This is a genomic window from Dasania marina DSM 21967 (assembly GCF_000373485.1).
Taxonomy (GTDB): domain Bacteria; phylum Pseudomonadota; class Gammaproteobacteria; order Pseudomonadales; family Dasaniaceae; genus Dasania; species Dasania marina.
Window position 1 is genome coordinate 1 of sequence record NZ_KB891576.1, and the last position, 57,671, is coordinate 57,671.

Annotated in this window: 49 protein-coding genes (1 of these 49 running past the window's edge); 14 read left to right on the forward strand and 35 right to left on the reverse strand. The window is 47.4% G+C overall.

Translation table 11 applies throughout. The features are described from left to right. Positions 1-362: IS30 family transposase (locus B067_RS0104690; RefSeq protein WP_019528904.1), on the forward strand; the 362-nt coding region annotated here is incomplete at its 5' end. A gap of 65 nt (positions 363-427) precedes the next feature. On the opposite strand, the gene B067_RS0104695 is transcribed toward B067_RS0104690, so the two are convergent. Beyond that, entirely contained in the window at positions 428-1,486 is a 1,059-nt protein-coding gene (locus B067_RS0104695; RefSeq protein ID WP_019528905.1) for a LysR substrate-binding domain-containing protein, read from the reverse strand. Positions 1,487-2,431: 945 nt separating this feature from the next. On the opposite strand from B067_RS0104695, the gene B067_RS0104700 reads away from it, so the two are divergent. Continuing rightward, positions 2,432-4,027, forward strand: coding sequence for a BCCT family transporter (locus B067_RS0104700; protein WP_019528906.1), 1,596 nt, complete (start codon positions 2,432-2,434; stop codon positions 4,025-4,027). Positions 4,028-4,226: 199 nt separating this feature from the next. Here the strand turns inward: B067_RS0104700 and B067_RS0104705 are convergent, their stop codons facing one another. From B067_RS0104705 to B067_RS0104720, 4 genes are all read right to left on the reverse strand, one after another. Further along, entirely contained in the window at positions 4,227-4,793 is a 567-nt protein-coding gene (locus B067_RS0104705; protein ID WP_026244414.1) for an NUDIX hydrolase, read from the reverse strand. Positions 4,794-4,849: 56 nt separating this feature from the next. Next, the gene (locus B067_RS0104710) at positions 4,850-5,437 is read right to left on the reverse strand and encodes an amino acid synthesis family protein (protein ID WP_019528908.1); all 588 of its coding nucleotides are present in this window, start codon (positions 5,435-5,437) and stop codon (positions 4,850-4,852) included. A 298-nt stretch (positions 5,438-5,735) separates the two neighbouring features. After that, a complete protein-coding gene (locus B067_RS0104715) occupies positions 5,736-7,748 on the reverse strand; it encodes a tetratricopeptide repeat-containing sulfotransferase family protein (RefSeq protein ID WP_026244415.1) in 2,013 nt (670 codons plus the stop codon). 153 nt (positions 7,749-7,901) lie between these two features. Then, on the reverse strand, positions 7,902-10,181 hold the full coding sequence (locus tag B067_RS0104720) for a TonB-dependent receptor (RefSeq protein WP_019528910.1): 2,280 nt from the start codon (positions 10,179-10,181) through the stop codon (positions 7,902-7,904). A gap of 828 nt (positions 10,182-11,009) precedes the next feature. On the opposite strand from B067_RS0104720, the gene B067_RS0104725 reads away from it, so the two are divergent. The 4 genes from B067_RS0104725 to B067_RS0104740 all read left to right on the forward strand — a co-directional run bounded on the left by B067_RS0104725 (position 11,010) and on the right by B067_RS0104740 (position 15,751). Then, the gene (locus B067_RS0104725) at positions 11,010-13,109 is read left to right on the forward strand and encodes an acetate--CoA ligase family protein (RefSeq protein ID WP_026244417.1); all 2,100 of its coding nucleotides are present in this window, start codon (positions 11,010-11,012) and stop codon (positions 13,107-13,109) included. A 76-nt stretch (positions 13,110-13,185) separates the two neighbouring features. Continuing rightward, positions 13,186-14,403, forward strand: a complete 1,218-nt coding sequence (locus B067_RS0104730; RefSeq protein ID WP_019528913.1) for an aconitase X catalytic domain-containing protein — start codon at positions 13,186-13,188, stop codon at positions 14,401-14,403. A gap of 1 nt (position 14,404) precedes the next feature. Then, on the forward strand, positions 14,405-14,809 hold the full coding sequence (locus B067_RS0104735) for an aconitase X swivel domain-containing protein (RefSeq protein WP_019528914.1): 405 nt from the start codon (positions 14,405-14,407) through the stop codon (positions 14,807-14,809). A 108-nt stretch (positions 14,810-14,917) separates the two neighbouring features. After that, entirely contained in the window at positions 14,918-15,751 is an 834-nt protein-coding gene (locus B067_RS0104740) for an NAD-dependent epimerase/dehydratase family protein (protein ID WP_019528915.1), read from the forward strand. 147 nt (positions 15,752-15,898) lie between these two features. Here the strand turns inward: B067_RS0104740 and B067_RS0104745 are convergent, their stop codons facing one another. From B067_RS0104745 to trmJ, 22 genes are all read right to left on the reverse strand, one after another. Further along, entirely contained in the window at positions 15,899-16,849 is a 951-nt protein-coding gene (locus B067_RS0104745) for a C-terminal binding protein (protein WP_019528916.1), read from the reverse strand. A gap of 11 nt (positions 16,850-16,860) precedes the next feature. After that, positions 16,861-17,907 (reverse strand): Ldh family oxidoreductase, encoded by a 1,047-nt coding sequence (locus B067_RS19660; RefSeq protein ID WP_019528917.1) that lies wholly within the window; start codon positions 17,905-17,907, stop codon positions 16,861-16,863. 321 nt (positions 17,908-18,228) lie between these two features. Next, positions 18,229-18,990 (reverse strand): sulfite exporter TauE/SafE family protein, encoded by a 762-nt coding sequence (locus B067_RS0104760; RefSeq protein ID WP_019528919.1) that lies wholly within the window; start codon positions 18,988-18,990, stop codon positions 18,229-18,231. A gap of 39 nt (positions 18,991-19,029) precedes the next feature. Next, positions 19,030-20,460, reverse strand: coding sequence for a ribosome biogenesis GTPase Der (gene der, locus B067_RS0104765; protein WP_019528920.1), 1,431 nt, complete (start codon positions 20,458-20,460; stop codon positions 19,030-19,032). 13 nt (positions 20,461-20,473) lie between these two features. Then, a complete protein-coding gene (bamB, locus tag B067_RS0104770) occupies positions 20,474-21,652 on the reverse strand; it encodes an outer membrane protein assembly factor BamB (RefSeq protein ID WP_019528921.1) in 1,179 nt (392 codons plus the stop codon). Between the two features lie 4 nt (positions 21,653-21,656). After that, positions 21,657-22,325 (reverse strand): YfgM family protein, encoded by a 669-nt coding sequence (locus B067_RS0104775; protein ID WP_019528922.1) that lies wholly within the window; start codon positions 22,323-22,325, stop codon positions 21,657-21,659. Positions 22,326-22,361: 36 nt separating this feature from the next. Next, entirely contained in the window at positions 22,362-23,645 is a 1,284-nt protein-coding gene (gene hisS / locus B067_RS0104780; protein ID WP_026244418.1) for a histidine--tRNA ligase, read from the reverse strand. A gap of 29 nt (positions 23,646-23,674) precedes the next feature. After that, positions 23,675-24,787 carry a flavodoxin-dependent (E)-4-hydroxy-3-methylbut-2-enyl-diphosphate synthase gene (gene ispG / locus B067_RS0104785; RefSeq protein WP_019528924.1) on the reverse strand — a complete coding sequence of 371 codons (1,113 nt, stop codon included), beginning with the start codon at positions 24,785-24,787 and terminating at the stop codon, positions 23,675-23,677. Between the two features lie 2 nt (positions 24,788-24,789). Then, positions 24,790-25,647 (reverse strand): RodZ domain-containing protein, encoded by an 858-nt coding sequence (locus tag B067_RS0104790; protein ID WP_019528925.1) that lies wholly within the window; start codon positions 25,645-25,647, stop codon positions 24,790-24,792. Next, entirely contained in the window at positions 25,637-26,440 is an 804-nt protein-coding gene (pilW, locus tag B067_RS0104795; protein WP_019528926.1) for a type IV pilus biogenesis/stability protein PilW, read from the reverse strand. The genes B067_RS0104790 and pilW overlap by 11 nt, the downstream gene beginning before the upstream one ends. Before the next feature lie 13 nt (positions 26,441-26,453). Further along, positions 26,454-27,641, reverse strand: a complete 1,188-nt coding sequence (gene rlmN, locus B067_RS0104800) for a dual-specificity RNA methyltransferase RlmN (RefSeq protein ID WP_019528927.1) — start codon at positions 27,639-27,641, stop codon at positions 26,454-26,456. A 31-nt stretch (positions 27,642-27,672) separates the two neighbouring features. Beyond that, positions 27,673-28,101: a nucleoside-diphosphate kinase gene (gene ndk / locus B067_RS0104805; RefSeq protein ID WP_019528928.1), complete on the reverse strand. Its 429-nt coding sequence runs from the start codon at positions 28,099-28,101 to the stop codon at positions 27,673-27,675. Between the two features lie 202 nt (positions 28,102-28,303). Further along, positions 28,304-28,720 carry a SufE family protein gene (locus B067_RS0104810; protein WP_026244419.1) on the reverse strand — a complete coding sequence of 139 codons (417 nt, stop codon included), beginning with the start codon at positions 28,718-28,720 and terminating at the stop codon, positions 28,304-28,306. A gap of 66 nt (positions 28,721-28,786) precedes the next feature. After that, positions 28,787-29,320 carry a putative Fe-S cluster assembly protein SufT gene (gene sufT / locus B067_RS0104815; protein ID WP_019528930.1) on the reverse strand — a complete coding sequence of 178 codons (534 nt, stop codon included), beginning with the start codon at positions 29,318-29,320 and terminating at the stop codon, positions 28,787-28,789. 21 nt (positions 29,321-29,341) lie between these two features. After that, a complete protein-coding gene (locus tag B067_RS0104820; RefSeq protein ID WP_019528931.1) occupies positions 29,342-29,701 on the reverse strand; it encodes a HesB/IscA family protein in 360 nt (119 codons plus the stop codon). A gap of 23 nt (positions 29,702-29,724) precedes the next feature. After that, positions 29,725-30,942 carry an aminotransferase class V-fold PLP-dependent enzyme gene (locus B067_RS0104825; RefSeq protein ID WP_019528932.1) on the reverse strand — a complete coding sequence of 406 codons (1,218 nt, stop codon included), beginning with the start codon at positions 30,940-30,942 and terminating at the stop codon, positions 29,725-29,727. Between the two features lie 13 nt (positions 30,943-30,955). Then, entirely contained in the window at positions 30,956-32,212 is a 1,257-nt protein-coding gene (gene sufD / locus B067_RS0104830; RefSeq protein ID WP_019528933.1) for a Fe-S cluster assembly protein SufD, read from the reverse strand. Then, positions 32,209-32,982 (reverse strand): Fe-S cluster assembly ATPase SufC, encoded by a 774-nt coding sequence (gene sufC / locus B067_RS0104835; protein ID WP_019528934.1) that lies wholly within the window; start codon positions 32,980-32,982, stop codon positions 32,209-32,211. The genes sufD and sufC overlap by 4 nt, the downstream gene beginning before the upstream one ends. Positions 32,983-33,011: 29 nt before the next feature. Continuing rightward, entirely contained in the window at positions 33,012-34,448 is a 1,437-nt protein-coding gene (gene sufB / locus B067_RS0104840) for a Fe-S cluster assembly protein SufB (protein ID WP_019528935.1), read from the reverse strand. Positions 34,449-34,464: 16 nt separating this feature from the next. After that, the gene (locus tag B067_RS0104845) at positions 34,465-35,646 is read right to left on the reverse strand and encodes an aminotransferase class V-fold PLP-dependent enzyme (RefSeq protein WP_019528936.1); all 1,182 of its coding nucleotides are present in this window, start codon (positions 35,644-35,646) and stop codon (positions 34,465-34,467) included. Then, positions 35,643-36,113, reverse strand: a complete 471-nt coding sequence (gene iscR, locus B067_RS0104850; protein WP_026244420.1) for a Fe-S cluster assembly transcriptional regulator IscR — start codon at positions 36,111-36,113, stop codon at positions 35,643-35,645. The genes B067_RS0104845 and iscR overlap by 4 nt, the downstream gene beginning before the upstream one ends. Before the next feature lie 180 nt (positions 36,114-36,293). Beyond that, positions 36,294-37,139, reverse strand: coding sequence for a tRNA (cytosine(32)/uridine(32)-2'-O)-methyltransferase TrmJ (gene trmJ / locus B067_RS0104855; protein WP_019528938.1), 846 nt, complete (start codon positions 37,137-37,139; stop codon positions 36,294-36,296). Positions 37,140-37,308: 169 nt separating this feature from the next. Here trmJ and B067_RS0104860 point away from each other — a divergent pair, with 169 nt between their 5' ends. Beyond that, entirely contained in the window at positions 37,309-38,115 is an 807-nt protein-coding gene (locus B067_RS0104860; RefSeq protein ID WP_019528939.1) for an inositol monophosphatase family protein, read from the forward strand. Positions 38,116-38,192: 77 nt separating this feature from the next. Here the strand turns inward: B067_RS0104860 and B067_RS0104865 are convergent, their stop codons facing one another. Then, positions 38,193-40,508, reverse strand: coding sequence for a 7TM diverse intracellular signaling domain-containing protein (locus tag B067_RS0104865; RefSeq protein ID WP_169335544.1), 2,316 nt, complete (start codon positions 40,506-40,508; stop codon positions 38,193-38,195). A 211-nt stretch (positions 40,509-40,719) separates the two neighbouring features. Between B067_RS0104865 and B067_RS0104870 the strand changes: the two genes are divergently transcribed. The 3 genes from B067_RS0104870 to B067_RS0104880 all read left to right on the forward strand — a co-directional run bounded on the left by B067_RS0104870 (position 40,720) and on the right by B067_RS0104880 (position 45,194). After that, positions 40,720-43,890 carry an NAD(P)-binding protein gene (locus B067_RS0104870; RefSeq protein WP_019528941.1) on the forward strand — a complete coding sequence of 1,057 codons (3,171 nt, stop codon included), beginning with the start codon at positions 40,720-40,722 and terminating at the stop codon, positions 43,888-43,890. 73 nt (positions 43,891-43,963) lie between these two features. Next, the gene (locus B067_RS0104875; RefSeq protein ID WP_026244421.1) at positions 43,964-44,794 is read left to right on the forward strand and encodes an ion transporter; all 831 of its coding nucleotides are present in this window, start codon (positions 43,964-43,966) and stop codon (positions 44,792-44,794) included. After that, on the forward strand, positions 44,787-45,194 hold the full coding sequence (locus B067_RS0104880; RefSeq protein ID WP_019528943.1) for a secondary thiamine-phosphate synthase enzyme YjbQ: 408 nt from the start codon (positions 44,787-44,789) through the stop codon (positions 45,192-45,194). The genes B067_RS0104875 and B067_RS0104880 overlap by 8 nt, the downstream gene beginning before the upstream one ends. Positions 45,195-45,201: 7 nt before the next feature. Here the strand turns inward: B067_RS0104880 and B067_RS0104885 are convergent, their stop codons facing one another. The 3 genes from B067_RS0104885 to B067_RS0104895 all read right to left on the reverse strand — a co-directional run bounded on the left by B067_RS0104885 (position 45,202) and on the right by B067_RS0104895 (position 49,890). Then, entirely contained in the window at positions 45,202-47,553 is a 2,352-nt protein-coding gene (locus B067_RS0104885) for a fatty acid cis/trans isomerase (protein ID WP_019528944.1), read from the reverse strand. A gap of 97 nt (positions 47,554-47,650) precedes the next feature. Then, positions 47,651-49,048: a Si-specific NAD(P)(+) transhydrogenase gene (gene sthA, locus B067_RS0104890; RefSeq protein WP_019528945.1), complete on the reverse strand. Its 1,398-nt coding sequence runs from the start codon at positions 49,046-49,048 to the stop codon at positions 47,651-47,653. Beyond that, a complete protein-coding gene (locus B067_RS0104895) occupies positions 49,045-49,890 on the reverse strand; it encodes an HDOD domain-containing protein (protein ID WP_019528946.1) in 846 nt (281 codons plus the stop codon). Before B067_RS0104895 ends, sthA begins: the two co-directional genes overlap by 4 nt. Positions 49,891-50,110: 220 nt before the next feature. On the opposite strand from B067_RS0104895, the gene B067_RS0104900 reads away from it, so the two are divergent. Further along, the gene (locus B067_RS0104900; RefSeq protein ID WP_019528947.1) at positions 50,111-50,857 is read left to right on the forward strand and encodes a flagellar brake protein; all 747 of its coding nucleotides are present in this window, start codon (positions 50,111-50,113) and stop codon (positions 50,855-50,857) included. Then, a complete protein-coding gene (locus B067_RS0104905; RefSeq protein ID WP_019528948.1) occupies positions 50,847-51,908 on the forward strand; it encodes a polysaccharide deacetylase family protein in 1,062 nt (353 codons plus the stop codon). Before B067_RS0104900 ends, B067_RS0104905 begins: the two co-directional genes overlap by 11 nt. Here the strand turns inward: B067_RS0104905 and B067_RS0104910 are convergent. From B067_RS0104910 to recQ, 3 genes are all read right to left on the reverse strand, one after another. Further along, entirely contained in the window at positions 51,905-52,717 is an 813-nt protein-coding gene (locus B067_RS0104910) for a glucosaminidase domain-containing protein (protein WP_019528949.1), read from the reverse strand. The genes B067_RS0104905 and B067_RS0104910 overlap by 4 nt on opposite strands. A 105-nt stretch (positions 52,718-52,822) precedes the next feature. Then, complete coding sequence (locus tag B067_RS0104915) at positions 52,823-53,494, reverse strand: M48 family metallopeptidase (protein ID WP_019528950.1); 672 nt, start codon at positions 53,492-53,494, stop codon at positions 52,823-52,825. Between the two features lie 3 nt (positions 53,495-53,497). After that, entirely contained in the window at positions 53,498-55,315 is a 1,818-nt protein-coding gene (recQ, locus tag B067_RS0104920) for a DNA helicase RecQ (protein WP_019528951.1), read from the reverse strand. 135 nt (positions 55,316-55,450) lie between these two features. On the opposite strand from recQ, the gene bioA reads away from it, so the two are divergent. After that, entirely contained in the window at positions 55,451-56,746 is a 1,296-nt protein-coding gene (gene bioA, locus B067_RS0104925) for an adenosylmethionine--8-amino-7-oxononanoate transaminase (protein WP_019528952.1), read from the forward strand. A 72-nt stretch (positions 56,747-56,818) separates the two neighbouring features. Here bioA and csrA read toward each other — a convergent pair whose 3' ends face one another. Next, on the reverse strand, positions 56,819-57,010 hold the full coding sequence (gene csrA / locus B067_RS0104930; protein ID WP_019528953.1) for a carbon storage regulator CsrA: 192 nt from the start codon (positions 57,008-57,010) through the stop codon (positions 56,819-56,821). A 229-nt stretch (positions 57,011-57,239) separates the two neighbouring features. Here csrA and B067_RS0104935 point away from each other — a divergent pair, with 229 nt between their 5' ends. Beyond that, positions 57,240-57,671, forward strand: partial view of a TonB-dependent receptor gene (locus B067_RS0104935; RefSeq protein WP_019528954.1) — the beginning only. It continues 1,860 nt past the right edge of the window; only the first 432 of its 2,292 coding nucleotides appear in the window; the start codon lies at positions 57,240-57,242; its stop codon lies beyond the right edge, outside the window.

A 57,671-nucleotide genomic window follows, 5' to 3' on the forward strand; every position in this document is an offset into this window, starting at 1 on the left:
ACAATAAAAGCGCTGCTGACGTTACCAAAGCGACCATAGCACTACTCAAACCATTTAAGGACGTTGTTCACACCATAACAGCTGACAACGGAAAAGAGTTTGCGTACCATGAAAAAATTAGCAAGGCGCTATTAGCTGATGTTTACTTTGCTCACCCTTACAGTTCCTGGGAGCGAGGATTAAATGAAAATACCAACGGTTTGTTACGGCAGTATTTTCCTAAAAACACAAACTTGAAAACAGTAACGCAGATGGAAGTGAGGAGAGCAGTAAAGCGGCTGAATTCTCGCCCAAGAAAAGATCTGGAATTCAAAACGCCGGATCAATTAATGAGTGCACACAGGGCTGCTCTAGCAGCTTAAGCCTTGATGCATTTCAGATTTGAATCCACGCTATTTTAATATCACTTAAAATAAAAAATAACTCTCTATACTAATAACGGCGGCGCAGTAGGATTGGAAAACGAATTGACTCGCTCAGATTCTTCCAATACCCAATCGATAAAACTCTTGGCCTGCTCTGACTGCTCGACACGATTGGGCAATACCAGATACACAGCCTCACTGCGAGACAAGGAAGTATCTAAAGGTTGAACTAATTTATTAGCGGCTAATAAATCCGACACTAGGCCACTAAAGCCCAGCGCTATTCCCTGCCCATCCAAAGCCACTTGAATCACATTATTATAATTATCAAAGCCCAAGGTCTTAAAAGAAGCAGGCAGAGGCACGCCATGCCCTTTTAACCACCACTGCCAGTCTTCATGCGCATGAATCTCACCGTCCAGATTAATAAGGTTATGATCAAGCAAATCAATGGAGGAACGAATAGGTGGGGATTTTTTCAAATACTCAGGTGAACAGACCGGAAACGAGGTAATGTCAAACAACTTAATGGCTGTTAAGCCAGGCCAATGACCATTACCGTAGCGAAAGCCAATATCAATATCAGATTCGTTTAAATCTACGGGTTTATCCGACACAACTACGCGCAACTCTGCTTGTGGGTAGTCTGATTTGTAACTAATCAAACGTGATGTTAACCAGAACGAAGAGATAGCAACCGTTGCAGATATTGTTATTTTTAAAGGTTGGGTCTTTTTTTGTATCGCCCCAGAAACATCCGCAATGCTTTCCAAGCTGACTTGGATCACTGCCAAAAACTCCTTACCCGCTTTAGTCAAACCAACGGCTCGATGCAAACGATCAAAGAGTTTAATACCCAAATGCTCTTCCAAAATTCGGATTTGCCGGCTCACAGCTTCTCGACTGATAAACAATTCCTGCCCGGCTTTGGTCAAACTGAGGTGTCGGGCGACAGCTTCAAAAGCAATTAAGCTTTTCAAGGGCGGTAATCTTGATCGCAATGTTTTCATACCGTCCCTCTTTGAGTGTTTATATACCGCGTTAAAACCAATTGCTTGAAAACCCTCCTTAACCGGGAACTTACTAATAGCTGGCAAACATTGCTGCCCGGCAACCATCATTAGAGATTATCCTCCTTGAGTAGCGTTGTTATTCGACAGAATAACAACTTTTTCGACAATCCTGCTCTTGGCTCTCGCCTTGATACATATTAAAAAACACGAAAGCCGAGCTTAGCAATCATTTTTCAAGCCATGCCCTACTTAACCTGAACCAAGATGAAAAGTCGTAGCAGGAAATACCCACATGCATCAAATAGTATTTTCAACTTGCACCCTTAGATTAACAAGCAGTTTGTGGAGTGATACATTATGATTCTATAATTTATTTTTTAGAAACGTTTGCTAATAGTAGCAAAGTAGTGACTCGACATTATTTTCAAGAACAATTATAAGAAATGAAGTGAGATTAAAATATAATTGCCAACTGAAGCTGGTTTTACAATTCGGTCGCTGGCGGCCTAGCGGTTTATTGACGGGTATTTTTTCGGGCTCACCCAGCGGTCACTTCGCCAGAATGCGGCAGTAGCTGAGTATCCACGCTGTGATTGAACTGTAGCGCGCGCTGAGCCAAGGTAAAACGACATTTTGTAGGTGTAGATTTCACTTATCGCATGGTTCAATTTTTAGGCGCCGACGCCTTTTGTCGAAATTTTGTTGTTTGTGTCGCAAATGAATAATTCTAAAAGATCCCGACACAACATGATGTGGTGGCGTTTTATAAAACCCATTGAATGAGGATTCATATCAGTTTCAGCGGTGACAGTAATACCGGTTGAGCCGCTATACAGAAGGCATAAAAAGGATTTCACCTGCCGCTAATCACATCGGTGCTGGTTAGTAATCGACCCGGACTTAAAGGTTACTCTGCTTTAAACCTGATCGAAATTCACTGATATTATTGCTACTGTATGTCTTTTACGAAATGCATCGGTAACAAGCATTCCTAACAATAATGATAAATAGCAGGCTCAGGCCCGCGAATAACAACCAACAAAGGAATAATGAATGCAAAAGTTAAGAGTCGATCGCGTCCTATTTGGTGTTGCAGTAACGCTGATTGTGACTATTTGCCTGCCGCTCGGCTTAATGCCAGAAAAATCTAACCTCTTCATCTCTGAATTCTATTCCTGGATTTCTAACAACCTGAGTGTGTTTTATCAATTGTTTGGTATTTTCACCATTATTTATCTGGCCTGGCTGGCACTGAGTCGGCACGGCCATATACGCCTGAGCCAGACCAATGAGAAGCCGGAGTTTTCCAACTTTGCCTGGGGCGGTATGCTGTTTTGCGCAGGTACTGGCGCCTCACTTCTGGTATGGGCTGGAATAGAGTGGACGGGGTACTATATTGCCCCTCCTTTCGGTATTGAGCCTCGATCCACCCAAGCCATAGAAATAGCTTCCGCCTACGGCCCCTTCCATTGGGGAATCACAGCTTGGTGTTTTTACGCCCTACCCACCATTGCCATCGCCTACCCCTTCTACACCAAAGGCATCCCCTATCTACGTGCCAGCACAGCCCTACACAGCATACTGGGCCCAAACGCCGCCAATAGTGTCACCGGCAGGCTGGTCGACCTGCTGGCCATGCTCGCGCTGTTGGGTGGCGCTGGATCCTCACTGGGCATGATAGCGCCGACTATTGCCGCTTGTGTCGCCGAGCTGCTGGGTATAGAAACGTCTTTTACATTACAGCTGGTGATTATGCTGGTTTGTATCGCCCTTTTTTCTGCCAGTGTTTATATGGGTATTGGTAAAGGCATCAAGCGCTTAAGCGAACTGAACGTGATTCTTTCTCTGGTCTTACTGACATTTATTCTCGTCGCAGGGCCTACACTCTTTATTTTAAAGAGCAGCCTCAATACTGTTGGCGTTATGGCGGAAAATTTCATTCGCATGATGACCTGGACAGACCCCGTAGAAAAGACGGGGTTTGTCGAAACATGGACCGTCTTTTACTGGGCCTGGTGGATTGCCTTCGCCCCCCCCATAGGCGTCTTCGTTACCCGCATATCTCGCGGCAGAACCATCCGCCAGGTAGTTCTATCCATGATATTGTTTGGCACGCTAGGCAGCTGGGCGTTCTACTTTGTAATCGGTAACTATTCCCTGTCGCTGGAACTCAACAGCATCATGTCGGTAACCGAGAGCAAGGTAGCCAATGGCATGTACGTTACCATCGCCAATATTTTCGCCACCCTGCCATTCAGCAGCTTGGTACTGGTAGTGTTTACCTTGGTCTGTATTATTTCCGTTGCTACCACCTACGACTCAGCGTCATACACACTTGCCTCAACAGCCACTAAAGAACTCACCGCTGGCTCCAGCCCTGCCCGCTGGCACCGACTGTTTTGGGCGGGTATTCTGGGGATATTACCTATATTAATGATGTACGTGGGGGGCTTGGAAATCATTCGATCCGGTTTTCTTATCGCCTCTTTTCCATTGCTGTTTGTAGGTGTTGCCATGGTGGTTGCGCTGACAAAATCACTCAATGAAATACCCATAAAGGCAGCCTCAAACCTCGCCGGCATTCGCCCGAATAACAACGCCAAGCCAGCTATACAATATCAAGAAGATAATATTAGTGGCGGACAATAAAGCGCCTTGCGCTGGCATTATCACGGTTAGAGCCCCGCTATCGAGGATGGGTATTCACATAACATTGACCGCATACGCAAAGGATATGCTTGCGGCAAGCTAACCTGACATGCCGTTGAGCATTACCCTATCAGCGGACATCAATCGAAGTGAATTAAGCGTTAGGCCTCAGAAAGGCACCCAATAATAAATTACGGTGCTACGAGGTAAAGTTGCGATCGACCACCATCACTTTACCGTGCACGGCAGACCCGGAATAGACACTAGAAATACCCCGCTCTAAGTCCATTTTAAAACGTTGCAGAATATCCCTTATTGCCGGATAAAATAATTGATCCCAGGGTATATCTGCAGGCTCAAACAGTTTTACATCCATCGACTCTATACCCGCATGATACTCAGGGCTATCTAGGGTGCCACGGTAAATAATATAAACCTGATTCATCTGCTCCACATGAAAGACCGCGTAAAGAGAATCGATAGATATCTTGGCCCCAGTCTCCTCATAAGCTTCCCTAACAGCAGCCTGCTCTATGGCTTCGTCATATTCCATAAAGCCGGCGGGCAACGTCCATGAGCCTATGTGGGGTGCGATTGCACGCTGGCATAGCAAAACCTTGCCTTGCCAATCTGCTATACAACCAGCAATAACAGTTGGGTTCTGGTAGTGGATTTTGTTACAACTCTCACACACAAATCGAAGTACCGTATCGTTTTCTGGTACTTTTTTTGTTACTTTATTACCGCATTCAGCACAGTATTTCATGATTACCTCTACTGACGTAGATTGTGTGTGAGCATTTTATTCAATCAAGTTTGATATCAAGGCGCTTCGGCTTCCAGCTCTTTCACATCTTGATAGCGATCACCAATACGGGGGTGAGCGCGTCCTCCGGTAGATGCACCCAGCGCCACAACTATCTCGTTAGAGGCAGGTGCATCTGGAATATGCATTTCCAAGGTAATATAGTGCGAACGAGCACCCGCATCATGTTTGTGCATCATGGGAATTTGGATAGAGCAACCCGGTGCGCCGCGCTTATTGGTGAAACTTAAATAACTGGTCGCCGCAACTGCGTCCCGATAGTGGTTACCAAAGCGTAGAGTGTGAATTACCGCTGAGCCATGTTCGATTTCACCCGCACTACCCACAACAGCAGATTTACCGTAAGCCTCAATTTCATCACCACTGCCTAACTGCTCCAGTAGGCGTGAAACAATCAGCTCGCCCATCTCCGAGGCACCGGCCTTAATCTCAGGTGACAAATCCTCAACAAAGCCCTTGTCGGCCCAGGGATTTTTAATAATAGCCGCCACGCCCAGCATGGTAATAGGTTTATCCAGCTTTTTCCCTCCTTCAATCCATATCTCTTCACGGTAATATGCCAACTTACGGACTTCAAAATGCATCTAAACCTCTCCTACAAAATTAACCATTATTGGTCGCGATCACAACGTAAAACATCTTTCTTAGCACTAGTCTTCATCGTATAAATATCGAAGAAAACCCTCACACCTGCTATCGGTGCCTAGAGCAGCTCAACAGCACTTTTTCCCGTTTAATCCCCTATAGCACAGAAGCGACGTTGCACGATCTGCAGCGCCCAGCCTATTTAATTATCATTTAAGCCATTTGAACGGGGTGGGTAAAGTTTAAAAATCGCGCCTTTCGCGTAACCACAGCGTCGCGCATAGATAAATACAGACACTAGCTTAGCGGGTACCGACTCAGCACTGACCCCAAATTCTGCTTTAACTCATCGAGATAGGGTTCATAATGCCGCCAATGCTCCAGCCCAGCGCTGTAGATGGGCTGGCGAACTTGTTCCGAGCTGGCGGTTCTTACTGGGCGCTGATTGTTGTAGAACTCCAAGCAACCCGCTTCAAAGGGCAGACCACAAAAGTCCAGAATTCTACGTACTTGCTGCTCAATATCGGCGACCACCTCTTCGTATTGAACCCGCAATACCTTACCGGGTAAAACACGATCCCAATGATCCATAACATCAACATAGCTGCCATAATAACGACCAATATTGGCCTGACTATAAGTAAAGGCCTGCCCTTTTGCGAACAGTTGCTTGTAACCGCTAAAGCCACTGGCCATTGGGTGGCGGCGAGCGTCAATGATTTTAGCGTTGGGTAAAATTAGCTTGATCAAACCAATATGCAGGAAGTTATTAGGCATTTTATCGATAAAAAAAGGTGCTGCCCCCCGCTGAATAGCCGTTTGCTTAATATATTCTTCGCCAAGTTCGCTGAGTTGTTCCGCACTTAGCTCCGCTAAAATCTCTGGATAACGAGAGACGTCTTTATGTTTTTTCTTGCCACCTAAACGGCGGGCCAGGCCAATAATATGGCCCAACTCTTTAGTGCCATCCACCTGTGAATGCGTCGCCAAAATTTGTTCCAGCAAAGTGGATCCTGAACGAGGCAGGCCGACAATAAATATCGGGGTCGGTGACTGGCACCCCAATTCAGCCGCTGCGGATAAAAGCTCGGCACTACAAGTCATCTTCTGTCTCTTAACAATATTCTCGGTATTCTCAGGATCATAAACTTCAAGTTTTTCCTTAATCCTATTACCTCTCTGGTAATACAAAAAAGATTCTCTGTATTGCTTACGCTCTTCAAGTGCTTTACCCAGCGCAAAACAAAGATGAAAGTAGTCCACTTCAGTACAGTTTTGACTCTCAATTTGATCACGCATAGCCACAATATCATCATCCTCAAACTTAAAAGTTTTCAGGTTTGCCAGGCTCCAATAAGCCTCACCAAAGCTTGCTTGCAAGCTAATCGCTAAACGGTAAGCGGCTATAGCCTCTGCCGCTTTACCTGAAGTTTTAAGGGCATGAGCATAGCTCAAAGCAATTTTTGGCTGAGGAGTGTAGTTGGACAATAACTTTTCGTAACAAGCCAAGGCTGGCTGACAATCGCCAAATTTCACAAGAATTGAAGCTTGTAACACCAACAATGGGTATTCATTGGGCTTGGCATCGAGCAGTTGATTCACTTGCACTAGTGCCTGTTCTAGCTTATCGCTTTTGTTTAGCACATGGGCGTAGGTTAATCGCGCCAAGTCAAACTCGGGAGCTAATATCAGGCAACGCTCTAATAAATGTAGGGCATCATTGAGTGCACCAACCTTAAGGCCTATCTCGGCAAGCAGGCGAATCGCGGTAATATCGCTAGGGTTTTTCTTGAGAAATAATCGGCAAGCTTGCTCCGCATGGGCAATTTTTCCAGCGCTAAACAAACTCACCGCATGAATTAATTCTGGATCGTGAGAAGACAATAAAAGATGCCGCTTAAACGCTTCCGCAGCCGACACCTCATCACCGTCAACAAAGAAGAGTTCGCCCATTTTTTGCCAGCTTGTCGCTAACTTCGGATTTATTTTTACCGCTCGCTGCAAGGCTTTAATACCGGCTATAACCTGCCCTGCATCCGCGTATGCAAAACCGAGTTCCTGCTGAGCCAAGGAAAAATTGGGCGCTTTGAAGAGTAAGTCTTTTAGACCTTGTATTGCTTGAACACAATCACCCTGCGCTCTATTGGCCGCCGCTATAATTAACTGGCAATCAATTTCTTCGGGCGTTTCTTGCAATACGGCTTCGGCCTGTTTTCTGGCCAATTGAATCTGACCCATTCGAAGCAAGTTCATTGCCTGTTGAACCGCTAGTTCTGAATCATTAGTAATAAAATCAGGATCTATACTCATGTCAGCTCCAACAAAGATTAAACATATATTTTTTTACACGCCGAAACCGCTTACTCCATTAATGACAATGGCCAGCCTAGCTATAAGAGTAATATACACTCCAACAGGCAGACTGGCCGGCAAATGAAAATCCATCAGGCTACGCCGATACGATTAGAACTTCATTTTAAACTTCACACCCGCTGTCCGAGGACGATTGGTTGTAATGGAGTTTTCAAACTGGTTCCTGACTCCCGCACTAATATCAGCACGCTCATCCGTTAGATTATTGACATAAAGATCAACGCCCCAACTGCCCATATCAATACCGGTACGTAGATTAATCAGCTCATAACTATCCTGAACAACACGCGTGGAAGGTCGTATCTCACTGTACGCAGAGCCGTTATAACTGTAACTAAGCTGAGCATAGACATCGTTGTCTGCCAACGAAAATTCATAGCGAGTTGTCAGATTACCTTTATAGTCTGGAACCGAAGGCAAGCCTGTGCCTTTTTCAACCGTTGCAGCAGCATTACCTGGAATAATAAAACCTTCGGTAGTTTCTCCGTCATTGTAAGCAAGGGCACCAGATATTGACCAATTTTTCGAGATCATATAGGTAACATCAGCTTCTAGGCCTTTGATTTCAGCCGCACCAATATTGTAGGTATTGCCAACCGTAGAAATAGCAAAGTCGTATACGGTAAATTGCATGGACTCCCAGTCCATAAAGTATGCCGCACCGTTAAAGCGTAAACGCCCATCATTCCAAGTTGTTTTCCAACCGAATTCATAGTTGGTAATCAAATCTGGATCATAAGAGCCACCACCGGCATTGGGGTCGCGGTTCAAACCTCCAGCACGATAACCTTCAGAGACAGTTACATATAACAGGCGATCATCATCTACATTCCAACTGACACTACCTTTAAAAATGGTATCGTTTTCTTTCTGCGTGTCGTCGATACTAAATTGACCGAAAACCCCATATGGGCTATTACCAAAACCAGTAAACCCTTCTAGGCTGCTTTCATTCCAGAATCTACGGGCACCAATAGTCGCCGATACCGATTCGTTTACGTCGTAAGTCACTTCACCAAATAGTGCGGTTTGCTCCTCGGTACGAACCTGATCAGTGGTGTAATAAATATCCTTTTTACCTCGCGCCCAATAGGCCTCGGTCATACCTGGCTGAACAAATTCTTGTAGATAATCATGCTCAGAGTCATCATAAAAAACGCCAACTACGTAATTCAATTGACCTTCATTTTGAGATTGCAGACGTAACTCATGTGACTGACGCTTAAACGAGTTGTCATCGGTATAATGTTCAGCGGTACTGCTACAATCTGTATTGAGATTGCCGGGAGTTGAAGAATAGTCACAGGCGTAAAAGGGAACCCATGAAGCTAACTCGCTGTACTCGGTATAATCGGCCTCATACTCTACCTCACGATCCATTACAGAAGCCGAGTACGACAAAGCATGGCCGGCAACGTTACCTTCAATTGCCAGCGATACTTGGGTGTATTCGTCAGAACTAGTATCCTGATGAAAACGTTGAATTTCCAGATCACCGGCATCCGCAGGGTCGTGATCCCAGGTACCCTCTGTTTCTTGATCCTGAGTAATTATACCCAGCGTTGCCACCCAGTTCTCATCGAGGTCAACACGCAGTGCTGCGCGCGCGCCTTTCTTCGAGAGCTCATTGAAATCATCTTCAAGGTAATCTGCATTATCTATAGTGACAGAACGACCGTTCGACAAAGGAAGGGTTCGTGTAGCGGCTACGTTATCGATATAGCCGCCCTCTTCCTTGTCCCACGCAACGACTCTAAGTGCAGCGCTGTCGCCCAAGGGAACGTTGACAAACCCTTCTAGGGTATGACTTGTGTCACCACTTTTGGTAGTAGAAACATCCACGTTGATACCTGCCGCAAACGCCTCTTTGTCAGGTTTATTGGTAATGATACGCAAAGTGCCTGCTTGCGAACTCGCCCCGTACAGCGTGCCCTGTGGCCCCGCTAAGGCTTCAATCCGTTCAATGTCATAGATATGGATATCAAGGTTAGCCCCAATAGCGGTTACCGGCTGCTCATCCAAGTAGACACCAACACTGGGCTGCGAGCCAGAAACGTTGCCGTCACCGCCGTCTGCCGCTCCACGCATATAAATTTCGGCCTTTCCTGGACCCTGACTGCTGATCGTGACACTGGGTAACATTGACACATAATCGTCAAAACCTGAAATGCCCAGAGCTTCCAGTTTGCGGCTATTCAGCGCTTGAATACTCACAGGCACATTTTGCAGGCTTTCCGAACGTTTTCGAGAGGTTACGACAACCTCCTCGAGCATTAATCCTTCCTCAGCCATCACTAACGTGGGAATCGTTACTGCACTTGAACCAATAATTGAAGCGAGTATTTTTTTCTTAAAATTATTATAATTCATCATCTCTCCTTTCGACTAAATTCGTTATTACAATCAAATGTTACTTTCCAAAATAGTCCTATTACAAAACACCATCCTATAATTAGCCTATCGACTAGGCATTGGTTGTAACTATTCGACGTATTCTGAATATTTTCGACACCCGCTTTACGGTTTAGGCTGACTGATGATTTTTATTCGCCACGCTCTGAAGCAATATTTTAATTTAACCGCGCGAGTTAAAATACTCAGGCGACAAAACAGTTGAACTGTCTATCTAATTAAGTACGTCCCTTTGTAAACACTGCATAGAACGTTTAATTTTCACCTTAATCGATTTAAACCTAGCTCGATAATTCACCGTAAAAAAGCAAAGAATATCTTCTCGGTATTAATAAGTAGCTCTGGCTAAAAACTAATTGCAGTATGGCTACAGCTTTAACGCTGTATTTAACAGTGTTTAGACCAATTATATATTTTGCTTAGCCATAATAAGGTCTAGCCGTATTTACCATAGCTAGCTATTTCATAGTCCTCTATTTCTAACACGCCACTGCCTGCAGTTTCACACACACCGCCGCAAATACACTGTCCATGGATAGCATTACAACTCAACGTTGACTAAGCAGGCAAAAAATTGAAAGGTGAAAAAAATGGCAACCAAAAACCTATAGTTGCGTCGAAAATCTACATTTAATAAGCCTAATGTTCGCCGATGATAGCTCCACGATCGGAGAGATAGTACTTGCTTGAATGTAGTAGCAAACCGACTGATTAACCGGCTTTAAATGGGTGAACAAGACCCAAGCTGCTATAAAACATTTAAATTGAATAATGAGAGGTGCAGCAATGGCGGATATCCGCTCCCAAGACATAGGTCGTCTTTTTTCACCAAAATCCATTGCCTTCGTTGGCGGTTCCATCGCTGAAATGTCAATCCGACGCTGTGTCGAAATGGGCTATCAAGGCGAAATATGGCCGGTTCACCCCAAACGTGAAACGCTAGCCGGTTATAAATGTTATGCCTCAATTGCCGACCTACCGTCGGCGCCCGATGCGGCCTATATCGGCATCAATCGCGAACTAAGCATCACCGTAGTAGGACAGTTGGCCAGTATCGGTGCGGGTGGCTGTGTATGCTACGCGGCAGGTTTTGGCGAAGTGGGTGAAGAGGGCCAAGACTATCAAGACCAACTGATTGCAGCGGCGGGTAATATGCCTCTGGTAGGCCCCAATTGTTTTGGCTTTGTCAATTTTATGGAGCGCTGTGCCCTGTGGCCGTATTTATTCGGCGGCGACCCGGTAGCAAAAGGTCCAGCACTTATTTCCCAAAGTGGCAATATTGCCATGAACCTTACCATGAATCAGCGCTCGGTTAATTTCACTTACGTCATTGCCACCGGCAACCAAGCGGTAATGGGGGCGGGGGATTATATAGACGCGCTGCTGCTAGACGAACGAGTCACCGCTATAGGCATGTATGTTGAAGGCTTTGATGATATAGAAAAGTTTTCTAAAGCGGCGCTCAAGGCCATGGCCAAAGGCGTGCCTATTGTTGTGCTCAAGGTTGGTAAAACCGAAGCCAGTGCCCGACAAACGTCCAGCCATACCAGTTCGCTGGCAGGTTCAGATACTTTATACGATGCGCTTTTTACTCGTCTTGGAGTAATCAGGGTTGATTCCTTAAATCGCCTACTAGAAACATTAAAATTACTCGATACTAGCCCACCACTACGCGGCAATAATATTTTTAGCCTGTCGTGTTCCGGCGGTGAAGCTGCGATGATTTCAGATCTAGTGCCAGAGCATCATCTAGAAATGCTACCCTTTAGCCCAGCACAAATTGATCAGTTACGTGGCCAGCTGCCCAACTATGTCACGATTTCCAATCCTTTTGATTACAATACGTCCATATGGGGTGACCAAGCGGCGCAAACAGACGTTTTTACCGCCGCCATGTCGGGTAATCACGATGCTGCATTTTTGATTTACGATCACCCAACCGTGAACGGCGAAGAAGTTGCTAAGGAAGTGGCTGAATGGATAATGACCCTAGATGCTTTTATCGCAGCACATAAGGCCACCGGTATCCCCGCTTTTGTGGTGTGTACCATCAGCGAATTACTGCCAAAGGAATTACGCAGTTACCTTATCAGCCATGGTGTCGTGCCTTTGCAGGGCTTTGATGATGCTCTGTTTGCTTACTCCGCTGCATTAAAACATTACCAGAGTAAGCAGCAGCAAATCACCCTGCCGCGCTTCCCCGAGGTACACATCGGCGCCGATGTTGACAGCCAAGTTATCGATGAGTATTACAGCAAAATTGCACTGAAAGAATTTGGGCTGACTATTCCAGCCGGTGGGGTTGGCACTAAATCACAGCTGGCAGAAATTGCCGATAAAGCCGGCTACCCCGTTGTGCTAAAAGCAGTGGGGCCTGAGTTTTTGCATAAATCCGATATGGGCGCTGTGATTCTCAAGCTCAACAATGCTGAGGACGTTGCTGACGCTGCCGATAGCATCATCGCCTCAACCACGGCAGCTGGTGTACCCGCGACCCAGTTTCTGGTCGAAAGCATGGTTGCAGGAAGCTTGGCGGAATTAATTATTGGCATTAATCGCGATGATCAATTTGGCCCCGCTCTGATCATCGGCGCCGGTGGGATTTTAGTTGAGTTAGTAGCCGATAGTGTCAGTTTACTGTTGCCCACTTCGCGCTCAGCTGTCAAAGACGCCATTAACTCATTGAGTGTGGCAAAGCTAATCGGCGGTTTCCGAGGCCAGAAAAAAGGTGATCTAGAAGCTGCAATTGATGCCGTTATGGCTGTTGCCCACTACGCCGAAGCCAATTGGAATAAACTGTTGGAGCTGGATATAAACCCGTTGATGATCCTGCCCGAAGGCAGTGGTGTAGTTGCTGCAGACGCTTTGATTATTCAATCTAAATAAATCAACGCAGGGTGTGAACGCAGAATTTTCAACGTCGCCACACCCTAAAATAAAAGCGGGTGCCAAGAGCTGAAATATGAAACTAACGTCATACGAACAAGATATGCTGGCCGGTAAGCATGGTAAAGGAGCCGCCAAAGCCCTGGGCTATCAGGTCCAGCTTGGCGAGGCGTTCAATGCATCATGCATGGTTGAAATCGAAAGAGTTCACGCTCCGTTAACCCATTTAGGAGGCGACAATTGGTTTGTCAGTGATCTGCTTAAAGATGGCGCCCACTTAAATGTTATCGCCACCACCAACCCTATTTACGACGCTGAGTACTTCGACAAAATCGACGACCCAGAGCCCGAAGAAAATAAAAAACTGGTGGCCGATGTTAAAGCGCGTTTTTTAGAAATCGGGTTGAACCCCAGCTATAATTGCACCCCGCAATTAGAAGCCAATGTTCCTCGTTTTAATGAAATAGTCGCTTTCTCTGAATCCAGTGCGGTGCCTTATGTCAATGGTATTCTTGGCGCACGCAGTAACCGAGAATCGGCCAAATCAGCACTGGCCGCGGCCATTACCGGGCGAGTGCCGCTGCACGGTCTATTGCTAGACGAAAACCGTAAAGGCAATGTGCATATCAAAGTCGAAGCCAAGTTAAAAGATGCCTTCGACTATCGTTTACTGGGTTTTGTCTGCGGTAAGAAAATGGGTAATGGTATTCCTGTTTTTGAAGGCCTACCCGACAAACCAAAACCCGAAGAACTGCTGAATCTTTGTACCGACCTAAATGTTAGCGCAGCGGTTGCCATGTTACACATCGTCGGCTTTACCCCTGAAGCACCGGATCTTGCCAGCGCTTTTGGAGGTAAAAATCCCGATCGAACGATTACAGTCAGCCAGCAAGATCTCGATCGACTACGTCAGGATATGAGTGACTTTCATAACGGTAAATTCGATTTTGTAATGCTTGGCTGCGCCCATTACAGCCTTGAACAAATCAAACTTGTCGCTCATCTTCTACACGGCAAGCATATAGCCAACGGCATAGAACTGTGGATTTTAAGTTCACCACAAACTCGCTCTAGCGCCGAACAAATGGGTTATCTCACGACGATAGAAGCTGCGGGAGGCCATATTGTGGGTGGCAGCTGCTCCGACATGCCGGTTTGGGATCGACGCCTAAGTGGCAAACGCGGCTTGACCGATAGCCTTAAGGCAAAATTTTATAATTCCGTTAAAGATATAGATTTTAAAGTGATGCCGCTGGAACAGTGTATTACCGCTGCTATCGCTGGAGAGTGTTAATATGAGCTCAGTCATTAGCTTTAGAACTATTAGCGGAGGATACGCCGAAGCTGAAGTCATTTGCAGTAATGATGATATTTGTTTTTATGTAACCGAACCTAAAACCGGTATTTTAAGAGACAAGGGGCATGATTTAGACGGCGTTTCACTGGCCGGAAAAATACTGGTATTTCCCAGCGGTAAAGGCAGTGCTGTAGTCCAGGATGAAGGTTTATTTTCCTTAAAAGAAAATGGTAACTTGCCCGCCGCCATGATTATTGAAAGCCCTGAGACCGTATTAGTATTTGCAGCCCTCTTACTTAAAATCCCCCTGCTAGACAGCGTATCAATAGAGGATAGAAAAAAACTACAGAACGGGGTGCGCTTACGACTAGATACCGATAAAAATTTATTGGAAATCGTCTAGTAAACGCGATTTCAAATATTAACTGTCGCTAAATAACAACTTATCCATTTAACTGTAGCTTTTAATACTAAGTTTACAGCTACCGTTTTTGAACCACAGGCAAACGCTATGAAGGTCTTGATATTGGGCGGCAGCGGCTTTATCGGCAGCGCGGTGTGCACTGAGCTGCAGCAACGAGGTGCCGAACTGAGCCTATTATGCCGCAGCCCGCGTAGTACTATGCAGGCTGAGAACTTAGGCGCCACCGTAATTCGCGGCGACATTAGTGCGCCGATGGCATGGTGCAAGCAATTAGCCCAATACGACGCAGTAATTCATATGGCCTGTGGCTTTGATCACAATATGGCCGAGATTGATAAGAACTTAATTCAGGCGTTGATCACCGGGCTGAGCAGTAAATATCGTCAGCGCAGCCTGCTTTATACAGGCGGCACTTGGTGTTATCCCAACTCGCCCAAGGCCCCCCTTAATGAACAAACACCGTTTTCGCCATTACCGATGTTTGCCTGGCTGCAACAGCATTCACAACATGTGTGCAACAGCGAAGCCGTGCGCGGTATATGCCTGCACCCGGGCATAGTCACCGACGACCCCGACCATATCCCTGAGCTGCTCAAACAAGAGTTCGCGTCTACCGGCCGAGTAGCTATGCCTTGCACCAACGACTTGATTTGGCCACTAGTTGATCGCCAGCGTTTAGCTAAGGCCTATTACCTAGCCTTAGACCGCGCCCCAGCTGGTGAGTATTATAATGTCGCCGAGATCGAGGCTCAGCCAGTGTTTGAACTGGCTAAAAAACTGGCCCAGCGCCACGCCGTTGACACGGATATAGAGATAAAAACCATTGACTACTGGACCCAAAAATACGGCGCTTACTGCCAGGGTTTCGAGCGCTCACAAAACCTTAGTTCCGCTAAAATACGTGACCACTTGGGCTGGTAAGCAACACCCCTGATTATGACTATCTCGCGTTAAACCGAGCTACAACCCGCGGCACCAGCTTATAAAGTCTTTATACCCCCTCTCCTAATGGTACCGAGGTCATGGTCTCCAAAGGCATACCACCTAGCCTATAGGTATCACCTTCAATTACACTACACGGTAGTTTGGCTGCCCGGTTTTAACCCAAGTTATCAAATTATGCGCCGCTTTATAGCGCGCCTCACGCTCAGATGCGGTTGAATAAAAAGAGGCATGAGGATTAACTAATACCCTAGGGTGCACCACTAATTGATCATTTTTTAAGGGTGGCTCATGCTCCAATACATCTAGCGCAGCGCCTGCTAGGTGGCCGCAGTCCAACGCCTGCGTTAACGCTTGGCTATCAATTAATTCACCGCGGGCGACATTGATCAGATAGGAGCCTGGCTTCATCGCCGCCAATAATTCTCGACCCAGCAAATGATAATTATCGGCGTTAATCGGCATGTGCAAAGATAATACATCCGCCTGTTCGACCAAGGCTAAAAGACTTGTCATCTGCTGCACATCCGGCGGCCAGTGTTCGTCAGCCAGAAAAGGATCAAAAGCTATAACGTTGCCAAAGCATGGCTGGGCAAGTTTGGCAAAACTACGGCCAATTTTACCAAAACCGGCGATACCTAAGGTCATTTCAGAAGGTCTTTGCATGCAACCCGTTTTCAGATAATCCCAATGCCCTTGTTTTACCGAGTCGTGCAAAAACGGTAGATGCCTAATTAGCGACAGAGCCATTGCCAACGCCGTTGTCGCGACCTCTTCAGTATAGGCATCGGGCACATTGGCAACCATAACACCGGCCGCCTTGGCCGCTGGTAAATCTATATGATCAACCCCAACACCGAGGCTAGAAATGCATTTCAACTTTGGTAGTTGCTGGATAATGTCAGCGCTTATTTTAAAATAGCTGCTGATAATACCGTCTGCATCTTTGGCTAAAGACAACAGTTGCTCAGTGTTCTGACACTGGGCCGCGACAAACTCAATGCCAGACTGGGTAAACCACTGATATTCTAAATCGGGTGTAGCAAATTGATAATCCGTCATACATATTTTAAACATTGCAAATTCCCTTAAGACGCTTGCAGTAACTCTGGGGGCAATTGACACTTTTCCCTGAGTTCATTAAGCCTGCGCATTAGATCGGCAGGTATAGGTATGCCAGCTTCGCGCCTATGCTCGGCAATCTTGCGACCACGCTGGCCAGGGATCAGCACTGCTTGGTTGCCATCAACCGGTGTCGAGTTTGTAATCTGGGCCAACAAAGCGTCAGCGGTTTCACTGTACAGCTGTTGATCGCGCAACTGTTTTAAATCTATGGCGTGCAGCATCCAATTCATTTCCGGCTCACAATGCAGAGCGGCATCGCCCATCAATTCGGCAATTAATGCTAGGCCATAGCCTTTGTGGCCGGCCGCCGGTAGCAGGGCACCGCTGTTGAAATAATCATGAGGGTTAGTGCTGGGCTGGCCTCTACTGTCCAGAATTGAACCTGGCTCTAAGGATTTGCCCGCAGCGAGATAAGCTGAAACTTTACCCTCTGATACAGCGCTGGTGGCAAAATCAATCACCACTGGGCCAGCCTTGCCAGCGGGCATAGCATAGGCATAAGGGTTGGTGCTAAAAACCGGTTCGACACCGCCAAAGGGCACGACTCCCGGCCATTTATAGCGGCCGCCACCGCCCATAATTTGCACATAAAACCCGCGTTCGGCCAACTGCTCAGCAACTTCCCCTAAACGCCCAGTATGGCTACAATTACGCAGATTAATGGTGGCGCAGCCGTACTGCTGGGCACGCTGTATGGCAAGCTCTCCCGCCTGTTTAAGCGCAAATATGCCAAAGCCACGGTTACCGTTTAAACTAGCCATAGCGCCACTGTCTTGACTTAGGCTGGCCCTAGCTGCAACGTCAATATCGCCCTGCTCAGCATCCTCAATATAGGCAGGCAACTGCAATATGCCATGGGAATCGGCCCCCCGTAAATTGCTATTAATCAGGGCCAACGCTAGGTAGTCGGCTATATCTTCCGGAGTCGAAACGGCTAGTAACACCTGTCTAACAAATTGTTGTAGCTGCTTATAGTGGAGTAGCTGCTGATTTAGTCGAGACCCTGCCATAGACTAGCCCTCTTATAAAATAAATATTCAGTATAAGAATTACAGGGATAGCTGCCTGCTGCTTTTGGTCACTTTTATTGGGAATCCGACAACAACCCCTCCCCCCTAGCAGCCAACTAAGTTTTGCACAGCTGCAGCTAGAATAAAAAATCACGCATGAATCATAAAAGTCTTTTGGCGATGATGGGGACAATGTTGTGGCGGTTCAAATTATATTCTGGACACCATATAATAAAAAAGCCGATCTCAATGATCGGCTTTTTTATTTCTGCTTCAGCCATTGGCTAATACATTTCTTTTGTAACACAAATGCGGCTTTCATCAATCAAACACATAAGCCGCCACCGCGCCACACACCGTCATCACAAATAAAAACCATTTCAAAGTGGCAGGCTTAGCACTAATCGCGAACTTAACCGCCACATGGGCACCTATCATAGTACCCAGCGCCAACACCAAACCTGGAACCCACCAAATTAAGCCCTGATAAATAAACACCAATAAGGCCATACCGGTAAATACCGCAACACACACGACTTTTAAGGCATTGGTACGCACTAGGTCATAGCGCAGTGTACCTGCCAAGGCGGTAATTAAAATAAAGCCCACACCGGCCTGTACAAAACCGCCGTAGAAACCAGCCACAGTTAACCACAACCAAGAAGATGGCCGCTCTTTTACTTTATACGGCACGGTGCCTACGGGTGGCGAGATAATATTTGGCCTAAACAGCATGATTAATGTCATCGTAATCATGGCTGTGAATAATAAAGGCTTGAGAATTTCTGAGGGGGCGAAAGCAGCGGCTATAGCGCCTAGGCAACCACCGAAAATAGTAGGGATTAAGATCGGGCCTATATCGTCGGTGGGAAGTTTTTTATGTTTTTTAAAACCCAACAAGGCAACTATGTTTTGTAGAAAAACCCCTACCCTGTTGGTGGCATTGGCCACCTCGGGCGGCATACCCATAATCATTAAAGCCGGTAGGGTTAAGTTAGTACCACCACCGGCTAAGGTATTGATAACACCAGCAACGATACCGGTAATTATAAGTATAAACGCATGCAGTAAACTTAAATCCAAAGTTGCCCCTAGCCTCCTAAGCTAAACCACAGCATCAGCCTAACGGCTTGGTTTTTTCTTATCAGCGTTTTTAGCGGCTGTTTTAACTGCTTGGCGTTTGATACGTCTTTTTCTATCAAATTGCTTCTGGGTTAAATCACCCTGTTTATCCGTATAGGGGTTATCGCCAGATTTAAATTCTATGCGTATAGGCGTACCGACTAAATCCAACTGCCTGCGAAAGGTTTTTTCCAAGTAACGCTGGTAACTGGCCGGGACTTTAGCAGTTTGATTACCGTGTATTACAATGATCGGCGGGTTGAAACCGCCGGCATGTGCGTAACGTAATTTAATACGACGACCATTGATCATAGGCGGTGCGTGATCGTATACAGCAGCTTCAAGAATTTGGGTTAGCTTATGGGTTTGCAGCTTATCCGTAGATGACCTATAGGCATTATCTATAGATTCATACAAATGGCCGACACCAGTGCCATGCAAGGCCGAAATAAAATGTATTTCAGCAAAATCGATAAATTGTAAACGGCGATCCAGCTCACTCTTAATACGATTTTTTTGATCGGCATCTAAGCCGTCCCATTTATTGATAGCAACCACTAAGGCGCGGCCTGCATCTATGCTGTGCCCTAATAAATGTAAATCTTGATCAACTATACCTTCATGAGCATTTAATACCAGAATCACTATATTGGTATCATCTATCGCTTTTAAGGCTTTTACTATAGAAAATTTCTCTACCGCTTCTCTAACGTTTTTTCTGCGCCTCACTCCAGCGGTATCGATTAGGGTGTACTTAACCCCTTCACGCTCATAATCTATATAGATAGTGTCTCGGGTAGTGCCGGGGTGATCGTAAACAATAACTCTATCTTCACCCAGCATGCGGTTAACCAAGGTAGACTTGCCCACATTAGGGCGCCCTACTACTGCGATTTTTACACCGCGCTCGCCATCGTCAGGCTCAGGCTCTTGCTCGCTTTCAGGGAAGTGGGTAAACACATCCTCTAATAACTGACGCACGCCTTTGCCATCAGTAGCCGTAGTGGGATGAACTTTTTTAACCCCTAGGCTATAAAAATCGGCCATCGCGACATCAGGATTTACGCCATCAATTTTATTGGCCACATAAAAAATGGGCTTTTCAATTTTTCGTAAATGTTTAGCTAAGACGTGATCGGTAGTGGTTAAACCGGCGCGCGAGTCCAGCAGAAATAACACCGCATCGGCTTCGTCTATGGCCAGCATAGACTGGGCAGCCATTTCGGCATCTATACCCTCTTCCTCGCCGGTAATACCGCCGGTATCTATCACTATGTAGTGACGATCATCAAATTGAGCTTCGCCATATTTTCTATCGCGAGTTAAGCCGGGAAAATTTGCCACTAAGGCATCGCGCGTTTTAGTTAAGCGATTAAATAATGTGGACTTGCCCACATTCGGACGCCCAACTAAAGCGATTACAGGAACCATCTATTTTATTCCACTAAGAGGAGAAAAAGCCTTTAGACTTTTTAACCAGACGATAGGCCGCAAGGGTACCGTCATTACTATAAACATAAAGCACATCGTTATGCACAACTAAACGTGAACGTAGACCGTCGGAATCCACTTTAATTCTCGCCACTAAATGACCATCCAATTGAGAAAAGGCATGCAAATACCCTTCAAAATCACCGACCACAACAAAGTTACCCAAAGTTATTGGCCCAGTTAACTGGCGTCTGGCAAGCACACTTTGCTCCCAGCGCACGCCTTGGCCGTTATTGGCAAAGGCAACTATGCTGCCCTCTTGGTTGGCTACGTAGACATTATTAAAACCATAGCCCATGCTGACGTAACTAGAGGCTTCCCGTGACCATTTACGGCTACCACTGGCAGGATCTATAGCGGTAATCGCACCTTGATAGCTAACCGCATACAAGGTGTTGTCTTCCATTAACAGATCGCCATCTATATCAACTATGCGCTCTATTTCTGAATTACCGGTGCTGGCGGCAATGCGAGCATCCCACAACACCGAACCGTTTTCCGAGTTAAACGCTACCATTTTACCGTTGGCAAATCCGGCTGCTACCACGCCACGCATATACAAAGGTGTGCTGGTGCCGCGTAAGGTTAATACCGGCATAGTATTGCGATAAGACCATACTCGCGCACCGGTTTTGGCATTTAATGCCAGGAGTTGATCGTCCAAGGTTTGCACAAAGGCTAATTGGCCATCACCCGCCGGCGCCGCTAACACTTCAGACTGTACACTCACCTTCCACAGCTGTTTGCCGTTGTTTTTGTTTAGGGCAATCACCTCACCGGTCAATGTACCGATAAAGACTTCGTCACCGATTATGCTTATTGCGCCGCTGACTTCCGCGTCTACATCCACATCCCATAAAGAGTCGCCGTCCTTTAAAGTAAAAGCTTCAACCTCACCATCAGCAGAAGCCACCACTATCATGTTGCCATCGTGAGCGGGACGTAAACGGTTATATAATTTACCCTGGCCATCGCCTACAGACTGGCTCCATTGGCGATCAAATTGCATCTCTGCTTTAAAATCAATTAACTCGGCAGGGACTAACTCTTCTTCATCATCAAAAGAGCTACAGGCCGATAATAGTATGGCGCTGAGCAGTAAAATAAATGTCGCGACTGGCTTTTGCATCATGTAGCTATACCCCTTCAGCGACTTTTAGTTGCTGAATTTTTAGCTCTAATAAATTGTTGGCGCTGACGCCAGCTGTTGCTGTAGCCAAGTCTTTAGCCTGCTGGTAGGCCGCCCTAGCGGCCGCCTCATCACCTTGCGCTAACAAGATGTCACCTTTTAGCTCGGCATACAAAGGCTTAAAGCCCACTATAGGCTGCGCCAACTCGGCCAGGGCCAACGGGTATTTTTCCGTAGCTAATAAAACCTTGGCTAAACGCAACTGCGCCTGCGCCTTAATTTCGGCCGTTGGTGACTGCGCTAACACCCAGCGTAATTCTGTTTCTGCATCTACTAGGTTGCTGGCCTTTACTGCCAACTGCGCTTTATACAAAGCAGCTAATTGCGCATAGGATGAGGAAGCATAATCATTCTTAACCTTATCGGCCAAGTAATTGGCAGTAGCCATTTGCTCATCATTCAATGGCGCTTGGTCTTTAGCCACTACTGCTAATAAATTTTGATAAGCCGAAGACGCTGCATAGGCGCTTTCTTGCTGTTGTTTTTGCCAGCCCTGCCAACCAAACCCTGCAGCTATCGCTAAGGCAATACCGGTTAGGGTGGACTTGCCATTTTCTTTCCACCATCTTTTTATGGCTTCGATTTGCTCTTCGTCGTTTTGATAATCTGTGCTCATGGTTCTACTCGTCCAATTTTATTCACAAGGTAGTTGTTATAGTAATTCAGCTGACAGTAATGCTGCGACAGCTGATTGCGCTAGGGTTTGCTGCTCTTTATCAGCACGCAACCATTTGATATTGACCAACGCTTGCTCGGCTTCATCATCACCTATTACTAAGGCAATGGCAGCACCACTCTTATCGGCTTTTTTAAACTGACTTTTAAAACTACCGCCACCACAGTGGGTGACCAGTTTTAAATTAGGAAGCTCGCTGCGTAATTGCTCTGCCAAAGCCACCGCCGCTAACTTGGCTTTGTCACCAGCTACCACTACATAAACATCAGGCGCAGCATTAATACTAGCGGGGATAGCTGCGGTAGCTTCTAACAGTAAGCATAAACGCTCTATGCCCATGGCAAAGCCTATACCCGCTACAGGCTTGCCGCCTAACTGTTCGACTAAGCCATCGTAACGACCACCCGCACAGACCGTGCCCTGCGCGCCTAGCTTATCTGTCACCCACTCAAATACGGTTTTACTGTAATAGTCTAAGCCTCGCACCAGACGAGGGTTAAGGGTATAGGCTACGCCAGCCACATCTAGTAAGGCGGTTAACTCGGCAAAGTGGGCTTTGGATTCTTCATCCAAATAATCCACCAATGAGGGTGCATCATTCAATAACGCCTGAGTTTCTGGCGATTTGCTGTCTAGTATACGCAGTGGGTTAGTTGTTAAACGCTTAACGCTATCTTCATCTAATTGTTCAATATGGGCATTTAAATACGTCACTAAAGCGTCTTTATAGGCAGCTCTAGCTGCTAGGCTGCCTATGCTGTTAAGTTGCAACGTTAGGGCATCGCTAACCCCTAATTGCTGCCACAACCTAGCGGTTAAGATAATCATTTCGGCATCGATATCGGCACTGGCCATACCAAAACTTTCAACCCCAATTTGATGAAACTGGCGCAGGCGACCTTTTTGCGGCTTTTCATAGCGAAACATAGGGCCGCTATACCACAGGCGCTGTACCTGTTGATTATCTAATAAACCATGCTGCAAGCAGGCACGTACACAACATGCCGTGCCTTCAGGCCGCAAGGTGATACTTTCATCATTGCGATCGGCAAAGGTATACATTTCTTTTTCAACGATATCTGTTACTTCACCTATGGAACGTTTAAACAATTCGGTTTGCTCAACGATAGGAAAGCGTATCTCTTGATAGCCGTAGCGGCCGACCACATTGGCAACCGTTTGCTCTAAGTATTGCCACAGCGCCGATTCGCTGGGTAGCAAGTCGTTCATGCCGCGTATGGATTGTATTTTTTTTGACAACTGTTTATAACCTGTAAAAATTGGGTAAATTATTGCTTTGCAATTACGTCTTTTTCGGCCCGCTCTTTTTTAGCAACCTTGTCACGTATCATGTTTTCTAAGTGATCAACCAGATTCTCTTTGCCAATCTTGTGATCCTTTTTACCATCCACATAAATCAAATGCTTAGGCGTACCGCCGGTTAAACCTATTTCAGCTTCTTTCGCTTCACCGGGCCCGTTTACTATACAACCAATTACTGCCACATCTAGGGGCGTGGTGATATCATCCAAGCGGCTTTCTAATTCATTCATCGTCGCCACTACATCAAAATTTTGACGTGAACAACTGGGACAGGCTATAAAATTTATGCCTTTGCTGCGCAGCTTTAAACTTTTTAAAATTTCATAGCCGACTTTGATTTCTTCAACCGGATCAGCAGCCAGCGAAACACGTATGGTGTCGCCTATGCCATCCATTAACAGCATACCCAAGCCTACCGCCGACTTAACCGTACCACCGCGCAAGCCACCGGCTTCGGTGATACCTAAATGTAAAGGCTGCTCTATTTGGCTGGCAATTTTTCTATAAGCCGCTACCGCCATAAATACATCGGAGGCTTTAACGCTGAGTTTAAAATCTTGAAAGTCTAATTTATCCAGTATGTCTATATGACGCATGGCTGACTCTACCAAGGCATCGGGGGTAGGCTCACCATATTTACGCTGTAATTCTTTTTCTAAAGAGCCGGCATTAACACCTATACGTATAGGGATATTTTTGTCGCGGGCGGCATCGACAACCGCGCGTACCTTGGCATCGCTGCCTATATTGCCGGGGTTAATACGCAGGCAATCGACGCCGTACTCCGCCACTTTTAAGGCAATTTTGTAATCAAAGTGTATATCCGCCACCAAAGGCACGTTCACTTGCGCACGGATTTTTCTAAAGGCTTCTGCGGCCTCCATGCTGGGCACAGACACCCGCACGATATCAGCGCAGGCGTTTTCCAGAGCCTTGATTTGACCTACCGTTGCCGCCACATCGCAGGTATCGGTGTTAGTCATACTTTGCACAGAGATGGGGGCATCACCACCTACGGCAACATCACCGATATAAATTTTTCTCGATTTACGTCTTACTATGGGCGATTCAAATTTCATCGCTACGACCTACCTACCACTAAGCGCGCCGCTTGCGTGCGCGTGTTTGTATTAATTTCTACCGTTTCACCGTTATAAGATAAAACCACTGCAGGAGCATAACCCAACACCACATTAAACGGCGCAGTGCCTTCAACCACTACATTATCGCCTTCACGTTTTATGTCGGCGATAAGGGTTTTACCCTCAGCATCTTTAATCTCTACCCAGCACTCGGCACTAAAATTTAACTCTAAGCGGTGCTCAGCTGCGCTGCTAACAGCTTCGGCAATTATAGGTTCTACATCCACGGCAACAGCTACCGTGTCATAATCCCCAGCAATAAGTGCATTAGTTGGCGCAACTAAATCTTCTGACGCTAGCGAGGATATCTCAGTTTCAGAATCAGCACCAAGACTTAATATCTGCTCTTCTACCTCAACTAAGGGCTGTAATTGCGCAGCCTTATCTATTTGCGGTAGTTCGCGATTGATTAGCCACAATAACAGTATCACCGCCAGCACTGCCACTACACCTACATAGCGTTTTTTGCAGGGTAGCTGCACAGACTTGGGGCGAGTGACTATAGGGATGACACGTTCTACAAAATGCTTTTGCTGATACTGATCCAGTATCGCCTGCGGATCTAAGCCCAATAAGCCAGCATAATTACGTAGGTAAGAGCGTATAAACACATCAGCCTTAAAAACACTGAAATCCTGCTGTTCCAGAGCTTCAATTTGGTAAGGCATAATACGCAAGCTATCAGCCGCCTCACGCACTGTTAAGGCTTTTTGCTCACGCGCTTTGCGCAGTTGCTCACCCAAAGGCTCACCCACCAACTCATCAATCATACCGCTTACTTGCTGATCAACTTCCATGCATAAACTCTTGTTTATAATCTAAGTATTGCTGCGAACGTGGATAGAGATTTTTTAAGGCCAAACCATAACTGGAGATGGCATTTTTATCATCAAACTGCTTCGCCAAACGCGCGCCTAATAACAAAGCGATAGCCGATTTGGATGACACTTTGCTGCCGTAATGATCATAGTAACGCTGCGATAAGGCATACTGCTCTAGCCGATAATAGACATCGGCCATTTGCAGAATTAGTGCTGATGAATGTCTGTCGCTCATTAAATAGGCAGTGCGGAAACTTTTCTCAGCATCTTCGTAACGTTGCAATGAGTAATAACTGCGGCCTAAATTGATATAAGCGGTTTGGCGACGCTCATAGAGCGTGTCTTTAACCACAACCTCCAATTGCTCCGCCGCCTCATCATAGCGCTGCATGGTGAATAAAAAGGAGCCGTAGTTAAGTCTGGCTCGCGATAGTCCGCCATCCAGATCGATGGATTCTTTAAAATGTTTTTCTGCGCGCTCAAATTCACCGGTATTTTGAAATACCAAGGCTAGGGCCTCATGCACTTCGGCAGAGTCCTCATCTAAATCTAGCGCGGTTTTTAAATGACGTTTAGCTTGCTCCCATTTGCGCTCTGAAATATAGCGCTTGGCCAGCTGTACACTGTATTCCAGCGCTTTTCTATCATCAGTCTTTTCAGTAAACATACCGGTTTCTGTGGTGACACAGCCCAGCAAGCTTAAGCTTAAAACCGTATAGACGATAACACTGCGAATATTGACTAAGGTTTTATTATTATCTGTCTTCATAGTATTACTTTACTTAGTTAATGATTCTGACCGGCGCTGCTTCATTGGCTAAACTTGCCTTATAGCGCTCACTGCGCTTAGTGCGATCGGTCACCTGACCTACTAACTGGCCACAAGCGGCATCAATATCATCGCCGCGAGTTGTTCTAACTGTAGTCACAAAACCAGCATCAGTCATTACCTGCCAAAAACGCTGTATCACATTTTTACTGGGGCGCTGATATTCCGACTGTGGAAACGGGTTAAAGGGAATTAAATTAACCTTACAGGGGAAATCTTTTAACAAGATAGCCAGATCTTTGGCCAGCTCCACACTGTCGTTGATCCCGGCCATTAGAGTGTACTCTATAGTCACCACTCGGTGGGTATCGGTTTGCTTAGCTATATATCGACGACAGGCGTCCAATAAAGTTTCAATATTGTATTTACGATTTATAGGCACCAGCTGGCTGCGTAATTCATCATTGGGCGCGTGCAAAGAGATGGCCAGCGAGGCAGTACAAACATCGCCCAGTTTATCCAGTGCCGGCACTACCCCTGAGGTGCTTAAGGTCACCCGGCGCTTGGAGATGCCGTAACCCAAGTCATCCATCATTAAATTAACCGCAACCACCACATTATCGAAGTTTAACAGTGGCTCGCCCATGCCCATCATCACCACATTAGTCACTACCCGTTTTTCGGTAGAGGGAAATGCATCATAGGATTTTATTGCCAGCCAAACCTGGCCGATAATTTCAGCGGCGGTTAAATCGCGCTGGAAGCCCTGTTTGCCGGTAGAACAAAAGCTGCAATCTAAGCTGCAGCCTACTTGTGATGAGACGCAAAGCGTAGCTCGGTCGCCATCGGGAATCAGTACTGTTTCAACTAAACCACCACCCTCAACACGTATCGCCCACTTACGGGTACCATCTTTAGAATCCGCTTGGGTGACTATCTCGGGGGGGCGTACTTCCGCGCAGGCTTTTAAGCGTTCGCGGAAGACTTTGCTGATATCGGTCATGGCATCAAAATCATTGATGCCGCGGTGGTGTATCCATTTCATCATTTGCTGGGCGCGAAACGGCTTTTCGCCCATGGACAACATGAGTTCTATCATCTGCTCACGGGATAAACCCAGCAAATTAATCTTGGCCTGCTCAGCCGCGACGCTAGTGTTGACACCAGCATCAATTGCTACAGGATTTACAGATTCAGACATGTATACACCACTTAATATCAGCGAAACCGGCTTACGCGCGGTCGCAAATGTCGCTAGCTGCGAAGAAGTAAGCAATTTCGCGAGCTGCTGATTCAGGCGCATCAGAACCGTGTACGGCATTAGCGTCTATAGACTCAGCGAAATCAGCGCGGATAGTGCCGGCTTCTGCGTCTTGTGGGTTAGTTGCACCCATCAGCTCACGGTTTTTCAGTACCGCATTTTCGCCTTCTAATACTTGCACCATTACTGGGCCAGACGTCATGAATTCGATTAAAGCGGGGAAGAAAGGACGACCTTTGTGCTCGCCGTAAAAGCCTTCAGCTTGCTCGCGGCTTAAGCGCAACATTTTTGATGCCACCACTGTTAAGCCATTCTTTTCAAAGCGGCTGTATATTTCACCAATTACATTTTTTGCAACGGCGTCAGGTTTTACGATAGAGAAAGTACGTTCTAGTGCCATTAAAGGCCTCCCAAATAATCAAATAAAATCAAACAATAAAAAATACAGAGTTAGCGTCCGATCTAACCCCTAATTCAAAGCCCGCAGATTATACGCGGGTTTACCTGCGATTAGTATGCAAAGCCCGCTATAAATAAGGCTTTAATAGGGTTTTGCCTAGGGAAAAGACCACCCGCAACAGGGCAGCGCCATAGCCCCCTACTTACGCGACTGCCGTCGCCTTAGCGATGGCCTGAATTTTGGCCACTATGGCCTTTAAACCATTGCCACGGGTGGGGCTTAAATGCCGCTCTAGATCTAAGGTTTGGAAGTATCCATCCATATCAAAAGCGATGATCGCCTCAGGACTTTTATCGGTATACGCCGCCATCACCACCGCCAGCAGGCCGCGCACGATATGGGCGTCGCTATCCACCACAAAATGCAGGGCATCACCCTGTAAACCCACATCTATCCAAACATTGCTCTGGCAACCCTTCACTAGACGCTCAGGGGTGCGCAGGCTTGGGTCCATCGCGGGCAAAGCCTTGCCTAGGTCGATGATGTACTTATAGCGCTCTTCCCAATCATCGAAGAATTGTAGGTCTTCCAAAATTTCATCTGTACTGGGCAAAGCCATAAAAACACTCTTACTGGTGACCGCAGGCACTAGCTAAGCACCTGTTATTAAAGGATTTACTGCCAACTAGAAAAATAGACCGGTTTCTAGCTGAGCCTCTTCTGACATCATTTCTTTAGACCAAGGCGGATCAAACACCAACTCCACCTTGACCTCTTTAACATTGGGCACGATGGCGGTGCGATACTCTACATCACCCACCAATACCGGGCCCATGCCGCAGCCGGGGGCCGTTAAGGTCATCTTAATATCGACCCTACCGGTGGCTTGATCGATAGCCACGCCGTACACGAGGCCTAAAGAAAGCAAACTCACCGGAATTTCGGGGTCAAAAATGCTATCCAGCGCCTGCCATACATGATCTTCGTTAATCAGGCCTGAGCCATCATCTTCAAAATGTAGCTGCTCAGGCTCATAGCCGATGGCCGAGGCATCGGTGCCATCTATGCGCAGCATATTGCCCTGCCAGGTTACTGTGTAGTTACCGCCTAGGGTTTGGTTAATGGTAACAAACTGGCCCGCAGGGATAATTACTTTGTCACCCGCAGGTACTCGCCGCGCTGGGCAATCGTGCCTGGTGACCGTCATATTCTGTTGCATAGAGCTAAAACCTAAGAGCGACTATTCGCTAACACTAAAACTTTCGCCGCAGCCACACTCGGCAACAACATTAGGGTTGTTAAACTTAATCACCTGATTAACACCTTCGGTGACTAAATCAATCTCGGTGCCGCGCAGCAAACTCAGCGCCTTGGCATCTACCGCTAGGGTAATCGACTCGCCGGGCTGGAATATCTCATCGCCCTGCTCTGGCCCATCCACTAAATCCAAAACATAGGCATAGCCGGTGCAGCCACTGGTTTTGGTGCTTAGGCGTATAATTTTATCGCCAGCCTGCGCCACTTTTTGGGCGAAATGCTGAGCCGCAGTGGCTGTCATCGTCACCACCTGCGCATTGGGATCAAAACTCGCTACTGTCATTTTTAACTCTCCACTACGCCTATTTAGGCGAGCATCATTTTAACTTTTTTAAGGCCGTCAAAGAGTGCATCCACCTCGGCCAAGGTGTTATAAATTGAAAACGAGGCTCTAGCCGTACCCGGCACACCTAAGCGCGCCATTAAGGGTTCGGCACAGTGATGGCCGGTGCGTATCGCTATGCCCTGCCTATCCAGCAAAAAGCCTATGTCGGCGGGGTGACCTTGCTCCATCACAAAACTGAGTACACCCATTTTTTGCGGGGCACTACCCACTATGCGTAAACCCTCAAAGGCCTGAGCCTGCTCGGTGGCACTAGCTAGCACAGCCGCCTCATGAGCCGCAACAGCAGCCATATCCAAGGCCATAAACCAGCGCACCGCCTCGCCTGTGGCAATCACACCCGCGATATTTGGGGTGCCGGCTTCCAGCCTATACGGCAAGGTATTCCAAGTAGCTTCTTGGTAGCTGACCGATGCGATCATCTCGCCACCGACCTGCCATACCGGCCACTCTGCCAATAAAGCTTGCTTGCCCCACAGCACACCTACACCGGTGGGGCCAAATAATTTATGGGCCGAGAAGGCATAAAAATCGCAACCCAGCGCCTGCACATCAACCGGGCCGTGGGCTATGCCTTGGGCGCCATCTACCAATACCAGCGCGTTGACCGCCTTAGCCTTGGCAATTAATTCTTTAATAGGATTGAGCGTACCCAGCGCATTAGACACCTGCGGAAAAGCCACAAACTTGGTGTTAGCGTTGAGCAACTGCTGGTAAGCATCCAACTGTAATTCGCCAGCATCATTGATAGGCGCAATCTTTAAACTGGCACCCGAACGCTTACAGGCCTGCTGCCAGGTAATGAGATTGGCATGGTGCTCCATCTCGGTTACCAGCACTTCATCACCGGGCTTGAGCATTTGCCCCAAGCCATTGGCCACTAAGTTGATGGCCTCGGTAGTGCCACCCGTCCAGATAATTTCTTCGCGCGCTTCAGCCTGTAAAAACTCAGCAACCGTATCACGTGCACCTTCGTATAAACGGGTAGCCTCATCCGCCAAGCGGTGAGCACCCCGGTGTACATTCGAATTGCTGTTGCTGTAATAATTGACGATGGCGTCTATCACGCATTGGGGTTTTTGCGTGGTGGCGGCATTATCTAAATACACCAGCGGCTGGCCGTCTATTTGTCGCGACAGAATAGGAAACTGGGCGCGTATAGCATTTACATCAAAACTCATCATCGCGACCTGTTTATTTCACATCCATTTTTGCAAAGCGGGCACGCAATTGTGGGCGCAACCACTCCGCCAATGCCAAGTTAGGCATTTGATCAACCAACTCATTAATAAAACCAAAGTTGAGCATTACCTGCGCCTGCGCACGGCTTAGGCCGCGGGACTGCATATAGTACAAGGATGTTTTATCAATTTGGGCGATGGTGGCACCGTGGGCGCAACGCACATCGTCGGCATAAATTTCCAACTCGGGCTTGGTGTTAATCACTGCCTTGTTAGACATTAATAAATTGCGATTATTCAATTCAGCCAACGTTTTTTGCGCATCGCGGTGTATATGTATGCGGCCATTAAACACGGCTGTTGCTCTATCAGCTACGATACCGCGTACATTCTCTTCGGTAGTACCGTGGGGCTGAGCATGCTCTATGGTGCTGTGCAGATCGAATAGCTCTTCGCCATCCAATAGGTAAATAGCATTAAGCTTGGCAAAGGCGTGCTCGCCGCCGTGAGTCACATCCACATCTATGCGCGACAAGCTGCTACCAAAACCCACCATACTGCTATTAAGCTGTGAGCGGTTAGCCAAGTTAAAGTGACTGCCCCCCACGCTCATGGATTTATCGCCCTGCAGCGCAAAACGGTAATGCTCCAAGCTAGCATCGTCAGCTATATCGTATTCGGCAAAGCAGGTATTAAAACTGTAAGCATCACCCAAAGTTTGTTCTATCACAGTGAGTGAGGCCTGCTCGGCCACGCGCACTAATACGCGGTTATGGGCTTCGGCATTTTCAGTCAACTGATTCACTATGCGTATAGGCGTAGCAATCTTAGCATTCGCCGCCACATCGATAATGGCGCCCTCGGTAGCCAAGGCATCATTTACCAAACCAAATAAATGGCGACTGGGTTTAATGGCGGCAAAAGAAGCCAAGGCCCAAGCTTTATCAGCCTCGCTCACCTCAGATAGCTGCGTTATAGATAAACCCTGCGGTAAATCTTGGCTGGATTGCGCGGCATCAAAACAGCCGTTTACAAACACCAAATCTATAGACTGTAAACCGGGGATAGCCGCAACTGGCGCATCGGCTGCCAACGCACCAGTAAACTGGGCATTTTCCACCGCGCGTAAGGGCGTATATTTCCACGCCTCGGTTTTACGGGTAGGCCATTTGGCATCGCGCAATAAGGCTAGCGATTGCTCACGCTTAGGACTAAGCCAGTCATTAACAGACTGGGCGCGGCTCAATACTGTGGTTAACCATTCACTCATGCTTGCGAACCTTCAGTATCGGTTTCTGGCTGTTTATTTAACCAAGCGTAACCCTGCTCTTCCAATTCCAGAGCTAATGAAGCGTCACCGCTTTTAACAATTTTGCCGTCAGATAATACGTGTACAAAATCAGGCTTAATAAAATCCAACAAGCGCTGGTAATGCGTTACCACGATAAAACCGCGATCAGGTGAGCGTAGGCTATTAACCCCTTTGGCTACTACCTGTAGTGCGTCTATATCCAAACCTGAGTCTGACTCATCCAAAATACATAACTTGGGTTGCAGCAATAACATTTGTAGAATTTCGTTGCGTTTTTTCTCGCCGCCGGAAAAACCTTCGTTAACGCCGCGTTTTAAAAACGCTACAGGCAAGTCAACCTGTTTGCTGGCCTCTCTGGCCAGTTTTAAAAACTCGGCCGAACTTAAGGCCTCTTCGCCGCGCGCTTCGCGCTGGGCATCAACCGCAGCTTTTAAAAACTCTAAATTGCTAACACCAGGAATTTCTACCGGATACTGAAAAGCTAAAAACAAACCAGCTTTGGCTCTATCCTCTATATCCAATGTCAATAAATCTTCACCGTGCAGGCTGGCACTACCCTCTTGCACGCTGTAACCGTCGCGGCCTGTTAACACATAACCCAAGGTGCTTTTGCCGGCGCCGTTAGGCCCCATAATGGCATGTACTTCACCCGGCTTAACTTCCAGGCTTAGGCCTTTAAGGATTTGTTTTTCGTCAACACTGGCGTGTAAATTTTTAATTGATAACATGTCTATTCCTAAATCGTGTAATAGGCGGCTTAACCCACCGAACCTTCAAGGCTAATCTCTAATAACTTGCCCGCTTCTACAGCGAACTCCATAGGCAATTCTTTAAATACTTCTTTGCAAAAACCATTCACTATCATGGACACGGCTTTCTCAGGATCTAGGCCACGCTGCTGACATAAAAACATTTGGTCATCACTTACTTTCGAGGTGGTGGCTTCATGTTCGACTATGGCAGTAGGGTTACGGCTTTCTACATAGGGGAACGTATGGGCGCCACACTTATCGCCAATTAGTAGCGAATCACACTGAGTAAAGTTACGCGCCCCTTCGGCACCGGGGTTCATGCGCACCAAACCGCGGTAGCTATTATTGCTACGCCCTGCCGAAATCCCTTTGGAGATAATGGTGGACTTGGTGTTTTTACCCAGGTGTATCATTTTAGTGCCGGTATCGGCTTGCTGCATGCCGCGAGTTAGCGCCACTGAGTAAAACTCACCAACACTGTTATCGCCGCGCAAAATACAGCTAGGGTATTTCCAAGTAACCGCTGAACCGGTTTCTACTTGCGTCCAAGAAATTTTGGCATTCTTGTGGCAAACACCGCGCTTGGTTACAAAGTTGTAAATACCGCCCTTGCCGTTTTCATCACCGGGGTACCAGTTTTGTACGGTAGAGTATTTAATTTCGGCATCATCCATACACACCAACTCGACTACCGCGGCATGCAATTGATTTTCATCACGCTGCGGTGCGGTACAACCTTCTAGGTAGCTAACATGGCTGCCTTCATCGGCAATTATCAAGGTTCGTTCAAACTGACCGGTGTTCATTTCGTTGATGCGGAAGTAGGTAGATAACTCCATAGGGCAGCGGGTGCCTTTGGGTATATACACGAAAGAACCATCGGTGAATACGGCGCAATTTAAGGCGGCAAAATAATTATCTTTTTGCGGCACTACAGAGCCTAAATATTTTTTAACTAATTCGGGGTAGTCTTGAATCGCCTCAGAGATAGGGCAAAAGATCACGCCGGACTCAGCCAGTTTTTCACGGAAGGTGGTAATAACCGACACCGAATCGTAAACCACATCCACCGCCACACCCGCCAGCATTTGCTGTTCGATCAAGGGGATGCCTAATTTTTCATAGGTGGCCAACAACTCGGGGTCTACCTCGTCTAGCGACTTAGGCCTATCCGCCAAGCTTTTCGGCGCTGAGTAATAGGAGATGGACTGAAAATCAATCTTGGAAAATTGCACATGGGCCCAATCGGGCTCTTCCATCTCTAACCAGCTGGCATAGGCTTTTAAACGCCACTCCAACATCCACTCAGGCTCGTTTTTCATCGCCGATATGCGACGAATCACATCTTCGTTTAAACCCGGCTCGAAAGTTTCTGACTCTATGTCGGAAACAAAACCGGCTTCGTATTCGCGCGCTAACGCATTGTTGATTTCTTGTGTCATAACATTCTCTACCGCTCTAGGCCGCTAGTAAGCTGCCAACCACTTGCCGGATATGGGCAATGGCTCGCTCTATATCGTCGCTGCGGGTGTAACGCCCCACCGACAAACGCAATGAGCTGTGCGCATCTTCAGCACTCAAACCCATTGCGGATAATACATAAGAAGGCTCCATAGAGGCCGACGTACAGGCCGACCCCGAGGACACCGCTAATTCACGCAGGGATAGCAATAAGGTTTCACCATCCATGCCTGCAAAACAAATATTTAAATGGCCAGGGCTAACCTGCTCTGCACTGCCATTACGACGTACGCCGGGCAAATCACTAATACCCTGCCACAACTGGTCGCGCAGTGCGGCCAGATTTTGCTGATCTTCACCCAAGCGTTGCTTAGCAATTTTTGCCGCCTCGCCCATGCCTACTAATTGATGCGTGGCCAAGGTGCCTGAGCGCATGCCGCGCTCGTGGCCGCCACCGTGAATAATGGGAGCGATTGCGCCCTGCTGTAGCGCGCGCTTAACATATAAAGCACCCACGCCCTTGGGGCCGTAAAACTTGTGCGCCGACAAACTCAATAAATCGGCACCCAGGGCCTCAATATTAATATCTAATTTACCCGCCGATTGCGCGGCATCAACATGTAATAACACCTCCGCCGCTCTACAAACTTCGGCTATCTCGGCGATGGGGTTAATCACCCCGGTTTCGTTATTGACATGCATTAGACTGACTAAGCGGGTATCGGCCCGTAACGCCTGTTGTACTTGCTGCGGCTCTATATAACCCTCGGCATTGGGGCTTAACCAGGTAACTGTTACGCCTTTGCCCTCTAACCATTTAACCGGGTCTATCACCGCCTTGTGCTCTATTAGCGAGGTAATGATATGGCCGCTGTATAATCCCGCCTCGGCTGCGACCTCACTATTCCCTTCAAACAAGCCTTTAATCGCTAAGTTATTGGATTCGGTAGCGCCGCTGGTCCAGACAATTTCTCTCGCGTCCACCGCCAATAAATCTGCGACATTACGCCTGGCGATTTCTACCTGCTCTTCTGCCTTCCAGCCATAGATATGTGAGCGCGAGGCTGGGTTGGCAAATACGCCATCCATAGTCAGGCAGTGGCTCATGGCCGCAGCCACCTGCTCATCCACTGGTGAGCTGGCTGCATAATCTAGGTATATAGGCAGCTTCATACTCATACGGCACTGGCTTCAATTAACTTTAGGGTTGCCAGATTATCTTGGCGCTTAGCGACAGCCACTACATCTTGCTTGGCCACCAAGTCTGCCAAGCTAATACCACTTAAAAACTGATGTATTTGTGTACTGAGGTCACACCATAAGTGATGGGTAAGGCAAATTTGACCATCCTGGCAGTTGCCTTCGCCGCCACAGCTGGTGGCATCTATAGATTCGTTAACGGCGTCGATAATTTGCGCCACCACGATTTGATGGGTTTCGGCAGCTAAGCGATAACCGCCGCCGGGGCCGCGCACACTTTGCACTAATTCATTGCGGCGCAACTTGGCAAACAGCTGCTCTAAATAGGACAGAGATATTTCTTGCCTAGCGGAGATGTCAGCCAAGCTGACAGGCCCTTGGCCACCGTGCAAAGCAAGGTCCAGCATGGCTGTAACGGCATAACGCCCTTTGGTTGTTAATCGCATAATATGGCCCACTGACCGCGCTTAAGATTGCCGCCAGTATGCAATAACCCACTAAAACAGTCAACTATAAGACCTAGTGTTTTACTGGGTTATTAGCTATAGGAAAATATTCGGAAGAAAGGATGGACTGCGGGCTCGCACTAACGCGGGCGCGATTGTACCGCAAAGCCCCAATAAACCCTAGCTCTTGTCCTGATTTTCCGGCTCGGGACCACCCGCCTTCTCCACCCAACGCTGGGCCGAGGTTAAAACACCGCGCATCATATTCACCTCTAATTCATCCATGCGGGTGCGGGTAAACAGGCGGCGCAAGCGCGTCATTAATTGCTTGGGGGCGGAGGGCTTTAAAAAGCCCATATTGCGCAGGGTAGATTCCAGATGCACAAAGAAACGCTCCATATCCGCTGACTTTGACAAAGGCGCATCCCATTCTTTCATAGGGTCTGTCGATAACATCTCAGACTGCCGCTGCTCATCGGCTGACAAATGCGCCATGCGCATTTCATAGCTCAACACCTGCACCGCCATGGCTAAGTTCAGCGAGCTGTAGTCTTCATTGGTGGGTATATGCACGTGCAGGTTACAACACTGTAACTCATCATTGGTTAGGCCCCTATCTTCACGGCCAAACACTATCGCCACGGGATGTTGGCTAAGCTCGGGGTAAGCCTGTTCGGCACAGGTTCTGGGGTTTAGCAGCGGCCACGGTATGCGCCTACCTCTGGCGCTGGTACCTACTACTAAGCCGCAATCGGCTATAGCCTCTTCTAGCGTGCTGGTAATCACCGCATCATTTAACACATCCTGCGCACTCACCGCCCGATAATAGGCCACCTCGTCGGGGTAGTTTTTGGGCTCCACTAAATAGAGTTTTGATAAGCCCATATTTTTCATGGCGCGCGCCACAGCCCCTATATTGCCAGGGTGCGTGGTATTGACCAATACGATACGGACATTATCTAGCGGCGATGGGGTGCTGGATGGAGTGTTTGATGGCGTATCGGTCACAGGCTTACCTTTGTTCATTAAGATGAATAACAGCGGATAAATAAAACGGCGCGCAGTTTAACAGATAGCGCACACTAACACGTAGCCTATACGGCAGAAATAGGGTAATTACTTTGGCAAAGCGTCGAGCTACTCTGTTATAATCCGCCGCCTATTACCCCGCTCTTTTACATTTCAGGACAAGTCCATGCAACCGATGACCACTATCGCCCTTCGTGCCGCCCGCAAAGCAGGTGAAATTATTGCCCGCGCTTGCGAAAATATCGACACTATTGAGATTGAGTCTAAAGGCAACAACGACTTTGTTACTGAAATCGACAAGGCCGCCGAGCGTGAAATTCGTTACGGCCTAACCAAAGCCTACCCCGACCACGCCATACTGGGTGAAGAAGGCGGCCTAATCGGCAACCCTGACGCCGATTACCAATGGGTAGTAGACCCATTAGACGGCACCACCAACTTTATTCGCGGCATACCTCATTTTGCCGTATCTATAGCCTGCTTCTACAAAGGCCAAATAGAACATGCAGTAATCTTAGACCCCATACGCCGCGAAGAATTTATCGCCAGCCGTGGCCGTGGCGCGCAGCTTAACGGCCGCCGCATGCGGGTAAGCAAGCGCACCTCCTTAGAAGGCGCTTTGATCGGTACCGGCATACCCTATAAATCACGTAGTGAACAACATATACCTGAATACATGGCCAGCCTAGAAGCGGTAACCCGCCAAACTGCCGGCATACGTCGCGGTGGTGCCGCGGCGCTAGACTTAGCCTATGTGGCCGCCGGCCGCTTGGATGGGTTTTGGGAGATAGGCCTAAACCGTTGGGATATCGCGGCAGGCATTTTACTGATTAGAGAAGCTGGTGGCCTGATCAGTGACTTTAAGGGTGGCAACGACTACCTAGACAGCGGCAATATCGTCGCCGGCAACCCTAAAACCTTTAAAGCCTTGCTGCAAACTGTACAGCCGCACTTAAAGCTAGCCGCTAAATAAGCTACACCCGCCCATGTAAGGTAGCCTGTACTACAGGCTACCTCGCCCCGCTCTAGCTACTCTATATAATCACAGCGCTAGCTGCGAAAAGGCTTACTGGAAAACAACTGCCTTTCCATTACTCGCTGTAAATCGCCACGCCTTATAGGCTTCACTAAAAAATCATTCATACCCACTTCCATACAACGGCTGCGCACAGCAGAGTCGCTATTAGCCGTGACTGCCACTATAGGCATAAAGTGATTACGGCGGCGTATCCAGCGAGTAGCGGTAATACCATCCATAACCGGCATTTGTATATCCATTAACACAATATCAAAAACACTCTCATCAATGGCTTTTAACGCCTCTTGACCAGAGTCGACTATGCTAGCCTGTGCGCCCATTAGCCCCACTAGACTTTGCAAAATCTGCGCGTTCACCACATTGTCCTCAACAATTAATACCCGCGCTTTTTCAATATTTCCTATATTAGCGGGCACGGCGGCCTGAGAAACCACTGCTACCGGCATGCTAAGGCCCACCACCGTACCCACTCCCACCTCTGACTGTATCTTCAAATCAGCACCTAACACGGTGGATAAGCGGTAACATACGGTTAAACCTATACCTAAACCCTCTGAACTTCTTTCTAAGCCGCGGCTCACCTGCACAAAGTCATTAAACATAATGCGCTGCTGAGCCTGCGTCATACCGCAACCGGTGTCAGTTAACTCAATCATCAAGCTGCCATCATCGTCATCCCATTGCACATATAAAGCGATTTTGCCGTGCTCAGTATATTTACAGGCATTCTCTAGTACGGTGCGCAGCATATGTTGGAATAAATAAGCATCACTGACACAGCTAACAGGCACCGACTTATGACAACGATAAACAAACTCCACCCCTGGATTTAATAGCCCCTTGGTGTTATCACACAGGGCATCTAGCAGCGGGCGAATTTCGAAAGGGCCAGCGGTGGGCTCTAACTCATCATTATCGGTTTCAGCTAATAGCACTAGGTTATCCACCTGCATGCGCAAACGCGCTGCGCCATAGCTCATATATTCCAGCAAGTCTTTGCGCCCCCGCTCATCCTCTATTTCATCCCACTGCTCTACCGAGGAAATAATGGAATACAAAGGGGTTCTTAATTCATGGCTCACCATGCGCAAAAAATCTGATTTACGTTGGCTCTCATCCTCAGATATAGCCAATGCCTGCTGTAGTTTTATATTGGCTTCTTTTTCTTTCGCCATAGCCCAGCTTTCTGTTTCAACCATTTTGCTCAACGCTGTTTCTTTATCGGCCCTAAGTATATTAATCCTATCGGCCAAGGCTAAGGCCAGCAACAACATATCCAGAGTCTGCGCAATTAAGGTCACCACATACTGATTACTATATTGGGTACTAGAAATAAATATGGGCAAGGATGACGCCACCACACCTAAGGCCAACACCACAAACGCTAAAACAAAAAATCGGGCGGGTTTATACCCCGACAATAAACGCTTGATACCTATATAAAGCGCACCCAGCAACCATATGCTACTAGTCACACCATAGAGCAGCATATATTCTCCCATAGAGAACAAGGGCATAGCGGCCGCCATTGCCAAGGTCAATAAAACAAAGCCATAGCAATACTTTACAAAGCGCGGATTACTGCTGGATAAATTTAAAAAGTGAATGATATAAAGCGTATTACAGCTTACTGTTAAAAAGAAAGGCGTGATTAAAAACCAGTAACTTTTCCAGGCAAACCAATCCGACAAGGCATTAAAGGCCGCCAACCATGAGACTAGGCTCAGCAGCAAGTAGGCCGAGTAGTACAGATTACTTCTATCCCTAACCCAAATACCGAGAAACAGGTTGTAACAAGCTAATATCAATATCGCGCCAAAGCAGGCAAAAACAATAAAGTTTTTTACTGCGAACTGATGATAAAACTGGCTGTAGGATTTTATTTCTACCTTGGGTGTATAGGTGTAATAACGACTTTCCATATACACCAGCACTTCAAAAACCTGCCCTGGCTGCACGTTAAAGTCTATGGCGTAACTCAGCCCGTGCTTGAAGTCATGTAAATAGCCGCTGCTATACTGGTTCACTTGGCCGTTTTGATAAACATACACCCGCAGGCTATCGATAATAGAATTGGAGGGGTCTATCACCCAGTGATTGAACTGGCTTTCATTAATAAACTTTTTATAAAACCAATAGCCACCACCATTAACGGTATCTATAGCCGTGGCTGGTTTTAACTGCTTAACAAACTCTGCCGGTTGCGCCGGCGCAGAACTAACAGCACTGCTTAGCGCCGCAGGGGTAGCGCTATAAAAAGTCTCTGACCCCATTAGGGAGACCACAGCATCATCCTGTAATACTTCCGCGCTTTCGGCCCACGTCATAGAGGCCAGCAACAAACCACAACAGATAATGAATCTATATAGCATCCCAACCCCAAATGTATAATTTTTATCTTTAGGCCAACAGTATATGCCAGCTAGCGATTAAGGCCAATGCAACTACCCCTAACTGGCAAAGCCTTAGATACGCGCCTAATCTATATAGCGCAGCTAATAAGAATCGTTGGCATAGAGCCTCTAAGGATAACCGCTCATGGAATACTCAAACGCACCTTCTTTTATTTACCGTGGCGGCGATATGCTAGACCACCCCCCCTTTCAACAACAAAACACCAAGATGTATGGATTTTTTATTGAGGGTCAGTTGGAAGCCATACAAAAATGCATCGATAGAGATCTCAACGCCGCAGCCGCAGGCCGCTATCACTTTAAGCCCCTCTCTAATTATGTGATGCTCACCTTTGCCAATATACAAAAATGCTACTCCTCATCACCAGAGGATATTAACAAAGGCTGGGGGGTAGAAAATGATGTGTGCTTCTGGGTACCCGTGGGCAACATAGTCACCAAAAACGGCAAAGAATATTTAGATGATTTTTATTGGTACACCCCCTATATATGGGTTAACAGCCCCATCGCCATGGTTAACGGCCGCGACATCTACGGCTACCCCAAAACCATCGCCGACATCACCCTACCCCAACACCAGGCACCCGACTACTTTAGTGCCGCGGTGAACAGCTTTAAACATTACTCCCCCGAAACCCAATCTCAGTGGAACCAAGCGCTAAGCATAAAAAACCTAATGCCAGGCGAAGCGCCGGTAGAACAATGGGATGACTTCGTCGATGCCATTAAAGGAATTTTTGAGCTAGCTGATGGTGCTCATTTATACCGCCCAGACATTAACGGCTTTAAAGAAATCCTTAGCGACCTCACTCAACCCAAGCTGGCGCAAATATTCCTCAGGCAATTACCTAACGGCGATGGCCAAAAAGCCGCTTATCAAGCCATAGTTGAAGCCCCCGCCATCATCAACAGCTTTACCGCAGGCGGCCTACTGCTGGGCGACTATGAAGTGACTATTGAACAAGTAGACAGCCTACCCATTGCTCAGGATCTGGGGGTAAAAATAGGTGCGCAAAGCTCGGTGTTTAATTTCTGGATGGACTTTGGCTTTACCGTACCCGCCGCTGAAACCTTGGTGAATAACAGCCATATAGCCGCCAAACAAAAAATCGCCATCTTAGGCGGCGGCGTAGCCTCTTGCACCGCTGCCATGGCACTGACCAACCAACCCGGCTGGCAAGATAAATACGATATCACCTTATACCAAAAAGGCTGGCGCATAGGCGGCAAAGGCGCCAGCGGCCGCAACAGCGCCATGGGTGAACGCATAGAGGAGCACGGCCTGCATATATGGTTTGGTTTTTATAGAAACGCCTTTGAATATATACAGCAGGCCTACACCGTACTCAATCGCCCCGAAGGTAGCACCCTGCGCACTTGGCAAGATGCCTTTAAGCCCCACAACTACGTGGTGAATATGGAGCACTTTAATAATGAATGGACACCCTGGTGTTTGGACTTCCCCACCACTGGCGGCAACCCAGGGATAGGCACCGAGTCGGTCAGCGCATGGAAATTAATCCGTACCATTTATGCCTATATACACGAATGGCTAGGCGATATACGCCAGGAAATAAAACGAGTAGAGAGCGTAGAAAAAGCCCGCAATAAACAAACCCCGAAATCCTTAAAAGCTAGGCTGTTATCACTGGACGACTGGATAATCGATGAAATCAAAGAGGCTCATGATGATATAGAGAGCGTAGTCAGCGGCCTGCATAATTTTATCGAATCCCTACCGGACGAAATTTCGGCACAAAAAATATCTGAGCGCTCACTACTCAAACATATATTGGAGGAAATTAAAGAATGGCTGGAAGAGGAAGCTAGCGAATACCTCAACGACAACGCCACTATACGCCATCTATTTATAGGCATAGATCTGGGCATTACCGTAGTCGCTGGCATGATACGCGACGATATTATTCACGACGGTTACGATGTTATTAACCACCTGGATTTTCGCGAGTGGTTGCGACGCAACGGCGCCAATGAAACCTACACCGTGCAATCCACCACCGTGCGCGCGCTCTATGATTTAATCTTCGCCTTTGAAGATGGCGATATTAATCAAGCCAATGTCGAAGCCGGCACCATGCTTAGAGGTATGCTACGCATAGGCCTGTGCTACAACGGCAGTATTATGTGGAAGATGCAGGCCGGCATGGGCGACACCATCTTTACACCCTACTATCAATTATTAAAACAGCGTGGCGTTAAATTTAAATTTTTCCACGCAGTGGATGAGTTAATCCTAGACCCTAACGACCCCAGCACCGTGCAGCAAATACGCATCAATCGGCAAGTAGATTTAGTGGACGGCGAAGAAGGCTATCACCCCTTGGTGAATGTTAAGAGCATAGGCTGCTGGCCCAGCGCACCGCTGTACCCACAAATCGTGCCTAAGCAGGCGCAGTTGCTACAAGAAAACCAAATAGACTTAGAAAGTTTTTGGAGCGAGTGGCCCAGCGTTTATCAGCAACACTACGGCAAACCGCTGCCACAAACCATCCTAGAAAAAGGCAAAGATTTCGACTTGGTGATACACGGCATGTCCATAGGCGGCCTGCCCTATAATTGCCAGCAGCTACTGCAGCACAGCCCCGCCTTAGCCACCTGCCATCAAAAGGTTAAAACCGTGGTTACTCAAGCCTATCAACTGTGGACTAACTCCAGCCTACCCGAATTAGGTTGGCAGCATTATTCTGATACCGGAGAACAACCGGTGATGACCTCATGGACCGAACCGGTAGACACCTGGGCCGCCATGAATCAACTGCTAGATAAAGAGGATTGGAGCGACCTGCAACTAGACCCGAAAAACGTGGCCTATTATTGTGGCGTGCAAAACATTAGCGAAATACCGGCTAAAGATGATTATGATTTCCCCCAACGCTGCAAAGACAAGGTGCAGCATAATTGCCTACAACAAATCAAACACGAGCTTTATAGCCTATGGCCCAATGCTGGTACCCCCAATAGCTTCGACTGGCAGGTGCTTACCTCCCCCAATCAACTACAGGGCGAACAGCGTTTTCAAGATCAGTACTGGCGCTCTAACATCAACCCCTCAGAGCGTTACGTGCAATCGCTAGTCGATAGCAGTAAACACCGCATTAATACCAAAATCAGCGACTTTACTAATATCTACTTTACTGGTGACTGGATACAAACGGGCTTAAATGCTGGCTGTGTAGAAGCCGCCACCATGGCAGGCCTACAAACATCCAGAGCCATATGCGGCTACCCTAAAATTATTAAAGGAGAATTCGACTTCGGTGATTCAGACTTATAATCGCCATTAAATTACGCCATAATGAATGCCAAGGCCACATCCGCCCGCCTTGGCATTTATGAAGCATATAAAAATGAGCCCCCAGACCACCAAAGAAAAACTGTATAACATTATATTTGGCACCGAAACCTTAGCAGGGCGTGCATTTGATTTAGTGCTGATAGGGGTTATTTTACTTAGTGTTGTATGTGTCACATTAGACTCTGTAGACGGCTACCACCAGCAATACCCCAATCTACTGTTCACCTTAGAATGGTTTTTTACCATCCTTTTTACCCTAGAGTATCTTACTCGCTTGTATTGCTCACCCAACCCTAAAGGCTATGCCACTAGCTTTTATGGCATCGTTGATCTGCTCGCGGTTATCCCCACTTACCTGTCATTAATTTTTGCAGCATCTAACTTTTTAATTGTTGTTCGATTGCTACGCTTATTACGTATTTTTAGAATTTTAAAACTATTTAGCTATATCAATGAGGGCCATGTGCTAATGCGCTCCATCTTTATGGCCAGAAGAAAAATTTACCTATTTTTATTTTCCATCTCTATCGCCGTCACTCTCTACGGCTCGCTAATGTATGTCGTAGAAGGCCCCGAATACGGTTTTGATAATATTCCTACCAGTATTTACTGGGCCATAGTCACCGTTACCACAGTGGGTTATGGCGATATCACTCCGCATACGGTACCCGGTCAAATTATTGCCTCGCTGGCCATGTTAACTGGCTATGCCATACTCGCGGTGCCCACAGGTATATTAAGCGCTGAACTCATTAATGAAATGAAAAAAGAGCGCGCGGCCTACGCCTGCCGCAATTGCGAGCGCGCCGGCCACGAACAAGACGCCCATTTCTGCAAATTCTGCGGCACCGAATTATGGTTTACCAAAACAGAGCATGATTAAAAAATTATCGATAAAAGTTAACGGCCAAGGCTTACAGGCCTTTACTCCGCTAGTGCAGCAACAGCTCAGCCTTTGTAATATCGATGAAGGCCTGTGCACCCTCTTTATTCAACACACCTCGGCTAGTTTATTAATACAGGAAAACTACGACGCCAGTGCCCAACACGATTTGGAAAACTGGCTAAACCGACTGGTGCCAGAAAACGACTCGTTATATACCCACACCTTAGAGGGGCCAGATGATATGCCGGCCCACATAAAAGCGGCCCTTACCGCCACCAGCGTTTCAATACCTTTTATGGACGGGCAATTAGCGCTGGGCACTTGGCAGGGCATTTATTTGTGGGAACACAGGCACTACACGGGTCAGCGCCAGGTGATTATGCACATAGGCGCTTAGCACCCTGCTAGCGATTCTCTATACGGTTATAATCCAGCAAACCTGACCCTATAGGCTCTCGGCGTTGGTAATAATTATGCAACCAATCGCTATAGGGCCAAAACTGTGACGATGTTCTACGCACACCATAGCTGTCTAACATCTTGCGGTATGCTTGTTCACTATCAATAGCGGTGAACTCGGCAACAAAATCTGCTATCTGCCGCTCTGGCACTTGTACAAATATATTAGGATATGCCCCTACCACACCTTGCACCAAGGTAACGGTTTGCTCCTTAGGCATCAGCGTTGACCGTTCGCGTAATAAGGTCAGCACATTACTGCGGGCACGGTTGCTTAACAGCGTATATAACTCGTCCTCAGTGTTATCTCTTTGCACTCGAATCAATAATACTTCGGGTAAGTAGCTAATAGCAGCGCCATTAAAATTAGCCAGTCTTTGCATAGCGGCCATATAAGATGACTCAACGGCAGTATTTACTGGCCGGTTAAGCTTATCTTCTGACAATAACTTATTACCCACCCGTTGCTGTACTAGCTCAAACAACTCTGCTTTAGGGTTATCGGTTTGATAGTCTATAGCTAAATTTTCATCATTGCCGGAAGCCAAGTTATCAATAAACTGCTGCACACTCTCTTCTTCATCCCTATACCAAAAGGCCAACTCTTTTTTGGCAGCAGCTGATGGCAAAACATTTAGGAAGTTACGCTCCCCTTCCATGCGTAAAAAATCCATATACAAACGGGTGAGTAATTGGTGGCCGGTATTGCCGTAAACATCAAAGCCCGATACCAGCAAATAATGTATACGCTCTAACAAAGGGTAATCAATGAGCCAGGCAGTTTTTGGCTGCTTACCTAGCAAACCTTTTTTAACTGTAGCGCTATCAAAGTGCCTAAACACAGTTAGCGCCAGGTTGTCATTGTCGCCATCACCGTCCCAAATAAAGTTAAGGTCGAGTTTTTTACCCTTAGATAAATACAGGCTCTTTAAGCTTTCTTTTTCTTTGATATATTCGCTTTCGCTTTTGGAGTAGGCCAACCAATTTAATAACGGCAAGGTCTGGCTACTTTTTTCTGCAGGAAACCCTAACACCTCCGACTCATGTTTGAGAAATCGCTCAACATTATGCATTAGCGTTTCATCTGGCTCGACAAATAACACCCAAAAATGATCATCAATGACATTCAAGGCTATTTGGCCTCGACACACAGGCCCTTTAATAAAACCATTAATGGTAAAAGCAGCCTCTTCTAACATAAATTGATAACGTGATTTTATAGGCAACTGTTCAAAAGTAATAAAGGGATTAGCCGATTGCTTTTTATTATAGGATGGCAGCTCAGCCACTTGATAATCGGCTTTAATAAACCACTGATGCCAGCGCATCATGCGTGCTGCATCTAACCGATAAGGCATATGTTCTTTAGCGGTAATACTGCCATCAACGCGTTGCAGACGGTAGTAAAAAGGTGCTGCTCCGGGGTCGTCATAGGGACGACGTGTAGGAATAACTTGTATGGGCTCGCCGCTAGCAGTAGCAGAGCGTACTAAGCGAAAATACTCACCGGCAGGTAAGTCGGGAAAATAGAGATTAGCGATAAACAAATGCTCATAGATATAACGGGCACTTAATTTATGTTTATTGCTATCACCATTTAAAAAGCTCTCCCATAGCAGCAGTTTATTTTGATACTCGGGGCTAAGCGCTACCCTATCGCGCACCGTCGCACCCTGTTGTAACCATAATTTAAGCTTATTGAACTCCTGCGCATTTAAACCCGGTAAACCATAGGGCATACCCCATTGCGGATAATTGCGCTCAAAGCTATCGATTTCTTCTATTTTTGGGCATTGCTGATCCCGATTTAAATTAAAATCAAACTCTGCCCCCAGCTGTTTTACTTCGGGCAAGGGCCGGTGCTGCTTCATCGTTAACAGCCTATACATTAGGCTGCCATCTAGGTTGTTTTGTGGCGATTGCTCACGCTCATTCAGCACGGGGTAAAAGCCTTTGTCACGCCATTGCCGGGTATTATCGGCATCGATAAATAAACGGCTAAGATTACTGGACAAGATACGCCTACCATCGTAGACCTTATCTTTCGTCGCGCCCCTATCTATGCCTTCGAAGCTGGATAACTTTAATTGGCAGGGAGCATCGTAGCAGCCGTGACACACTACACAGCGATTATCGAGTATAGATTTCACATCGCGCCTATACTCTAGGCTAGCAGGCTCACTAACCACTCTGTCTCGCACTTGCGGTTCGCCAAAGCGCTGGTCTAATTGATGGCCGGCATAGGCCACACATCCCGATAAAACCACTAGTAAAACCGCTGCGTAGCTATACTTCATACTTACCCATCACTGCCATCTATCAATTTCTATTCATAAAAAAACCAGCAAAAGTGCTGGTTTTTAGTTAAAAACGAGAACCTTTAAGCCTGTCTTGTTAGCGAGCTGACCGCTGCCCCACTATATGCAATGCAGCTACCCTATAGGCCTCTGCTAAGGTGGGGAAGTTAAAAATATTTTCTACTAAGCCATCCACTTCCATATTCGACAACAGCGCCATTTGGCCTATGTGTATAAGCTCGGTAGCACCCTCACCCACTATGGCTACACCTAAAATCTTTTTGCCTTTGGGGCAGGATATTATTTTTAACAAACCGTCCTGCACACCGGAAATTTGGCCGCGGGCTATCTCTTCAAAGCGGGCATAACCCACGATAATATCACCGTAGCCTTCGCCGGCCTGAGTCTCATTCATGCCTACCGTGGATAATTCGGGGATAGCATAGATACCTGAGGGTATCATATCAGTCATTTCACCTAGGTCTATGCCCAGTGCGCCCAAGCTGGCTCGTCTACCCTGTTCCATAGAGGCCGATGCCAAAGAAGGCGGCCCTATAACATCGCCCGCCGCATAAATATTATCAACCACGGTTTTACAATGCTTATCAACCGGGATAATACCACGCTCGCTTAAGGATAGGCCGGCATTTTCTATACACAGGCCCTCAACGTTAGCTACCCTGCCCGCCGCCGATAATAGTTTTTCGCTGCGTACGATGCGCCCGCCTTCTAATTCGGTAATAACCTGAGAAACACCGTCCCAATAAACCCGCTGCACATTTACATTGGGTATAAATTGCGCGCCACTGGCTTCAAAAGCATGTACGAAGCGGTCGGTTAAATCGGCATCTAAAAACCCTAAGGGCCGGGGATAGCGATCTATCATGGTTACCCGCACGCCTAAGCTGGCAAAGATAGAGGCGTATTCACTAGCAATAACGCCGCCACCCAAGACCGTCAATGTTTGCGGTAAATACATCATAGACAGTATCGAATCACTGTCATAAATATATTCGTGATCCACTTCTATATTATCGACATGCCTGGGTATAGAACCGGTGGCTATAACAAAATAATCGGCCTTATAAATTTCAGGTTCGCCGCCGGGCACATCAACAGTGAGTGTTTTATTGTCGACAAAACTAGCTCGGCCATGCACACGGTTAATTTTATTACGGCTGATTTGTTTATGTATGTATTCGTCGTGGGCGCTAATAACCGCGTGCATATTGTCTATAAGCGCGGCCATTTCGGTATCGGGGCGCAGTGAAAATGAAAATAACTCGGCGTGGTCGCGTAAATGAGCAATGCGCAGCGCATTTTCCCGCAGAGTTTTACTGGGTATGGTTCCTCTATGAACACAGGCTCCCCCCAAGACTTTATCGGCTTCTATCATAGCGACCCGCTTGCCAGCCTTCGCTGCTTGCACTGCCGCTTTTTGTCCGGCCGGGCCGCTGCCTATTATTATAATGTCGTACTGGTTTTCGCTACTCACAGTTTTAAAGCCTCTATGGTTTCATTGATATCATCCAGTTTTTCCAATAATTGCGCTACATCACTGGCATATAAATTCATCGCAACCACATGCGTATGGCTGGCTAAAGCCTGCACATCACAGTCGCCGTCGACTATGACCGCTTGGGTAAACACTCTGGCAGCTCTGATAGCATCAATAACATCCTGCGACCGTGATTGAGCCTCACTGCTATCTATATTTGCCATGGTTTCTGCCACCGCTGCCGGCAGCTGCCAGCGTTCGGCCAGTAGTAAACCTACCTGCTGTTGATAACGGTCAATTAATCGCTGGGCAGTATCGACATCCAGCTCTAGCTTTAACTCTTGTGCGCACTCCAGAGCCGACTGTAATACCGTGGGACGGCCTATCTGAAACAATAAGCCCGATAAAAAGGTAGACTCAACATTTTTACGGGCTTTGCGCGCTATCTCCTTGGCCCATACCGCAACCGACAGTGAAGCCACCCACAAGTCTTTGATCAACTGCTCAAAACCGGGGGCCACAAACAGTTTCGGGCCCAACGTCGCCGCCATCGCAATTTCGGCAATATTCTGCATACCCAGTCGGGCTATAGCCTGCTGCAGGGAGGTCATTTTCGCGGCTGGGCTATAAGCCGCCGAATTGGCTATGCGCATAACATGGCCCGCCAAGGCTTGATCACTCTGTATTAAACGCGACAGTGCCGCCGCATCGGAATCAACATCGTTCACTAGGTTCAACACATTGATGGTCACCTGCGGCAACATAGGCAGGGATAAGGACTGCGCCAAGATCTTTTTCTCTAACTGTTGGCTTAAACTGTCATAAACGGCTTGTTGCATTATTATTTTCACCTGAGTAAGGGTTGATTACCGGGCCACTATCACGCAGCGCCCCAGCATTGTTATTTATTAGTATTCAACAGCTTAGATCATTTTTAAAAAATTACCGGCTAGAATATAGAAAGTTTACTTTTTATTGGCGTATTGTCACTGTCAGCATCCGCTTTTATCATACCGCTGTCTTGCTAATGACAACCCTGTTCATGCACTATGGTGCACTATGTTAAAACAACTTAAACAGCTGCTAGCTTGGCTAATAGGCCATCAACCTAACGCCAGCACCCTAAGCCATTATGCCCGCCTGCAACAGCTATGTAACAGCCACCAAGCCGTTAGCATCAAGCTCAAACTGCAGGCAGCAGATTACCAAAGCCTGATTTTACATATTGACCAAGAGCAGCATGAGCTATTAATTGATGACTTATTCCCCACCCCAGCGCAAACTTTAAAACCCGGTACCACGATACAACTTATTAGCTACAGTGTAGGCCAGCAGCTAAATTTTTATACCCGTGTTATTCAGCGCCACAATAACCGTGGCAATATTAGCTATTTACTAGAGCTGCCCAAGGAACTGGGCCATAACCACAATCGCAATAGCTACCGGGTTTACGTGGATAGTGAGCGCGACTTACGGATACGCTTAAACGATGTCGAACCGGCAATGCAGTCAGTGCGCATATCTAACATCTCAAACAAAGGTATTAAGCTGTACTTCAGTGACAATGTACAAACACTATTAAGCAATATTCGCTACTTAGATGACGTTGTTATTATCTTACCCAGCGGCTATAGCATCGATTGCCGTATTCGTATCATTAACAACTACCTAATACAGGCAGGCCACCCCCACAGCGTAGTGGGAGGTGAGCTCATGATTAATAAACCCTTACACAAAAACAAACTGCAGCAATATATTGCCAGCGTACAGCGGCAACAACGCAAAAGAGAGAACCGTGACTATTAAACATTTTTTATTCAGCCTTATCGCTTTTTTTAGCCTAACGATTACTACACCTAGCTATGCGGATAACAGCAGCGCGGTTATATTGCTCTATCATCATGTAGACAGTAGCACCCCGGCCATTACCAGCGTCAGCCCCCAGCAATTTGAGCAACAATTAGATTATTTGCAAGCCAATGAATTCAGCGTATGGCCACTGCCGCTATTAATGAAACACTATATTGAAGGCCTAAACATACCCGATAAAGTACTGGCCATTACCTTTGATGATGCCTATGAGTCGGTTTATACCGAAGCCTACCCTAGGCTAAAAAAACGCGGACTGCCTTTTACTATTTTTGTCACTACCGACTCTGTCGATAAACAATTCAACAAACAATTGAGCTGGCAAAAATTATTAGAGATGAGCCGCAACGGTGCCACCATAGCCAATCACACCGTTAACCACCCCCATATGCTATACCGCTTAGCCGGTGAAGATAGCGAGCAATGGCAACAGCGCATACGCGTAGAAATCAACCAGGCACAGCAGCGTATAGAAGAACAAATAGGCAGCCGCCATACACTATTTGCCTATCCCTATGGCGAGCATAATCAAACCTTAAAACAACTGCTTAAGGACATGGGCTATAGCGCTTTTGGCCAGCAATCCGGAGCCGTAGGAAAATACACCGACCTGCAAAGCATACCCCGTTACCCCATTGCCGGTGACTACAGTAAGTTGGATGATTTTGTCGTGAAAATCCATAGCAAGGCCTTACCGGCCATAGAAATAAGTAGCAGCCCCACGCCCTTAACGGCGCAGCAAAACCAACCCAGCCTCACCCTAGCCTTTAAGCAAAAAGTGAATAACGACTTATTTCAATGCTATGGTCCAGGTGGACGACTAGAAACACTATGGCAAGGCAATACCGTAGAAGTGCGCAGTAATGTTAGCATCCCCGCCGGGCGCTCGCGTTACAACTGCACCCTGCCCGCCGGGGATAATCGTTATTATTGGTATTCAAAACCGTGGATACGCCTACAAGATGACGGCAGCTGGATATTAGATTAAGGCTGCGAGGCCACCGTCTGATCGTGCTGCTTCAAACGATTCACTCTAATCATTTGTCGCAGCTCTTTAATATATTCTTCACCGCGGGTGGAATAGCTCATTAACCCCTCGGCCAAGACGCTGCCTAATAAAGGCGCATCCTTAGCACGTAAATCTGTGCGGATCTCACGTAACTCTATATAGGCGCTATAGGCATTTAAGTTATGCATATAACTCACCACCGAATCCAGGGGCGTATCAAAGCTGGCCACCTCATAGCTTTCGCCTTCCGGCCTGCCATTGGGCACCATGCCGCAACCTTTTGAAAAGCACCACTGGCCGTATAAATTATTACCCTCTACCGCAAAGCGCGACGTGCCCCAGGCTGACTCGTTGGCTGACTGCGCCAAGGCCAAGGACGCTGGTATGGTATCCACATGAATGATTAGCTGGGCAATAATTTGCTTAGGCTTATAGCCATCGGTATCAACATTGTATTTTTTTGCCCACTTCTTTAACCATTGTTTGTCGCTGGCTAATAAGCTATTGCCCTGCTGCAAACTGCTCTGCAGCTCTAATAAGCGGTCTCGACGGCGCATTAATCTATCGTTTTCCAGCTCTATCATAGGCAACATAAAAGCAAAAAAAGCCGCTTTTTTCTTACGCACCGATTTATATTGACTAAAGTCTGGCAATACATTCACTAGTGCAGCCGCGCGTTGGTCAAATTGCTCGGTGGCATCAAAGGGTTCTGGCTCGGGAGAGTAAAAATATAAAGCCACTAATAACGCTAGCAATAGCAACGCTATAGGCAATAGCACTTTTTTCATTACATACCTAACCAACATAAAACAACCTTTCTCTATTAAGCATTTATTTACGGGTTGGGATGCTACTGAAATTGCTGCGGGGCCGCAATCTTGACTTTGCCGCCATTATTGTTGTGCTAATTGCTCTAACAAAAGCTCGCGCTGGCGCCAATCGGGGAATATAGACGCTAGATAGTGATAAAACCGGCGGCTGTGGTTCATCTCTAGCATATGGCATAACTCATGCACCACCACATAATCGATACAGGCTAGCGGGTATTTCATCAACTCTACATTAAGGGTAACCACCCCCACGCTAGAGCAGCTACCCCAGCGCCGCTTCATCACTCGAACCTTTAATTGTGGAAATTTTTTGTTTATAGGTAATTGCGGAAAATAAAACTGTAAACGCTGAACAAAAAAAGTCTTGGATTGCCCCCTATACCACTCAGTTAAGCACTTTTTAATATGCGCTTCATCCTGCGGCAGCGTGGCCGACACCTTAAACTGGCCCGCTTGCAGGCTAACGCTATTTTTACTGGCAGCGCTGATTTGCAAGGGATAGCTTTCCCCTAAGTAAGGGTGCATCGCATGGCTTTGAAAACCCGGCTTTTTAGCCAGTACCGAACGACGCTTTTGCTGTTGCTGCGATACCCAGTCACGGCGCTCGCTAACAAAACGTTCTATCTCCCGCTTGGCCAACCACTTGGGCACTCGCACTTCTACGCTGGCATCTTCCAATACATGCAGGGCCATGGTTTTGCGGCGCTGGCGTTTAATGGCGTAATCAAAAGCCACTGCTTATAGCGCCTCGGCATATTCATGTATAACAGCAATAAATTCTGCACCGTATTTTTCCAGTTTACTGTCACCGACACCGTGTATCGCTAACATGTCAGCCTGTGACATAGGCCTATACTCAATCATATCGCGCAGGGTTTTATTGCCAAACACCACATAGGGGGGCACGTTATTTTCATCAGCTAAACGCTTGCGACAATCCCGTAGTGCATTCCATAGGGCCTCATGCTCTACCGGCACATCGGTTTTAGTTTGTTGGCGTTTGCTGCTGGTAACGGTTAAATCATCTTTGCGCAGCTGCAGGCTTTGCTCGCCTTTTAAGATGGGCCGACACTGCTCAGTGAGTTGCAGAGCACTATAGCCTTCTACATCCACCCGCAATAAACCCCGTACCACTAACTGGCGTATTACCGAGCGCCACTGCGGCTCGGAAATATCCCTACCTATGCCAAAGGTGCTGAGTTGTTGATGGCCGTGCTGAGTAATTTTTTCGTTCTCTTTGCCCTGCAATACATCCAAAATATGGCCCACACCAAAACGCTGACCGGTGCGGTAAATGGTGGATAATACTTTTTGCGCGGCGACACTGGCGTCCCACGTTTCGGGGGGTATTTGGCAATTGTCGCAGTTGCCGCAACGCTCTAGCGCCTCATCATTAAAATAATTAAGTAGCACTTTGCGGCGGCAAGTGGTGACTTCGCACAGGCCTAACATGGCGTCCAACTTGTGGCGCTCTACCCGCTTAAATTGTTCCGCCCCCTGGGACTGCGCCAGCATTTGCTGCAAGCGCACCACATCTTGTAAACCGTACACCATCCAGGCTTCGGAATCATTGCCGTCGCGCCCGGCCCGGCCGGTTTCCTGATAGTAAGCCTCTATGCTTTTGGGCAAATCCAAGTGCGCCACAAAACGCACATCGGGTTTATCTATACCCATGCCAAAGGCAATCGTTGCGACGATGATGACACCGTCTTCCCGCAAAAAACGGTTTTGGTGGGTTTCACGCAACTGCGCCGGTAAACCCGCGTGATAAGGCAGCGCATTATAGCCCTGCTTGCTCAGCCACTCGGCGGTGTCTTCCACTTTACGGCGCGACAGGCAGTAAACGATGCCCGCTTCGTCTTTGCGGTTTTTTAAAAAACTTAATAGCTGTTTGCGGGCATTGGTTTTGGCGGTGATGGCATAACGTATATTGGGTCGGTCAAAGCCGCCGACGAATTGCTGCGCCTGTTGCAGCGTTAAGCGCTGAATAATTTCCTGGCGAGTACGCACGTCTGCAGTGGCAGTTAAGGCCACTCTGGGCACCTGTGGAAAATAATCGTGTAACAGGCTTAGTGATAAATAATCTGAGCGAAAATCGTGGCCCCATTGCGAAACGCAGTGGGCTTCATCTATGGCAAATAACGCCAACTGACACTGGGATAATAATTGCAGGGTGCGCTCTTGAATTAAGCGCTCGGGGGCGACGTAGAGTAAATCCAGCTGGCCATCCCTAAGCTGCTGCTCCACTTCCCGCTGCCGCTCATTGCTGAGGGTAGAGTTTAAATAGGCCGCCGAGACACCCAATTGCAACATGGCGTTAACCTGATCCTGCATTAGCGCGATTAAGGGCGAAATCACTATTCCTACACCCGGCCTGATAATAGCGGGCAGCTGGTAACATAAAGACTTGCCCGCACCGGTAGGCATCAGCACCAAGGCATCGCCACCGGCGATGACCGTTTCAATTATCGCCTGCTGATCGCATCTAAAGCTATCGTAGCCATAGAGTTGCTGTAGCAGTGCTTGTGGAGTTTGTTGCGGGGCGCTAGTTATCATCGGGCAATTATACACAGCTGATGGCTTTTCGTTGTGGTTACTGCCGGCTTTTCATTACAATAGTGGCCTTACTCTCAATATACTATCTACAGCTTATCAATACGCCCTTAACACGTTCTTAATACAGGCCAGCTTATGTCCAGCTCCGCGCTCAGCACCGAACAAATTTTAGCCATAGACAAGGATCACATTTGGCATCCCTATGCCTCTATGACCGACGCCCCGCCCAGCTATCCTGTGGTCTCCGCCAAAGGCGTGCGCTTAACTCTGGCCGATGGCAGAGAGCTCATCGACGGCATGTCATCTTGGTGGGCAGCGATACACGGCTACAACCACCCAGTACTCAATCAAGCGGCAAAAGCACAATTAGACGAGATGTCCCACGTGATGTTTGGCGGCATTATTCATCCCCCCGCCGCCAAGCTGGCCAAGCTGCTAGTAGATATCACCCCAGCACCGCTAACTAAGGTGTTTATCAGCGACTCCGGCTCGGTAGCTGTAGAAGTGGCTATTAAAATGGCCCTGCAATATTGGTACTCCATAGGTCGCAAACAAAAGAAGCAATTACTCACCGTGCGCAATGGCTACCATGGCGACACCTTTGGTGCGATGGCGGTGTGTGACCCAGTAAACGGCATGCACCATATTTTCCAAGATGTGTTACCGCAACATCACTTTGTTGCCCAGCCGCAGTGTCGTTTCGATGAAGCTTTTGAAGAGCAGCATATCGCCGAGATGAAAGCGGCGCTGGAGCAGCATCAAGAGCAACTAGCAGCGGTAATTATAGAACCCATAGTGCAAGGCGCTGGCGGCATGCATTTTTACTCCCCCGGCTACTTGGCACGCCTGCGCGAACTCTGCGACGAATACGATGTGCTGTTAATACTGGATGAGATCGCCACCGGCTTTGGCCGCACCGGCAAACTGTTTGCCTGCGAACACGCCAATATTAGCCCCGATATTATGTGCTTGGGCAAGGCCATTACCGGCGGCTATTTAAGCTTGGCCGCCACCCTCTGCACCGAAAAAATCAGCACTGGCATCAGCCAAGGCGAAGCTGGCTGCTTTATGCACGGCCCCACCTTTATGGGTAACCCGTTAGCCACCGCGGTAGCCTGCGCCAGCATAGAGCTATTGCTGTCACAGCCTTGGCAGCGAGTGATCGGCAATATAGAGCAGCAACTGAAAAAAGGCTTAAGCCCAGCACAAGACTTAGCGCAGGTGGCTGAGGTGCGGGTATTGGGGGCTATAGGGGTAATAGAGATGAAGCAGGCCGTGAATATGGCCAGCATACAAAAACAATTGGTGGATGAAGGGGTGTGGATTAGGCCTTTCGGCAAGCTGGTCTACACCATGCCGCCTTATATTATGAGCGACCAAGACTTGGCCACGCTATGCGCCAAAATCACTAAAGTGCTCAGCCTGCAATAATACGTGTAGGCTCTAGGCTAGCTATACACGCATAAAAAAACCGAGGTATAAACTCGGTTTTTTTATAGGCTGTTAAGCTTCTTTTTGATTTCCAACTTCAGCTTGGCCATGTATGCGTTCGTATATCTCTTCACGGTGGACTTCTACATCACGCGGAGCGTCTATACCAATACGGATCTGATTGCCCTTGCTAGCTAAAACAGTCACGGTAACGTCATCACCTATCTTCAACGACTCACCGACTCTTCTGGTTAATATCAACATAGTTACAACTCCTAAAAGTAATGTCCCTGCTAAGTTCCATCATCTAACTTAGGGGCCATCGTATAGCATCAAAGATAGTACATCAATGACGACTTATACTTATACACTTAATTAAAGGCCTCAAAACTCATTATTTCAAGGAAAGCGCCGATATCTAAACTACAATTATAACCGTCGTTATATCTGTTCGACCCTTCATATAACCTCACTCAGATAAGATGGATTAACATTGAACAATAATTATAAGAAAACAATAGCGGTAGTAGCTTTTGGTAGTTTATTCATAGTGGCCCATCAGCCCCACAGCCTAGCTAACAGCACCAGCACACCTCGCTTACAGCCGATAGAGGAGATAGTGGTTACCGCGCAAAGACGCGAACAGGCACTATCCACCATACCACTAGCGGTCAATGTCATTAATGCCCACTTAATCGACCAGGCCAGCCTGCATACTCTCGGTGATATCGCGGCGGTGGTGCCCAATTTGCAGGTAGCCCAACCCAACGGTGAAGTTTTGCCCTTGTTTGCCCTACGTGGCATTAGCATGGCCGATTACAGCACCAATCAGTCCAGCCCTATAGGTATATACCAAGATGGAGTCTACCTAAGCAGCAACTTTATGCACGGCCTCGCTATGTTTGACCTGCAGCGGGTAGAAATA

Coding starts and splice junctions, on each gene's coding strand:
- B067_RS0104695 (WP_019528905.1), bottom strand. CDS start 1,486: ATGATGGTTGCCGGGCAGCAATGTTTGCCAGCTATTAGTAAGTTCCCG.
- B067_RS0104700 (WP_019528906.1), top strand. CDS start 2,432: ATGCAAAAGTTAAGAGTCGATCGCGTCCTATTTGGTGTTGCAGTAACG.
- B067_RS0104705 (WP_026244414.1), bottom strand. CDS start 4,793: ATGAAATACTGTGCTGAATGCGGTAATAAAGTAACAAAAAAAGTACCA.
- B067_RS0104710 (WP_019528908.1), bottom strand. CDS start 5,437: ATGCATTTTGAAGTCCGTAAGTTGGCATATTACCGTGAAGAGATATGG.
- B067_RS0104715 (WP_026244415.1), bottom strand. CDS start 7,748: ATGAGTATAGATCCTGATTTTATTACTAATGATTCAGAACTAGCGGTT.
- B067_RS0104720 (WP_019528910.1), bottom strand. CDS start 10,181: ATGAATTATAATAATTTTAAGAAAAAAATACTCGCTTCAATTATTGGT.
- B067_RS0104725 (WP_026244417.1), top strand. CDS start 11,010: ATGGCGGATATCCGCTCCCAAGACATAGGTCGTCTTTTTTCACCAAAA.
- B067_RS0104730 (WP_019528913.1), top strand. CDS start 13,186: ATGAAACTAACGTCATACGAACAAGATATGCTGGCCGGTAAGCATGGT.
- B067_RS0104735 (WP_019528914.1), top strand. CDS start 14,405: ATGAGCTCAGTCATTAGCTTTAGAACTATTAGCGGAGGATACGCCGAA.
- B067_RS0104740 (WP_019528915.1), top strand. CDS start 14,918: ATGAAGGTCTTGATATTGGGCGGCAGCGGCTTTATCGGCAGCGCGGTG.
- B067_RS0104745 (WP_019528916.1), bottom strand. CDS start 16,849: ATGTTTAAAATATGTATGACGGATTATCAATTTGCTACACCCGATTTA.
- B067_RS19660 (WP_019528917.1), bottom strand. CDS start 17,907: ATGGCAGGGTCTCGACTAAATCAGCAGCTACTCCACTATAAGCAGCTA.
- der (WP_019528920.1), bottom strand. CDS start 20,460: ATGGTTCCTGTAATCGCTTTAGTTGGGCGTCCGAATGTGGGCAAGTCC.
- bamB (WP_019528921.1), bottom strand. CDS start 21,652: ATGATGCAAAAGCCAGTCGCGACATTTATTTTACTGCTCAGCGCCATA.
- B067_RS0104775 (WP_019528922.1), bottom strand. CDS start 22,325: ATGAGCACAGATTATCAAAACGACGAAGAGCAAATCGAAGCCATAAAA.
- ispG (WP_019528924.1), bottom strand. CDS start 24,787: ATGAAATTTGAATCGCCCATAGTAAGACGTAAATCGAGAAAAATTTAT.
- B067_RS0104790 (WP_019528925.1), bottom strand. CDS start 25,647: ATGGAAGTTGATCAGCAAGTAAGCGGTATGATTGATGAGTTGGTGGGT.
- pilW (WP_019528926.1), bottom strand. CDS start 26,440: ATGAAGACAGATAATAATAAAACCTTAGTCAATATTCGCAGTGTTATC.
- rlmN (WP_019528927.1), bottom strand. CDS start 27,641: ATGTCTGAATCTGTAAATCCTGTAGCAATTGATGCTGGTGTCAACACT.
- ndk (WP_019528928.1), bottom strand. CDS start 28,101: ATGGCACTAGAACGTACTTTCTCTATCGTAAAACCTGACGCCGTTGCA.
- B067_RS0104810 (WP_026244419.1), bottom strand. CDS start 28,720: ATGGCTTTGCCCAGTACAGATGAAATTTTGGAAGACCTACAATTCTTC.
- sufT (WP_019528930.1), bottom strand. CDS start 29,320: ATGCAACAGAATATGACGGTCACCAGGCACGATTGCCCAGCGCGGCGA.
- B067_RS0104820 (WP_019528931.1), bottom strand. CDS start 29,701: ATGACAGTAGCGAGTTTTGATCCCAATGCGCAGGTGGTGACGATGACA.
- B067_RS0104825 (WP_019528932.1), bottom strand. CDS start 30,942: ATGAGTTTTGATGTAAATGCTATACGCGCCCAGTTTCCTATTCTGTCG.
- sufD (WP_019528933.1), bottom strand. CDS start 32,212: ATGAGTGAATGGTTAACCACAGTATTGAGCCGCGCCCAGTCTGTTAAT.
- sufC (WP_019528934.1), bottom strand. CDS start 32,982: ATGTTATCAATTAAAAATTTACACGCCAGTGTTGACGAAAAACAAATC.
- sufB (WP_019528935.1), bottom strand. CDS start 34,448: ATGACACAAGAAATCAACAATGCGTTAGCGCGCGAATACGAAGCCGGT.
- B067_RS0104845 (WP_019528936.1), bottom strand. CDS start 35,646: ATGAGTATGAAGCTGCCTATATACCTAGATTATGCAGCCAGCTCACCA.
- iscR (WP_026244420.1), bottom strand. CDS start 36,113: ATGCGATTAACAACCAAAGGGCGTTATGCCGTTACAGCCATGCTGGAC.
- trmJ (WP_019528938.1), bottom strand. CDS start 37,139: ATGAACAAAGGTAAGCCTGTGACCGATACGCCATCAAACACTCCATCC.
- B067_RS0104860 (WP_019528939.1), top strand. CDS start 37,309: ATGCAACCGATGACCACTATCGCCCTTCGTGCCGCCCGCAAAGCAGGT.
- B067_RS0104865 (WP_169335544.1), bottom strand. CDS start 40,508: ATGACGTGGGCCGAAAGCGCGGAAGTATTACAGGATGATGCTGTGGTC.
- B067_RS0104870 (WP_019528941.1), top strand. CDS start 40,720: ATGGAATACTCAAACGCACCTTCTTTTATTTACCGTGGCGGCGATATG.
- B067_RS0104875 (WP_026244421.1), top strand. CDS start 43,964: ATGAGCCCCCAGACCACCAAAGAAAAACTGTATAACATTATATTTGGC.
- B067_RS0104880 (WP_019528943.1), top strand. CDS start 44,787: ATGATTAAAAAATTATCGATAAAAGTTAACGGCCAAGGCTTACAGGCC.
- B067_RS0104885 (WP_019528944.1), bottom strand. CDS start 47,553: ATGAAGTATAGCTACGCAGCGGTTTTACTAGTGGTTTTATCGGGATGT.
- B067_RS0104895 (WP_019528946.1), bottom strand. CDS start 49,890: ATGCAACAAGCCGTTTATGACAGTTTAAGCCAACAGTTAGAGAAAAAG.
- B067_RS0104900 (WP_019528947.1), top strand. CDS start 50,111: ATGTTAAAACAACTTAAACAGCTGCTAGCTTGGCTAATAGGCCATCAA.
- B067_RS0104910 (WP_019528949.1), bottom strand. CDS start 52,717: ATGAAAAAAGTGCTATTGCCTATAGCGTTGCTATTGCTAGCGTTATTA.
- recQ (WP_019528951.1), bottom strand. CDS start 55,315: ATGATAACTAGCGCCCCGCAACAAACTCCACAAGCACTGCTACAGCAA.
- bioA (WP_019528952.1), top strand. CDS start 55,451: ATGTCCAGCTCCGCGCTCAGCACCGAACAAATTTTAGCCATAGACAAG.
- csrA (WP_019528953.1), bottom strand. CDS start 57,010: ATGTTGATATTAACCAGAAGAGTCGGTGAGTCGTTGAAGATAGGTGAT.